This is a genomic window from Halorubrum sp. SD683, from assembly GCF_002135045.1.
GTDB classification, from domain to species: Archaea; Halobacteriota; Halobacteria; order Halobacteriales; family Haloferacaceae; genus Halorubrum; species Halorubrum ezzemoulense.
In genome coordinates this window covers 1-54,443 of record NZ_NEWJ01000010.1, presented here as the reverse complement: position 1 = coordinate 54,443, position 54,443 = coordinate 1, and the positions used below count along the sequence as shown (strand labels likewise).

The window sequence follows — 54,443 nt, the reverse complement described above, 5'->3', positions numbered from 1 at the left end:
GGATATTCGGCGGCCGCGACGGCCGCCTCGACGCGGCCGCGCCGCTGTCGTTCCGCTTCAGTCACGCGACCGCGGGGTCAGCGCGGACCGTCGCCGGACGCGGCGGTCGACGCTTTGCCGGCCGCGTCGACGACCGCGGCCGCGAGCGACTCGAACGACGCCGCGTCGGGAACGACGTCGACGTCGACGCCGCGGTCGGCCGCGGTCTCGGCCGTCGGCGGGCCGATGGCGCCGACGACCGCGTCCCCCAGTCCGGCGCGCGCCGCCTCCTCGACCCCGCGGTCGGCGGCCGCCGCGAGGAAGTGGTCGACCGTGAGCGAGGAGGTGAACGCCGCCGCGTCGAGGTCGCCCGCGGCGGCCAGCTCCGCGGAGTCGCCCGCGGCGGCCGGCCGCGCGAGCCGATACAGGACGGTCTCGGTCACCTCGGCGCCGGCCTCGCGGAGCCCGTCGAGGAGGACGTCGCTGCCGTGATCGGAGCGGGCGACCGTCACGCGCTCGCCCCCGACGCGCGGTTCGAGCGCCGCGACGAGGCCCGCGGAGGTGTACTCTTCCGGGACGACGGCGACCGTCCACCCCGCGTCGCGGGCGGCCGCGGCGGTCGTCGGGCCGATGGCAGCGAGGTCGGCGTCCCCCGGCTCCCAGCCCGCCTCGGCGGCCAGTTCGACGCCGGTCTTGCTCGTGAACACGACGAGCGGCGCGTCGGCTGGGACGGCGCCCGTCGGCTCGACTTCGAGCATCGGGTCGGCGACCGGCTCCGCGCCGAGCGACCGGAGCAGCTCGACGGCCGCCTCGATCCGCTCGTCGTCCGGCCGGAAGACGGCCACGCGCGGGCGGCCACCCCCGTCTTCGCTCACGTCTCGTCACCTCCGACCGACCCGTCGTCGTCTCCCTCCGTCGCCGACCGGACCGGTGCGGAGCCGGCGTTCTCGAGGAAGGTCACGACGCGGTCGCGGGTCGCGGCAACGTCGCCGATCACGGTGATCGCTGGCGGCTCGATCCCCGCCTCGTCGCGGGCGTCGACGATCGTGTCGAGCGTGCCGGTCGCGACGCGCATGTCGGGCCACGTCGCGCGCTCGACGAGCGCGACGGGCGTGTCGCCGCCGAGGCCGGCGTCGCGGAGCTCGGCCGTGTACGCCGGCAGCTTCCCGACGCCCATCAGCACGACGATGGTGCCGCCGGTCGCCGCCAGCGCCTCCCAGTCGACGGCGGACTCGTCTTTCGTCGGGTCCTCGTGGCCCGTGACGAAGGAGACGGAGGAGGCGTGGTCGCGGTGGGTCACGGGGATCCCGGCCACGGAGGGCCCCGCGATGGCCGAGGTGACGCCGGGGACGACCTCGAAGGGGATCCCGACCTCGGCGAGGTGTTCGGCCTCCTCGCCGCCGCGGCCGAAGACGAACGGGTCGCCGCCCTTCAGCCGGACGACGCGGTTCCCCTCGCGGGCCAGCTCGACCATACGCCGGTTGGTGTACTCCTGCGGCGTCCACTCGCCGCCGGCACGTTTCCCCACGTCCTCGCGCTTCGCCTCGGGGATCTCGCCGAGGATCTCCGGGCCCGGGAGCTTGTCGTGAAGGACCACGTCGGCCGACTCGATCAGTCGCTTCGCTTTCACCGTGAGCAGGTCCGGGTCGCCCGGGCCGGACCCGACGAGGAAGACGGTGCCGACGCCGTCGTCGCGCCGACGCGTCGGGGGTTCGTCCGCGTTCGCTCCGGAGCCCGCGCCGGCGCCGTCGTCACTCATCGGCGTCGGCCTCCTCGCGGGCCTCGGCTATCAGCTCGTCCGCCCCGCGGTCCGCGAGGTCGGCGGCAAACTCGGCGGCGGCCGTCGCGTGTGACCGGATCGGGAGGTCGCGGGTGTCGGCCACCTCCTCGGTGCCGTCGGTCGACAGCACCCGCGCTCTGACGTGGACGTGCTCGCCCTGAACCATCGCGGAGACGCCGATCGGCGCGACGCAGCCCCCGTTGAGTTCGCCGAGGATCGTCCGCTCGACGGTGACCGCGACGCGGGTCCGCGGGTGGTCGACCGCCTTACGGACCGCCTCGATCACGTCGGGGTCGCTCGCGGTGACGGCGATGGCCCCCTGCCCCGCCGCAGGGACGTACTCCTCGCGCGGGAGCCGTGTCGTCTCCACCTCGTAGAAGAGGTTCGAGCGGCGTAGGCCGGCCTCCGCGAGGACGACGGCGTCGTACTCGGTCTCGACCTTCCGCTCCATCGCGTCGCGTTCGAGGTCGGACAGCGAGTCGAACCACTCCTCGACGGTCTCGTCGAACTCCTCGTCGACCTCGTCGCCGTCGGTATCCTCGTCGTCCGTGTCGTCAGCGTTCTCGTCGCCGCCCTCGTCGGCCTCCGCCGTCAGGGCATTCTCCTCGCCCGACGCGATCAGGCGCCGCTCGTGTTCGGCCTGGAGGCCGGGCGCGAGCAGCTTCTCCAGCCGCGTGTCGACGTTGCCCCGGATCGGCTCGACGGTGAGGTCGGGGCGGGCCGCCCGGATCTGCGCCCCGCGGCGGAGCGAGCCGGTGCCGACGACGGCGCCCGCGGGGAGGTCCTCGATCCCGAGTCCCTCCGGCTGGACGACCACGTCGCCGGAGGGCGCCCGCTCGGGGACGCCGGCGACGACGAGCTCCGCCATCTCCTCGGTGGGGAGGTCCTTCAGCGAGTGGACCGCGAGGTCGGCGTCGCCGGCGAGCACCTCCTCGTCGAGGGCGCGCACGAACGCGCCTGTCTTCCCGAGGCGGTGGATCAGTTCGTCAGGGATCTGGTCGCCGCGCGTCTCCACCTGCCGGAGTTCGACGTCGCGGCGCCGGCTCGACAGCGCTTCGCGGACGGTCTCGGCCTGCCGGAGGGCCAGGTCCGACCCGCGGGTCGCGAGCCTGAGCGTTTCGGTCATACCCGGACCGAGGTCCCCCGCGTTCAAAAGCGCACCAGTTCGGCCGCCTCGGCGACCGAGACGGCTCGGTCCCCGTTCGCGCGGCGCGGCTCAGGCGGACACCGAGGCAACTCCCGCCACCGTCACGGGCCCTTTATCTGTCGCGCCCCAAGTCGGAGGCGAGATGGCACGCGCGAGCGCCGGGGCGCGGCTCCACTTCGGCTTCTGTAACCTCAGCCTCTCGCACGAGCGCCTGTACGGCGCGCTCGGCGTCGGGCTCGACAGCCCCCGCGTCGTCGTCGACGCGGAACCGGCCCCGGCGGTGCGCGTGGCGGTCGAGCAAGCGGCGGGGACGCCGTCGGAGTCGGGCGATTCGTCGCCGAGCGTGCGCGACGACGTCCGCGGCTACGCGACCGCGGCGGTCGATCTGCTCGGGGTCGACGGCGCCCGCGTTACGGTCCGCGAGTCGCTCCCCCGCCACGCCGGACTCGGCAGCGGGACGCAACTGGCGGCGGCGACGCTCGCGGCGGTCGCGGCCGCGTACGACCTGCCCGCCAGAGTGCGCGAGCGCGCCCCGGCGCTCGGCCGCGGCGGGCGCTCCGGCGTCGGCGTCGCGACGTTCGAGGACGGGGGGTTCGTCCTCGACGCCGGCCACCCCACCGCGCGCTTCACCACCGACCGCCCCGCGAACGGCGAGTGGACCGTGCCGCCGGTAGCGGCGCGCCACGCCGTCCCGGACGACTGGCGCTTCCTGCTCGTCGCGCCCGAGGCGGCCGCCGGTCGGAACGGCGCGGCGGAGGACGACGCGATGCGGACCGCGGTCGAGCGCGCGGAGCCGGGGCTCGCCGACCGCATCGCCGGCATCGTCACCCGACGCGCCCTCCCCGCGGTCGCGTCGGGGAACGCGGAGGCGTTCGGCGCCGCTGTCGCCGAGATCGGCCGGCTTAACGGGGCGTGGTACGCCGACGAGCAGGGCGGGGTGTACCGGCCGCCCGTGGGGGAGGTCGTCGACTCCCTGTCGGGGGCCGCGTCGGTGTTCGGCGCCGGGCAGTCCTCGTGGGGGCCGACCGTCTACGGCGTCACCGACGCGGCCCGCGCGGACGCGGCGCGCGACGCCGGGCGGTGCGCTCTCGACGCGGCCGGCGTCGGCGGCGAGGTGTCGGTCGTCCGGGCGACCGACGAGGGGGCACGAGTCGACGAGAGCGCGGGCGAGTGAGTGGAACGGGCTGGGAGGGGTAACACTAAGCCCCGCGGCGACGGGGCGTAAGCCATGTCCAGTGTTCCGTTCGGGATCGCGCGCCTCGACTCGATTCTCGGGGGCGGCGCACCCGCCGGGAGCGTCGTGCTGCTCGCGGGCGAGGCGGGCGCCGGCGCCCGGGAGTTCGCGTACACGAGCGCCGCGATGAACGCCTTGGCGCGCACCGACGAGGAGCTGTTCGACCTGTACTACGGCGACATCGACGCCGACGCCGCGCTCCCCGACTCGGTCCACTACATCTCCTTCACCGCCGACACCGACGCGATCACCCGGGAGATGGCGTACACGATGGCCGACGAGATCGTCGACACGGCCGTCGACGAGATCGCCTTCCGCGACCTCTCGCCGGAGTACTTCCAGCTGTCGCCGGTGCCGCGCGACTGGTACGAGACGGAGACGGCGTCGATCACGGAGCTCGGCGACCGCGGCGAGTACGAGGACGTCCTCACCGCGTTCGGCGACTACCTCTCGGAACACGGCCGGGGGAGCCTCGTCTGTATCGACTCCGTCACCGACCTCGTCTCGATGGTCTCCGACGACACCGACTGGAGCGACGTGGCGATGGTGATGAAGGGGCTGAAGAAGGCCGCCTACGAGTGGGACGCCCTGGTCCTCGTGTTGGTGAACACCGACGCGCTCCGCGACCGCGAGTTCGGCACCCTGATGGACGCCGCGGGCGGGACACTCCAGTTCTCGTGGGAGAGCGGCGGCTCGCAGCGCGCCCGAACCATGTTCGTCCGCGAGTTCCGCGGCGTCCTCTCGCGGCTGGAGGCCGAGAACATCGTCCGCTTCGAGACGGAGATCCACGAGGGCGGGTTCGACATCAGCGACGTTCGTAAGATCCGGTAGCGGGCGCAGTCCAACCCGACCCTCCGCCCGTCTCCCGATCGAGTGGCGCCCGCCGAGTATCGATCTGGAGAACGCCGCGACAGGTTACTTAAGCCTCGCCGCTCAATGTCACGTAGATGACGGAGGACCCGCGATGAGCGACCTCGACCCGGCGACGGCCGCCCTCGACGCCGCCGCCGAGGACGCCGGCGTGAGCCGCGAGGAGCTCCTCAAGCGCGCGCTCGTCGCGCTCGCGGAGTCCGAGGGGATCGATGTCCCCGACTCCGACGAGGTGGCGGCGATCGAAGCGCGCCTCGACGACCTCGACGAGGAGCTCGACGAGAAGGTCGCGGACCTCCGGGAGCGGTTCGTCGACCTCTACCGCGAGGTGGAGGCGCTCGACTCGGACGAAGCCGCCGAGGACGCGCAATCGTCGGCCCCCGGGCTCGCCGACGCGGACGAGGCCGAATCGCGGGTCGACGACCTCGCCGACGAACTGGAGGAGGTCGCCGCCCGGCTCGACCGCCTCGACGCGGCCGCCGCCGACGCGCCGTCCTCGGATCGGGTCGACGACCTCGACGACCGGCTGGACGCCGTCGACGACCGACTGGACGCCGTCGACGCCCGGCTCGATGACCTGAATGCCGTCGGCGACCGCCTCGACGCCTTCGACGAGCGGCTCGGTGGGGCGGAAGACCGCTTCGATGCGGTCGAAGAGCGGGTCGACAGCGTCGACGACCGCCTCGACGGCGTCGAGGCGGACCTCGCGGGGATCTCCGCGGACGACCTGACCGAGATCGACGAGAAGCTCTCGCGGGTCGCGAACGCGGTCGTGAAGCTCAAGCGCCGGCTCGACGCGGCCGAGCGCGACCGCGCCGACCGAGAGCGCGTGGACGCCCTGACGCGGACGGCGAACCGCCACGGCGTGCGGACCGCGGACTGCGGCCACTGCGGCGGCGGCGTGGAACTGGGACTGTTGTCGGCGCCCGAGTGCCCCCACTGCGGCCGCCGGTTCGAGGACTTAGAGCCGAACGCCGGCTTCCTCGGGACCTCGAAGCTCCTCGTCGCGGACAAGCCCGCCATCGACGGCGACGTCGCGGACGGCGACGGGACGGACCGAACGGGAACCGCCGCGAGCGACGGCGGACCCGACGGAGAGTACCGATGAGCGACGACGACCGATCGGACGGCGACCGGTCTGACGGCGCCGACGACCGATCGGACGGCGACGCCGCACCGGAAGGCGACCCCTTCGGCGGCGGACTCTTCGACGACGAGCCGACCGACGAGGTCGACGAAGCGTTCGACGCGCCCGACAGAGACGAGGCCGACGAGGCCTTCGGCGCGCCTGACGGAGACGAGACCGACGATCCCTTCGCGGCGCTCGGCGGCGGGACCGAGGGAAGTGCGGGCCCCGTGACCGGGTCGGACGGCGACGCGACCGGCGGCGCGCCACGCGAGGATCCGGAGCCGCGCGCGCCGGCGGACGACCCGTTCGCCGATCTGGACACCGACGGCACGGCGGCCGACGAGGACCCGTTCGAGTCGATGGGGACCGGCGAAGTCGGCGAGGAGGACGTCTGGGAGGCGCTCGACGAGGAGGCGTCGGTCGGGACCGACGCGACGGCGTTCGACGACCTCGGCGCCGACGGGGAGGTGGGCGGCGCGGCGACGCGCTCGCCGGGCCCGACATCGGACGCCGGGAGGGCCGGCGACGAGCACGTCGTCGACAAGCGGAGCTACTGCCAGCGGTGCCCGCACTTCACGGCGCCGCCCGAGACGGCGTGTGCGCACGAGGGGACCGAGATCGTCGAGTCGGTCGACTTCTCTCAGTTCCGGGTCCGCAACTGCCCGATGATCGACGCGGACGACCCCGCCTTCGACGGCGAGTAACCGGAACCAGTTCCTTCGGGTCGCCTGCGTACTCCCGACCGATTTCTGAACACGTTCAAGCGCGTTCGCCCGGAAGTGGCGCGTCACGTGATAGGATCCCTCTCGAAGTCGGACCACCCCGTCGACTTCGGGTCCGGGGAGGTCACCGGCGCGATAGGGGATTCGATTACGGTGATCCCGCTCGTCGTCGCGCTGGCGCTGCTGACGGACGTTTCGCTGTCGCACGCGCTCGCCGCGTTCGGCGCGTTCCAGATCGTCTGGGGCGTCCGGTACGGGCTACCGATCTCGGTCGAGCCGATGAAGGCGCTGGCCGCGCTCGCGATCGCGGGCGCGCTCACCTACGCCGAACTCGCGCTCGCGGGGGTTATCCTCGGCGCCGTCCTCCTCGCGATCGGCCTCTCGGGGACGCTCGGGTACGTCGAGCGGTGGATCGGCGAGCCGGTCATCCGCGGCGTCCAGTTCGCGGTCGGCCTCGTCCTCTTGGAGACGGGACTCCGACTCGCGGCCGACGACCCGCTCGTGGCGCTCGTCGGCGTCGCGATCGCCGGCGGGTTCGCGCTCACGGGCCACGGGAAAGCGAGTGCGCTGGCCGTCGCCCTCGTCGGCGTCGCGGCCGCGCTCGTCGTCGCCGGCGTCCCCTCGCCGCGGCTGCCGGGCGCACCGCCGACGCCGGCGTTCGGCGCGGCGCTCACGCGCGCCACCGTTGACGGCGTGGTCGCGCAGCTGGCGATGACGATCGGCAACGCCGCGCTGGCGACCGCGCTCCTCTTCTCCGACCTGCTCGACGCCGACGTCACCCCCGACGAGCTGTCGACGAGCATGGGGGTGACGAACCTGATCGCGGTGCCGCTCGGCGGGGTTCCGATGTGTCACGGCTGCGACGGGGTCGCCGGCAAGCACGCGTTCGGCGCGCGCACCGGCGGCGCGAACCTCGTCCTCGGGGGCGGCTACCTCGTCGCCGCGCTCTTCGCCACGCCCGCGCTGATCGCCGCGTTCCCGCTCGCGATGCTCGGCGCGCTCCTCGCGATCGTCGCCGTCTCCCTCGCGCGCAACGTCACCGACTCGGGGAACCGTGCGCTCTCCGTCGGTATCGGCCTCCTCGCGCTGGCGACGAACCTCGGCGTCGCCTTCCTCGTCGGGATCGCGGTCCACCTCGCCTGGGAGCGAGTCCGAGTGAGCGACTAGGCCGCTGAGCGGACGCGCCAGTTATATATGAAACTGCTGCGGCGCGCGCCTGCGAGCGGTCGCCACCGGCGGCCGCGAGCCAGCGCGTGCGAGGGAGTCGGTCGCCGAGCGAAGCGAGGGCGACCGACGAGGGTGGGGAGGCGTGAGGTGCGGCGCGGTGCTGTGTGGGGTGGGACTCAAAGTGGCACGCGAGGGCGCCGCAGGTGACGCAAGGACCGCAGGGAGTGAGCGAAGCGAACGACTGAGGACCGAAGCGAACGTGCGGCGCCCTCGCGGCTGGAGCTTTGGAGGTACTCACCGACGACACGACGGTGTTTATTTATAATCGAGCAGCTGGGGTTTTGGGGGTATACGCCGTCGATCACTCGACGACACCGAGACCCCGGGACACGTGCCTCACCCCACGCGGCGTATTCGACCGTACCCCCCGAACCTAAACCGCTCGCCCCCATGCGATACTCGTATATGCAGTTCTGTGACGACTGCGGCTCGATGATGGTCTCTCGCGACGGGGAGATGGTGTGTCAGAACGACGGCTGCGGCGCGACGACCGAACGCGACGAGGCGCTCGCCGCCGAGTTCGAGTCGACCACCGAACAGACCGGCGACGAGGTGATCGAGACGGAGGAGGGCGCGAACTTCGAGGGGAAGCCCACCGCGACCGACGTGGTCTGTGACGAGTGCGGCCACGGCGAGGCGTGGTACACGATCAAACAGACCGGCGCCGCCGACGAGCCGCCGACGCGCTTTTTCAAGTGTAAGGAGTGTGGCCGCCGCTGGCGGGGATACAACTGACCGCGATGCCGCCGGGAGGTCGACGGACTCGGCTCGTCCGCGCGCTCGCCGCCCTTTCGCTCGCCGCGCCCGCGGTCTTCCTCGTCGGCCGCGCCGTCGGCTTCTGGCGCGTCAGGCTCGCGGTCGGGAAGCTGCTCGCGCTGCTGCCCGACGACGGCGCCCCCGATCACGTCCGAGTGCTGCCGCCGCCGGCCGACGAGTACGCCGGAACGCTCCAGACGACCCCCGCTGAGACCCGCGAACAACTCCCCGAGCAGGGCTTCTCCGAGCTCATCCGGGCCTACTTCCACGCGTACGACCGCGACGGGGAGGCCGTCCACGAGGTCGGCAGCTTCGTCCACCGGCCCGAGGGCCTCACCGGCGACTGGCAGGTCCACGTCCGGCTGTTCCCCGCGCCCGACGGCGCCACCGAGGTGTGGGCGCACTGGGAGCGGAACCCGTACGTGGCCCCGCTGGCGCACCTGCGGATGGAGGGGTACGACCCGGCCCGCGGCCAGCGGATGGCGGCCGAACTGATCGATGACCTGCGGTGCGCGCGCGACGACGGGGCGGCGTGAGCCGGCGCGCACCGGCAGTTCGTGCGTTTCAATAACGCGTCACCAACTAACACACGCCATAGCACTGCGTTCTGGCGATTTATTCGAGTTGGACGGAATTGAGCGCGTAAATTCGGCCGAAACGCGGCCGAATCCCGCTGTAGCGTTTGGACGGTTCATAGGGCACGGGGCGGGAGGTGGGGCCACGATGAACACCGAACGCATCGCACTGATCGCGGTGACGCTGGCGCTCGTCGTCGGCGGCCTCGCGACGCTGTTCGCACCGACCGTCGTCGCCGGCCCGGGCGGCGCTCCCGGGCAGGCGGCGGTCACCACCGCCGTCGCCGACGGCGGACTCGGGTCGCTGTTCGGGCTCGCGCTCTGGGGCGTGACGCTCCTCTTCGGCGCGACCGCGCTCGTCTGGTTCGTGTTCGCGGCGGTCGTGGGTGCGGGCCACGAGACGCCGCCGAACGAGTACGGCCTCGACGAGATCCAAGTCCGCATCATGACCGTCGACGCCGTCGAGGTCGTTCAGGAGACCGTCGACTCCCTGCCGGAGGGGCTCGACGACGTTCACGTGATCGCGGAGTCGCCCGTCGACGTGACCGGCGCGACGGTCCACGCCGTCCCGGAGGCGTTCACGTGCGACGCGGTCCGGAAGGGCCGCGCGCAGGAGTGGGCACGGCAGTCGCTCGACTGCGGGAAGGCGTTCGTCCTCTACCTCGACGAGGACAGCGTTGTCGAGTCGCTCGACGGGCTCCCGGACGCTGACATCGTTCAGCTCCGCGAGAAGCCCCGGCTCACGGGGTCGAATCTCAGCTACTTGGCGGACATGTACCGGATGGGCGTCCAGATCGAACAGCGCGCGTTCGCGCGCCTCTCGATTCCCCTGTTCGCGTGGGGCGGCGGCATCGCGGTCCGCAGCGAGGTGGAGGACGAAACCACGTGGGACCGTGAGACGCTCGTCGACGACACCGCGTTCGTCTGGGCGGCCCCCCGCGAGCTCGACGTGACGTTCGCGCTCTCGGACGCGGTCTGCCGCAACGAGGCGCCGCCCTCGCTGTACGAGATCCTCCAGCAGCGCCGCCGCTGGGCGGCCGGGAACGTCCGGGCGTCGACGATGCTCCCCCTGCGCTACGAGCTGTTGACTAGGGTCCGCAACTACGCGTGGGCGCTCTCGCCGATCGTCACCCTGCTCGTCGTCCCGTTGTCGCTTCTGGGCGTGACCATCGCGCACAGCGGGCTGTTCTTCGCCGCGTCGATGGGGCTGGCGCTCTGTACGCTGGGCTGGTTCCTGCTCGGCGTCCGGTACTACGGCGACGACCACCGCCGCTGGGCGCTCGCGGTGCCGCTGGCGCCGCTCATCACCGTCGTCCACTCGATGGGGACGGTCGCTGGGATCGTCAACCCGCCGGAGACGTTCCGGGTGACGACGAAGGTCGGCAGCGAGTAACCGCTCCGAGCGCGGCTACGACCCGTCGCGAAGCCGCGGCCCGAGGAACGCCGCGACCGCCTCGCCGACCTTTCCGCTCCGCCCGACGAAGAAGTGATCGGACTCGAACGCGACCGTCTCGACGCCCAGTTCCGTCGCACGTTCGACCACCGGCTCCCAGTCCGCCGTCGAGTCCCGCGTCGCGTACAGGACGCGGACCGGGACGCCCCGGTCGACTATCTCTCCGAGCGCGTCGACCGCGTCGGTGTCGGGGTTCAGGCGGGCGGTCGGCGCGAGCGCGCAGACGCCCGTCAGCTCGGGCCGCGACGCGGCCGCGACGAGCGCGACCGTGCCGCCGAACGAGAAGCCGAACAGCCCGACGCGGTCGTAGCGCTCGCGCGCCCAGCCGACCGCCCGGTCCGCGTCGGTGGTCTCGCCGTACCCCTCGTCCCAGTCGCCGTAGTCGAAGCGGAGGCAGTCGACGCCGCGGTCGGTCACGGCGTCGGAGACGGCCACCAGCCGCTCGTCGCCTCGGTGGCCGCGCTGCTGGGGATGCGGCGGGCAAGCGACGACGACCGCATCCGCGGACGGCGCGTCGGCCGAGGCGTCGCTCGCGGCCGTATCAAGAGTCGCGCGCACGTCGCGACCGCCGGGGATCAGGACGGTGTCGCTCATCGGGATCGGGCGGTCGGGTCGACGCCCGTCAGGGCACCTGCGTCACGCGATCGACGCCGTCGAGTTCGACGAGGTCGCCCGCGAGCGCCTCCTGATCGACGGTCGCCTCGTAGTAGAATACGATGTCGAATGTGCCGTCGCGGAGGAGCTGCTGGCATTCCCAGACGAACGCCTCGTCGTCGAGCGTCAGTCCTTGGAACTGGTTCGACGAGAAGTCCGTGTCGTCGTTGCCGGCCTCGATGTACGTCTCGCCTTTGCCCGCGTGCTCGGCGATGACCTCGTTGGCGGCGACCGTCAGCTCGTGCATCTCTAGGTCCTCCTCACCCTCGAGATTCGTGTGGACGATACAGCCCACCAGCTCGATGTCGCCGGGCTCTAAGAGGGCCTTCGCGCGGGTGTACAGGTCCGAATCGACGGTCTCGCTCATGTCTCTCCCTTCCGGCTCCCGTAATAAACGGGTGACGGTTCGCGGGGCGGGGTGGCTCCTCGGATCCGACGCGTCTCCGCGGCGCACCGAAGTGAGACGACGACTCCGTTTTAACGGCGAAGCGAGACGACGACGCCGTCCTCGTCGGCGTCGGTCTCGACTAGCCCGTCGTCAGCGAGGTCGTCGACGAGCCCGCGGAGCCACTCGCGACCGTGTTCGCCGTCAGGAGCGTAGTCGACGCGGATTCGGTGCCCAAGCGTATCTAGGCCCATCTCGTCGCGCTCGCCGAGGAGCCGGACGATCCGACCGCGGAACTGCCGCCGGCTCCCCTCGAAGCTGGGCTGTTCGGGCACGTCGGGCGCGGTGAAATCGCCAGTCTGGTACGCGTGGCACCACTCGCGCCACGGGCACCCCGCCTCGTCGCAGCTGGGGCTCTTCCCGCAGGCGACGCCGCCCAGTTCCATGACCGCGTTGTTCCACACCCGCGACTCGCCCGCCGGCATGAGCGCGGACGCGACCCGCTCGAACGCGTCGTTGTCGTCCGAGACGTCGAATGCCCGATACAGCACCCGCTTCACGTTGGTATCGACGACGGCGTCGCCGTTGTTGAACGCGAACGACGCCACCGCGTTGGCGGTGTAGGGTCCGACGCCCATCAGCTCGCTCAGTCCGTCTGGGTCCTCGGGAAACGTCCCGTCGTGGTCGTCCTCGACCTGTCCGGCCGCCTCGTGGAGGTACTTCGCGCGGTTGTTGTACCCCAGCGAGTGGTCGGACCAGAAGGCGACCACGTCGGCTCGATCGGCGGCGGCTAGGTCGGCGGTCGTCGGCCACTCGTCGAGGAAATCCTCCCACGCGGGGATGACCCGGTCGAGCTGGGTCTGCTGGCTCATCACCTCGCTGACGAGGATCTCGTAGGGGTCCTCTGTGCGGCGCCACGGGAACGCGCGGTGGTCGGCCTCGTACCAGTCGACGAGCGTGTCGCGGACCGCGTCGCGGTCGGCGGGGAGCTCCGGCGCGTCCTCGGGACCACCCTCGCCGCTAGCGCCTCCGCCCTCGCTGCCGCCGCTATCGCCCTCGGCGCGGTCGCCCGCACCGTCCGAGTCGGTCATATCCTCGGTCCGGGCGGCGGCGGTTTATCGGTGCTGGTCCCCGTCGGTGCGGGCCGGCGCCATCGTCCGCGGGTCGCGGTCGGGGCCGGGGTACTCCCCGCCGACCGCGTCCGGATACAGCTTCGCCGGGTCGAACACCGTCGCGAACGCGCGCGACTCCCGGACGCTCACGGGGAGTCTGTCGCGTAGCCCGGCCGCTGCCCCCGGCCCGGTCAGCGAGGGGTCGAGGCTTATCACCTGCATCGCGCCGCCGCGGTAGGCGGACGCCAGCGCGGGATGATCGCCCGAGGGCTGCGTGACCGGTTCGCGCCACGCCTCGACCGCGTCGCGCCAGTCTGCCGCTAGCTCCGGCTCCGCGAGGGACGCGATCACCGCCTCGGCGTCGTCGAGGAGCGGGTCGCTGGCGACGAGCGTCGTCCACGCGTGCGACCGGAGCGCGTCGAGCGCCTCACGGGCGTCGCCGCCGAGGAGGAGATCAGCCGCGAGCGCGTCCGCACCGGCGACGACGCGGGCTGGGCTGGGATCGAGGGGGTCGGTCACCTCGTTCCCCTCACCGCCGGAGTCGCCGTCGCCCCCGGAATCGCCACCGTTCCCGTCCGCCGTCGAGCGCACGGCGTCGAGCGCTCGTCGCACGTCCGCCTCGTCGGGGTCGCTGCCGAGCGCGGCCGCGCGCTCGAACAGGTCGCCGAAGGTCATGCTCGCCGGTCGTCGCCGCGGGCGTATCGTCTTTGCGGCCGGACGGAGAGGCCGAACGTTATTGGCCGCCGCGTCGAAGCCCGCCGCGTGACCGATCGCTCCTCCGACGATCCGACCGTCGCCGTCCCGCAGGTCCCGGTCGAGGACCTCGCTGTCGACGCGAACGCGGACCGACTTCGAGATCGGGCCGCCGACCTGCCGAGCGGCGTCGACCTCGCCGTGTTTCCCGAGTACGCGCTCACGGGGTTCGTGGCCGACGAACGGCTCCGGGAGGCCGCGCTGTCCCGGGACGTGGCGCGCGCACGGCTCGAATCCGTCGCCGAGACCGCCGGCTCGGCCGTGGTCGCGGGGTACGCCGAACGGGACGGCGACGCCGAACGGGACGGCGACGCCGAACGGGACGGCGACGCCGTATACAACGCGACCGCGTACGTCCCGCCGGGAGGGTCCTCCGAGGACGGCGGCGGAGAGTTCTCCGCCTACCGCAAGCGACACCTGTGGGACGACGAGGCGGAGTGGGTCGAGCCCGGCGGCGACCGCGTGATCGTCGAGACGCCCGCCGGACCGACCGGACTGCTGACCTGCTACGACCTCAACTTCGTCGCGGAGAGCGCGTGGTTCGCTGAGCGCGCGGTCGACGCCCTCGTCGTCGTCGGCGCGTGGCCCGCCGACCACGTCGCGAACTGGCGGCTCCTCGTCCGAGCGCGCGCGCTCGACGGGGTCAGGTGGACCGTCGGCGCGGGGCGCACGGGAACCGCGGGCGGCGCGCGTCCGGCGGAGGCGGCGACCTACGCGGGCAACTCCCTCGTCGTCCGCCCCGACGGCGCGGTCGCCGCCGAGCTCGGCCGGGAACCGACGACGCTGACCGCGACCCTCGACCGAGACACGCTCTCCGCGCAGCGCGATCTGGTGGGGGCTGTCGACGACATCTGAAACTATTCTTTCCAGTTTCGAAAAAGTAGTTTTCTCAGTAGGAACTATTAAGTAGGTCGCGCGCGTATGTATAGTTGAAATGAGCACCCAGAAGCAGTCACGTCAGCGATACGGCGACGTTCACGAGAGCGAAGCGCTCCGCGTCCCCGAGGAGAAGGCAGAACAGCTCGTCGACGCGCTCAACAGCGACCTCGCGGCGACGTACGTCCTCTACCACCAGGTCAAGAAGCACCACTGGCTCGTCGAGGGCGCCGAGTTCCTCGGCATCCACGAGTACCTCGGCGAGGTCGCGGAGGACCTCGAAGAGGGCGCCGACGTCCTCGCGGAGCGCGCGCAGGCGCTCGGTGGCGTGCCGCTCTCGGGCGGCGCGAACTACGAGGAGCACGCACCGGTGACCCCCGAGGACGCCGACGCCTACGACATCCGGACGTCGCTGGAGCACGACCTCGAGATGTTCGGCGACATCACCGAGCAGCTCCGCGAGCACATCCAGCTCGCCAACAACCTCGGCGACTACAACACCGAAGAGCAGCTCCGTGACATCCTCGAAGACGTCGAGGAACACGGCCACCACCTCGAGCACTACCTCGAAGACGACACGCTCGTCACGAGCGAGACGCTCGAGTAGACCGGCCCCGGCGGACTGCTTCCGGCACGTCCCGACGTTCGATTTTCCGCTTTTTCGCGCTACGTAGCGGCCGCGCAGTCGACCGCGTCACCGATTGTACTCCCGATCGCCTCGCCGATCAGTCGAGGTCCGGGGCCCGCTCGCCCGCGGGGACGACGACCTCCAGCCAGTTCTCTTCCGGCGGCAGCGGACAGGAGAACGTCTCGCTGTACGCGCAGAAGGGGTTGTACGCGAGGTTAAAATCGATCGTGACCGCGTCGCCGTCGGCGAGCTCGCGCTCGGGTGCCAGCTCCATGTACCGACCCTGGTGGTACGTCTGCTGGCCGGTCGTCTTGTCGCGGAAGGGGACGAAGACGGCGCCGTCGTCGCCCTCCTGGCGGTAGCCCGCGAGCGTGTGCTCCGTCCCGTTAATCTCGAGCGCGAAGGTGACGATCCGGAGGTACCGGACCGGGTTGCTCGCGGTCGTCTCCATCTCGACCGGCTCGGGGTCGTCGTGGACGGTGACGGTCGCCTCGACGCGGTAGTCCGGGTTCGGGGGAAAGTAGTCGAGCCCGTCGAACTCGTCCCGGTGTTCCGGGGGGATGGGCGACTGCGGGTGGTCGTCGAAGAACTCGTCCTTCTCCCGGCGGTTCGCGCGGAGCCGCTCGGCGTAGTCCTCGCTCATGCCCGGTCCGACGAGCGCCGGCGGTTTCAGGCTCGCGGTTCCGGCGCCGGTGTCTCTACCGTTGAAGCGGTCGCGACGCCGTCACAGCGCCTGGAGGTCGGCCAGACAGTCGTCGAGGTCGCGGTTCGACGTGGCCAGCGACACGCCGTCGACCCGGGCGAGGTCGGCGGCGTGGTCCCAGAGGTCGCCGTCCTCGATCCCGTGGAGCACGACGGCGTTCGGCGTCGGGCTCACGACCCGCAGCGCGACGAGCGGCGACTCGCCGCGCGTCACCCGGGTGAACACGAGCGCGCGGTTCGTCGACTGGCCGTACAGCCGGTAGAACTCCTCGCTGGAGAGCCGCGTGATCGCCTGGATCGAGTCGATGACGGTGTGGCCGTTCACGTGGTCGTGGTCGCCGCGGACGACCTCCGTCGCGCCCATCGCGTCGTAGAAGTCCGCCAGGGGGACCGCCGTCGAGTACTCGCGGAGGTCGTGGACGATGTCGCTCTCGAACCCGGCCGAGAGCACCCGAGCGTGCTGTCGGAGGCGGCCGCCGCCGCGGCGCTCGTCGATGTCGAGGAGTCCTTCGACGGTCCGCCGGACGACGCCGATCCCGGGGCTCTCGCGCCGGCCGCTCTCGTAGTCGGAGACGACCGACGAGGAGACGCCGAGCTGGTCGGCCAGCTCCGTCTGCGAGACGTCGAAGTCGGTCCGCCACTTCCGGAGCGTCGCGCCCGGGTCGTCGCTCAGCGTTATCTCGCCGGCGATCCGGCGGGAGAGCTCCTCGCGTGCGTCGCTCATGGCCTGAACGGACGACCGAACGCCGCAAAAGGGTACCGTTCGTCGCGCGTCGAAACCGACCGGAGCCCGGCCTGGTCGAGGACGCGGCCGCGGCTCACTCTAAGTACAGCGAGTAGACGATGACCGTGAACCCGATCGCCGTGAGGAGGCCGTCGACGGCGATGCCGACCGCGAGGTCGGCGCCGATAATCTGGTGGGAGACGCCGCCCAACAGCGCCCCGACGGTGACGATGCCGAAGCCGACGCCGAGTTCGCGCAGCGACCGGTCGCCGGTCCGGTCGTACGCGCGGAGCGCGTAGTAGGTGATACTGCCACCGAGCACTAGGATGGCGGTCTTTGCGACGATGATCGTCAGGTCGATGTAGGGAGTCATGTTTCCTCTCGTAGCTCCGACCACAGGTCGGCCAGTCGCTCGTCTCGGGTCCGCTCCGGCCGAGAGAACTCCACGTCGAACTCGCGGCTGCCCGCGTCGCCCTCGTCGCCGTCGCCGATCGAGACGGTGACGGCGTCGAACGACACCGAGTACCGCGTCGTGTGCTGTCCGTCCCGCCGGATGTCGGTCGACTCCGACAGCAGGGAGGCGTCGGTGAGCATCTCCAGTTTCCGGTAGGTCGTCGACAGGGGGATGTCGCACTCCTCGGAGAGTTCGCTCGCGGTCTTCGGCTCGGTGAGCGCCGCGACGATCCGACGGGCCGCGTCGTCGGCCAGCGCGTCGAGCACCTCGTCGACCGACGGCGGCTCCGGCTCTCGCGACGGGTCCCGCACCATGCGTGACGGTTCGGCCCCCGGGACTTAAACCATTGAATTTCCGCCGAGGCGGCGGGGCTCGCGGCCGCCACTCCTCCCTCTTTTGTGTGGCGCCGCCGTACGGCGATACCATGGACACGTGGAAGCGTCGAGTCGGCGGGTACATCGCGTTCGTGGCCGTCGTACTCGTCTCCACCACCGTTTCCTACCGGTGGGGGATGCGGGTGTACGAGAACGACCCGCGCACCCTGATCGAGTCGTTCCAATTCGCGATCGAGATGTTCACGACGACCGGGTTCGGTGGCGACGCCTCGTCGTGGCAGAGCCAGGAGATGCACGCGTTCATCGCCGTGATGGACCTGGTCGGCATGGTGCTTCTCATCGGGGCGCTGCCGGTCGTCGCCACGCCGCTCCTCGAGTCCGCGTTCTCGACGACCGTCCCCCGGTCGCTGGACGCGGACCTGAGCGGCCACGTCGTGGTCGCCTCCGACACCACGCGCTCCGACGCGCTCCTGGACGAGTTCGACTCGGAGGGGGTCACCTACGTCGTCGTCGAACCCGACCCGGACCGGGCGCTGGCGCTGTACGAGGCGGGTCACATGGTGATCCGCGCCGACCCGGAGACGACGGCGGGGCTCGAGAGCGCCCGCCTCGGCGACGCCCGCGCCCTCGTCACCGACCTCTCGGACCGGGTCGACGCGAGCATTGTCCTCGCCGCGAAGGAACTCTCGACCGGCGTCCGCGCGATAAGCGTCGTCGAGGACCCGAGCCGAGAGCGGTACCACCGGCTCGCCGGCGCCGACGAGGTGCTCTCCCCGCGGTCGCTGCTCGGCGAGAGCCTCGCCTCGAAGGTGACGACGGCGGTGCGGACCGACCTCGACGAGGCGGTCGCGGTCGGCGACCTGCGGATCGCGGAGGTGTCGATCCACCACGGGAGCGGCCTCGCCGGATCGACGCTCGCCGGGAGTCGGATCGGCGAGCGCACCGGCGTCGACGTGATCGGCGCGTGGTTCAACGGCGCGTTCGAGGCGGCGCCGCCGCCGGACGCGACGCTGTCTGCGGGGACAGTTCTGCTCGTCTCCGGGACCGAGGGACAGGTGGAGCGGCTCGTGAACCTGACGAACTCGGCGGCCCGCCGGTTCGGCGCGGGCGAGACGGTCGTCATCGGACACGGGCAGGTCGGGAAGACCGTCGCGAACGCGCTCGAATCGGCCGACCTGCCGGTGACGGTCGTCGACCGCGACGGCGCCGAGGCGATCGACGTGGTCGGGGACGCGACGGAGCCGGACACGCTGCGGGACGCCGGCGTCGCGGACGCGCGGACGGTCGTCCTCGCGCTCCCCGACGACACGACGGCCGAGTTCGCGACGCTCGTGGTGCGCGACCTGGCGCCGAACGTGGAGCTGCTCGCGCGGGTCGAGGACGCCGAGAGCGTGCCGAAGATGCACCGCGCCGGGGCCGACTACGTGCTCTCGCTCTCGACGGTGACCGGGCGGATGTCGGCGTCGGCCGTGCTCGCGGACCGAGACGTGCTCTCGCTGGACACCCACGTCGAGGTCGTCAGGACCGAGGCGTCCGCGCTGGTCGGCCGGACGGTCGGACAGGCCGCCGTCCGCGAGACCACCGGCTGTACCGTCATCGCGATCGAGCGGGGCGACGAGCTCGTCACCGACGTGGGCCCGGAGACGCGGGTCGAGCGGGGCGACGAGCTCGTCGTCGTCGGCACCGACGAGGGAGTCCGCGCGTTCGAGCGCGCGTTCGCGTAGAGCCGGGTCGGTTCGCCCGCTCGGCTCGCGGCGCTGACTCGGCCCGCGCCGCGGATTCGAGCGGGCTCGCGGCGCTGACTCGGCCCGCGCCGCGGATTCGAGCGGGCTCTCGCCGCTGCTCCCGCTCGCGCCGCCGGTCTCGGCGCGACGAGTCGAACGGTTCAAGTATTCGCTGGCTGTTCGTATCCGTATGAAAGACCAGGGACGCTCCACGCGCAAGCGGACCGGCGGCCGACTCAAGCACGCCTCGAACAAGAAGCGCCACCAGCTCGGCCGCGAGCCCGCCGAGACGACCGTCGGCGAGACCCGACTCCAGTACATCGACTCCCGCGGCACGGAGAAGAAGGTCCGCGCCCTCTCGACGAACGTCGCGCAGGTCGCCGACGACGGCGAGGTCAGCGAGGCCGAGATCGAGAACGTCGTCGACAACCCCGCGAACGTCAACTACGCCCGCCGGAACATCGTCACGAAGGGCGCCGTCATCGAGACATCCGCCGGCCGCGCACGCGTCACCTCCCGCCCCGGCCAGACCGGCCAGGTCAACGCGGTCCTGCTCGACTGAACGCGGCCTTTCTGAAGGTATTTCAGCCCGCACGCCCACCAGCGACGCGTGTACCTCGGCGTCGACGAAGCCGGCAAGGGACCCGCGCTCGGACCGATGGTCGCGGCGGCGGTCGCCGCCGACCCGGCGGACCTCCCCGCCGGCGTGGACGACTCGAAGCGGGTCGCGCCGGCCAGACGCGAGGAGATAGCGGCAGTCCTCCGGGGCGACCCGGCCGTCGCCGTCGGCGTCGTCCGCGTTGACCCCGACGAGATCGACCGCCCCGACACCGATATGAACACCCTCACCGTCCGCGGTCAGGCGCTGGCGGTCCGGGACGCCCTCGCCGACCTCCCCGCTGGCGTCGCCGAACCGGTCCGCGTCGTCGCCGACGCGGGCGACACCAGCGAGGAGCGGTTCGCGCGGCGGCTCGGCGAGTTCGTCGAGGGCGACGGTGCGGACGGAGCCCGCGGCGACGATGGGGCCCACCCCGCGGTCGACGTGACGGCCGCCCACGGCGCCGACGAGGACGACCCCGTCGTCGGCGCGGCGAGCGTCGTCGCCAAGGTGGTCCGCGACGCCGCGATGGCCGACCTCGACGCCACGTATCCCGACTACGACATCGGGAGCGGCTACCCGAGCGACCCGGCCACGCGAGCCTTCCTCGCCGCGTACGTCGGCGACCACAGGGCGCTACCCGACTGTGCGCGCGAGTCGTGGGCGACCTGTGAGGACGCGCTGGCGGCCGCCGAGCAGTCGGCGTTAGACGAGTTCTGAAAGCGGGCCGGAGCCGCTCGGCGCTCAGCCCTCAGAACAGCCCGGCGATGACCCCGCCGAGCGTCCCGACGATCGTCTCCCACACCGAGAAGCCGGTCGCGATCGCCAGCACCGTGTCCGCGCCGAAGAAGGCGAACAGCAGCGCGGAGCCGAAGTGCGCGAGCCGCATGTCGACCCGGCCGGCGAACGTGTGGAAGAAGTAGGCGTTCGCGAGGCTCACCGGGATGATCGCGAGCATCTCGCCGGCCCAGATGGCCGAAGTCGCGCCGTACTGGACCGCTAGGCCGATGGTGACGAGCTGCGTCTTGTCGCCGAACTCGCCGGTCGCGGTGAGCAGGAAGATGGGGAAGAAGCCGCCGAGCGACCCAGAGTACCTGTCGAGCCGCCCCGGGAGCGAGAGGTCGTCGAACGCGGCCAAGCCGCCGTCGGTGCGCTCCGCTTCCGGGGTCGTCCCGCGCGACGGCGCGGACCGGTACAGCAGGACCGCGAAGACGAAGAACAACACCGCGGTGATCGCGTCCAACACGACCGGCGGGAGCGCCGACTGGAGTGCCTGCCCGAACGCGATCTCCACGGCAGTCCACCCGGCGAACGCCGAGCCGGCGGCCGCGACGACGACCTTGGGATCGTACCGCGTGGAGAGCCCGGCGATCATCAGCTGTACCTTCTCGCCCGGCAGCACCGCGAGCTGCGTCACGAACGCAATCGCGACGATCTCGACGTAGCCGGTCATGCGTCGCCCGCCTCCTGACCGTCGGTCGCGGCGGTCGACTCCGCGGCGCGGCGGACGTACACGCGGTCCGCGACCGCCTCCGGCAGCCCGTGTTCGTCCCCGTCGCTCGTCCGGACGGTGACCAGCCCGAAGGAGGTGATATCGACGACCTCGACGGTCGTTCCGGGCGTTATCTCGGCGTCGACGAGGAACTCCAGCACGTCGGGGTCGCGGTCGCTGACGCGGGCGACCGTTCCCCGTTCGCCCGGATCCAGCGCCGCGACGAGCGTCGTCCCGGCGTCCTCCGGCGTCGAGAGGTCGGCCGGCGGGATCGGGTCACCGTGCGGGTCGGCGGCGGGGTAGTCGAGGACGCGCTCGACCCGACGCGTGAACTCCTCGCTGACGTGGTGTTCGAGCGCGTCGGCCTCGTCGTGGACCTCGGTCGCCTCGTAGTCCAGCTGCTCTGCGAGGAACGCCTCGATGAGGCGGTGTCGGCGGACGACCTCCAGCGCGGCGACCTCGCCCGCGGGCGTGAGCTCGACGCCCGTGTACTTCTCGCGGGAGAGCAGGCCGCGGTCGGCGAGCGTTTCCACCATGCTTGTCACCGTCGCGGGGGTCTTGTCGAGCGAGTCCGCGATCTGCGAGGTCGAGACGGGCGGTCCCACCCGCGACTCGATCCGATAGATCGACTTGAGATAATCTTCGACGGCGTCGGTCGGCATAGACGTTTTTGACCGGTCTAAATTAATAGTTTGTCGGATGCGTTTTCTGTTCTTGCCAAAGGCATAACGAGAGGCGAGTCGAAACGGTGATCTCGAAAACCGTCGCTGTGAGCGATCGGAAACCGATCGAACGTCACATCCGGTCGAGAATTAGGGGTCGCCGACGCGCGGTCGGTCGGCTTATTTTACCGTCAGCAGGCGGCGCAGGATGTCGCCGTACGCTGGCCGGGTGATCAGCACACCGACCAGCACGCCGAGGACGGTGAAGATGGCGAACCCGGAGAGGTCGCCGAGCGACAGCACCATCAGCGGCGACATCGCGATGATGGTCGTGGCCGCGGCCGCGCCGATCACCCAGAACGCCCGCCGGAACCGGGAGTCGAACACTTTCTTCGAGTTCACGTCGCCCTCGCTCATCACCTCGTCGGCGATGATGACGAGGTCGTCGACACCGGTCCCGACGACCGCGATGAAGCCGGCGATCACCGCGAGTTCGAGCGGGTAGCCGAGCAGCGCCGCGAACCCGAGCAGGGCGTACACCTCCGTCAGCGCCGTGACGATCATCGGGAGCGCGACGCGCGGTTCGCGGTAGCGGAGGAACACCATCCCGGCGACCGCCAACACCGAGAGCACGCCGATGACCAGCGAGTACGTCCGGAAGTTCTCACCCTGCGAGGCCGAGATGGACGAGGAAGTCCCCTCGCCGCTGATGTCGAGGTCGGCCGGGAGCGCGCCGGCGCGGAGGTTCAGCGAAATGGTCTGCGCCTCGGCGAACTCGCCCGTCGTGAGCCGGAAGTTCCCGGTGTCGGCCCACGAGCCGGCCGCCATGCTGTCCGCGAGGCCCGGGTCCATCCCGAAGGAGTTGACGACCTCGCCGTCGACGACGAGCAGGAGACACGGGTTCGAGTTCTCTATCTCACCGGTCTCCTCGTTGTATCCGCACCGGTCCGCCCCCGTCTGGTACGCGTCGGCGAAGCCGCGTTGCGCCACGGCGTCTTGGAAGGAGTGCGCCGGCGACTGGCCGTTCTCGGCGGTGTTGCGCACCGTGACCGGGACGTACGCTCCGGTACCGCGGTCGCTCTGGGCCGCGGTCCCGATCGTCTCGAAGTCGCCTTGGGTCAGCGTTCCCTCCTGAACCGCGGTGCCGTTTCCGTCCGGGTACGCGATGTCGATCCGGACGGTCCCGCGCTCCTCGAGGAGGTCGATCACTTCTTGCCGGCCTTGCCCCGGCACCTCGACGAGGATGAAGTACTCCCCGGTGATCGACTGGATCTGTTGGACGCTGCCGCCCGAGAGGCCCGCCTCGTTGATCTTCCCCTGGATGACGTTCATCGTCTCGTCGCGCGTCTCCTGCGTGACACCCGACCGAACCTCCGCGTACTCGTAGCCCGCGGCGTCCATCGCCGCGCGGAACTGGGACTCCGTCACGGACGGCTTCGTCACCTCGACCGCGCCCTCTTCCGGAACGACGCCGACGTTTCGGACGGAGGCGTTGTCCAGTTCGGCCGCGACCGCGTCCGCGACGCTCTCGGGCGTGTCACCGCCGAACGCGACATCCGTCGCGGTGTATCCCGAAAGCGGCGCGCGGACCCGCGTCCCGCCCGCCAGATCGAGGCCGTACTGGAGGTTCGTGACCCCCTGCTGGGCCTCGCTGACGTTCTCCCCGGGCGCCGGCTCCGGCCCGAACCCGGGAGCGAAGAGCGCCACGGACGACCCGATCACGACGACGACGAGCAGCAGGATTCGCCAGTTCTTCTTGATCGGTTCGAGCATTACCGCGCCACCCCCTCGAACTTGTACCAGCGAAGCAGCGAGACGTTCATCAGGTACGTGTTCATCAGGTCGGCGCAGAGCCCGACCGCGAGGATGATCCCGATGTCACGGAGGAGCCCCACCCCGAACACCGAGGCGCCGATCGCCATCACGACCATCGCGGCGATGGAAGTGAGCGTCATCGTCACCCCGGTCCGCATCGCGCGGCTCACGGACTCGTAGAACTCGCCGGTCCGTCGCAGCACGGAGTCGTTCAACAGGATGTCCGAGTCGACGCTGTATCCGATGATCATCAGCAGCGCCGCGATCGTTCCGAGCGTCATCTGGATGCCGAGGAGGTTCATCGCCGCGATCGGGATGACGAGGTCGGAGAATGCGGACGCGACGACCGCCAGCGAGGGGACGAACGTCCGGAACAGCGCGAACACGAGGACGCTCATCCCGAGGAACGCGATCGCCACGCCGATGATGGCGGTCCGCGCGGTGTCGCTCGCGAAGCTCGGCGACACCTGATCGACCGCGGTCGTGGTCAGTCCCGCCGCCTCCGCCTGGTCTTGGAGATCGTTCGCGAGCCCCTCCGGATCGTCCTGTGACGCCTGGAACGTGACGACGACGACGTCGTCGCCGGGGATCGTTCGGACCGAGTCGGGCTCCCGCTCGAAGGCCGTTTGGATCTGCTGTTCGACGTCGCCGCTCGCGTCGTCCGCGACTCGCAGCTCGACGCCGCCGGTGAACTCCAGTCCCAGGTTCGCGGGCGCACCGGTGGCGACGACCCAGCCGCCGATGATCGCCAGCGCGAGGACCAGAAACGCGAGCGGCACCGCCGCGAGCTGCCGGTTCGAGTAGTCGGTGTAGTTGACTTCCGGCACCTCGATCGCTACCATAAATACCGCTTCCTCCGCGGGCGCGAATAAGCCTTCTTATCTGGTGGGCCGACGGCGGCGACCGAGGCTGTAACCCCCCGCGTTACGGGAGGTACCGCACGGCGACGACGCCCGGCTCCGATCGGATCTCGACGCGGTTCACGCCCAGTCGGGCGGCGCGCGAGAGCGTCCCCTCCCGGTCGTCGATCACGTCCGCGACCGCCGCCTCCGTCTCCGACTCCGGCGGGGTCAGCACGTGGACCTCGCCGACGCCCGCGCGCTCCTGCCGGGAGAGCTCTCCCGTCGAGGTCTCCGCGGCGAGTTCGCGCTCGTGAACGGTCGGCGGCTCCGGGCTCTCCTCTATCGAGAGCGCGCGGCGCGCGTCGACCTCGACCACCTGATAGGTGACCTCCATCGGCGGGTCGGGGGCGACGGTCGCCTCGACGGCGTCGTCGACGTCGAGGCCGGGGTTCGAGCTCAGCGTGTGAACCTGTCCGTCGTGGACGTCTTTCAGCACCGCCGAGTCGCTCTCGACGTGCGTGACGAGGAACGTGCTCTCCTTCTCGTCGGTCATTGCGCCCGGCTAGTCGCTCTGACGACTTCCGGCTTTCGAGCCGCGGCCACGGGCCGTCGTTTCACGCCGGCCCGCCGGCGTCGCCCGACGCGTCGCCGTCGACGGCCGCGCCGTCGTCAGTCCCGCCGCGGAGTCGAAAGTGCGTCGCGAAGACGGCGAGCGCGGCCGCGACGGGCGGGACGAACCCCGCCAGCTGCGGGAGCGCGTACAGCGCGTTGACGAGGACGGAGCCGCTCGGGTCTCGGAGCCCCTCGGGCGCCGAGATGACCATTCCGAGGTACAACGAGAGCAGGAACAGGAAGCCGGCGACTCCCATCCACCGGTCGTACGTGGCCGCGACCCGGTCGCCGCGGCGGTGGCGCCGGGCGACGAACAGTATCGGCGCGAGCAGCGGGCCGACGGCGCCGAGCCCGGCGACCACGAACAGCGACCGCGAGAACAGGAACGTCCCCCCTTGCGCCGACACGGTCTCGCCCATCCAGACGACCAGGGCGAGAGTGACGACGAGCGCGACGAACCCGGCCGCCAGCGCGCCGAGCGCGGCGTACGCCCGCATCGTCCAGGACTCGGTCGCGCGGAACGCGTACGGGATCGCGCCGAACACCCCGCGGTAGGCGTCTGCCATCGACTCCGATAGGGGCGTCAGCGAATTAAACCCCTCGTCGTCGGGAAACCATTTATACGCGCGACCGGATCCCCCTGACGTGGGTCTCTACGACACGTATCTCGCGACGCGCCACCGTCTCCACGACGCCGAGCCGCCGGCGCACGTCGCCCTCGTCCTCACGGAGCGGGACCTCCTCGCCGACGGCGCGTTCGACACGCTGTCGTCGGCCATCGGCTGGGCGTTCGAGTACGGCGCGGAGCGCGTCACTGTCTCCGTCTCCGTCCTCGACGGGGCCGTGGCTCCGACGCTGATCCGCGAGCTCCGCCGGCTCGATGTCCCCGCGGAGACGGTGGTCCGCGGCCCAGACGCCGACGCGCCGGGGGAAGCGGGAAGCGACCTCGGCGGCGACTCCGCCGCGGGCGACACCGACGCGCCGGTCCGGATACTGGTCGGCCTCGGCGGTAAGGCGGAGTTCGCCGGCGCCGTCCGCGAACTGGCGAACGACGTCGCGGCCGGCGAGATCACGCCGGACGCCATCGACGAGGCCGACGTCTCGGAGCGGCTGCTATTCCCCGAAGAGCCCGACTTGGTCATCAAGACGGGCGCCGAGCGGCTCTCCGACTTCGCAATCTGGCAGTCCGTGTACGCCGAGCTCTACTTCACCGACGTGAACTGGCGCGACTTCCGCAGGCGGGAGTATCTCCGCGCGGTCTTGGACTTCCAGGACCGACAGCGCCGGTTCGGCCGCTGACGCGCTCGAACCGCGGCCGTCGAGTTCCGCTACCAGACGAACGCGAAGAGCGCGGTGAACGTCACCAGCGCGCCCACCGTCGAGAGGATCGGCACGACGTTCTGCATCAGCACGACGCGCGCGCTCGTTCCCGGGTTGAACAGGTCCGACGCCGAGGGGACGTCGCTCGCGTCGCCCTCCCCGATCGCCGGCATCTCGTCGGCCGTCAGCGCCCCGACGGAGACCGTCGGTTCCTTCTCGCCTTTGATCCCCTGTCGGACGGTCACCGTGCGGGTCGCGCGCCCCCAGCCGAGCCCGACGATCGACATGGTCGCGATGATGACGAACGACGCCGGAATGCCGACCGCGGAGAGGCTGATCACGATCCCGGAGGAGACGACCGCGACGACGATGGCGGCCGTCAGCGGGAGGTCGGTGATGTCGTTACCGAGCGTGTCGAGCGTCCGTCGGGCGATGGTGAACGCGCCGACCGCGACGGCGGCGCTGCCGAGGAGGATCATCGGCGTCATCTCCACGCCGTCCAGCGCGACCAGCGGCGCGATGGCGTTCGCGATGTTCGAGGTGCCCGAGGAGAACGCCATCAGGCAGCCGATCGCGATGACGACGACCCCTCCCGTCAGCTCGCGTCGGGTCGTGTTCGGGCCGAGGGTCGGGCGCGGTATCGGCCCCGACCGGTCGAACTCGAACAGCGCACCCTCCGTGCTTTCGATCGCCACCCAGCGGTCGATCGCCGAGTAGAAGTAGCGGCCGACGACGCCCGAGACCCAGAACCCGATGATCGGCGCGACGAGCCACCAGATCGCGATCTCGCCCATCACCGCCCAGTCGAGGGTGTTCGTCGCGATCCCGAGCCCGGCGATGGAGCCGACCGCCGTCATCGACGTCGACGCCGGGACGCCGGCGAAGTTGCCGACGAACAGCGCGCCGCCGATGAAAAAGAGGACGATGATGCTCGTCTCCAGCGTAAACACGTTCGCCCCGGTGACGAGGTCCTCGCCGAGCGTCGTGACGACGCGCTGGCCCAGTGTCCCCGCCCCGACGAAGAAGAACACCGACATCAGCCCCGCCGCGCCGGCCTTCGATAGCACGTCCGCGCCGACCGCGGGCCCGAACGCCGGTCCCGTCGTCGCCCCGCCGATGTTGTATCCGACGAACGCCGCCACCGCGACGCCGACGAGAAGAAGAGCTTCGACCATATACGAGAACAGACGACGCACGCGCTGTTAAACGGACGGGGTCCGTCCGCGTCGGCACCGGCCCCCTGCCCTCGCGTCGCCGCCGACCCCTGACACGAGTGCGACGCGGCGGACGGCTACCCGCCCAGGAAGTCCTGTCGCACGCCCTCGTCCGCGAGCAGTACGTCGCCGCGGTCGGTGTAGCGGTTCTCGCCGTTCACCAGCACGTACCCGCGGTCGCAGCGGCGCAGCGCCTCTTTCGCGTTCTGCTCGACCATCAGCACCGCCGTCCCCCCATCGTTGATCCTGTCGATCCGGTCGAACATGTCGGAGACGAGGTCCGGGGCGAGGCCGGCCGAGGGCTCGTCGAGCAGCAGAAGGTCGGGGTCGAGCATGAGCGCTCGCCCCATCGCGACCATCTGCCGTTGCCCGCCGGAGAGGGTTCCGGCCTTCTGCTCGCTGCGCTCCCTGAGGATCGGGAAGCGGTCGTAGATCGTCTCGATCTGGTCTTCAGGCACCTCGTCGAGGATGTACGCGCCCATTTCGAGGTTCTCGCGGACGCTGAGTCCGGGAAAGACGTTGTCGTTCTGCGGGACGAAGCCGACCCCCTCGCGGATGATCTGTTCGGGCGCCAGCCCGTGGATCGGCTCCCCCTCGAACTCGACGGTCCCGCCCATGTGGGTCGTGAGCCCGAAGACGGTCTTCATCACCGTCGACTTCCCGGCGCCGTTCGGCCCGACGACGGTCACGTACTCCCCGTCGGCCACGTCAAGGACCACGTCGGAGAGGATCTGGAGGTCGCCGTACCCGGCGTCGAGGTCGCGCAGGCGAAGGATCGCGTCGCCGTCGATCGCGTGGTCGGTGCCGGCGGTGGCAGTCGCGTCCGAATCACCGGCTTCGCTCGCTTCCGTCTCGGCGGCTGTCGTCTCCGCGTCGTCCGCCGCTGCGTCGGCCGTCATAGCTCCTCACCCAGGTACGCCTCGATGACCCGCTCGTCGTTCCGTATCTCGTCGCCGGTCCCCTCGGCGAGCACGCTGCCCTGATGCATGACGATGACGCGTTCGCAGTTCTCCATGATGATGTCCATGTCGTGCTCGACGAGTAGGAAGGTGTAGCCGTCCGCGCGCAGGTCGTGGATCCGGTCGAGGAGCTTCTCCTCTAAGGTCGGGTTGACCCCGGCGAGCGGCTCGTCGAGCAGCACCATCTCGGGGTCGGTCATCAGCGCCCGGGCCATCTCCAGCAGCTTCCGCTGTCCGCCGGAGAGGTTCCCCGCGTGTTCGTGCGCGAGGTGATCGATCTCGAAGAACTCCAGCGTCTCCCACGCCCGCTCGCGGAGCGCGGTCTCCTCCTCGACGACGGCGCCGCGGAGCCCGGGCGTCACCGCGCGGATCGCGGACTCGCCGAGCTGCCCCTGCGGCGCGAGCATGAGGTTCTCCAAGACGGTCATCTCGGAGAGCTCGCGGGCGATCTGGAACGTCCGAACCAGCCCCTCCCGCGCGATCTGGTGCGGTTTGAGGCCGGTGATCTCCTCGCCCTCGAAGTACACCGACCCGCCGGTCGGCTCGTGGACCCCGGTGATACAGTTGAATGTCGTTGACTTGCCTGCGCCGTTCGGCCCGATGAGCCCGGTCAGCGAGCCGGACTCGACCTCGAAGGAGGCGCCGTCGACGGCGGTGACGCCGCCGAAGCGCTTGACCAACCCCTCCACGCGGAGCGGGGGTGTCCCCGAGGGAGACCCCGACGGGACGTGTTTCGCCGCCTCCTCCACCTCGCTGTCGTTCGCCTCGGGCTCGCCGATCGTTCCGTCCGTCGTCGCGGTGACGGGGTCGGTGGCGGCGACGTCTCCCGGGTTGGGCGCGTCCGCGTCGGTCTCGGCGGAGTCGCTCGGGTCGGGGGCGTCGCTACTCATCGCTCTCACCTCCGGCGGGCCGCTCGGAGAGGTCGACGGCCGCGGCCGTCTCGATCCGGTCGCCGAGGATCCCCTCGGGCCGTCGGTGGATGATGAACACCAGCACGAGCCCGAGGAAGACGAACTGGAGCGGCGCGACGTTCTCGGTCGCGTACGCGAGGAACGTCACCGGGTCCAGCGAGGCGACCGCGTCGGCGAACGACGGCGGCGTCTGCGCGTCGATGAGTCCCCGGACCGTCCCGCCGACGCGGCGGGGCCCCTCGAACAGTACCGCCGCGAAGACGATCCCGCCGAGGACGGAGCCGGTGTTCGACCCCGACCCGCCGATTATCACCGCGATGAACACGTAGAAGGTGAGGAGCGGCCGGAACTGCGGCGTCGGCGAGACGTTGCCCTGGCTACCGAACCAGAGGATGCCAGCGAGCCCCATCAGCGCGCAGCCGATGACGAACACCTTGATCTTCACGAGGTTCACGTCCTTGCCGAGCGAGTCGGCGACGAGCTCGTCCTCCCGGATCGCCTTCATCGTCCGGCCGAACGGCGAGCGGCCGAGGCGTTCGAGCAGGAGGTAGAAGCCGACGAGGAAGGCGGCGAGGACGGCGATGTACCCCCACCCAATGAGGATCGGCTGCGAGATGCCGAGGCCATCGCTCCCGAAGACGCCGAAGACGAGGTCGCCGAACGCGGTCGGCGTCCCCGCCTGCCCGTCGACGAGGAACAGGTCGCGGACCGGGTTGTCCGGCATCCCCATCCCGCGACCCCCGCCCGTTCCGGCGCCGATCGTGTCGCGCAGGAAGTTGTCGAAGGCGCTCGACTGGAGCGACAGGCGGACGATTTCCGAGAGGCCGAGCGTCACGATGGCGAGGTAGTCGGCCTTGAGTCGCAGCGCCGGCAGGGCGGCGACCCCGCCAAGCAGCGCCGCCATGCCCATTCCGGCGACGATGCCGACCGGGAGCGGCAGTCCGAGCCCGGGCGGCCCGAAGGCGGGGTCCGGCGAACGGACGACCATTCCCATCGTGTACACGCCGACGGCCATGAACCCGGCGACGCCGATGTTGAAGAGGCCGGTGTACCCCCACTGGAGGTTCAACGCGAGCGCGGTGAGCGCGTAGACGAGCCCGAGGAACGTCAGCGTCTCTAGGAGTCCGACGACGCTGTTGAGCCCGTCGGTGAACGTCAGCAGCGTCGCCGCGGCGTAGATCGCGAGCAGCGTCCCGACCACGAGCCCGAGGTCGCTCTCGCGGGCGGCCTCGACCAGCGCCGCCGTCGCGCTCTCGGGCGCCTCCGACCCGCCCGCGGACGGCCCGGAGGCGGAGCCGCCGGGTGCGTCGGCGTCGCTCATGCGGTCGTCACCCCGCCGAACAGTCCCTCTGGGCGCAACAACAGCATCAGGATCATCACGGCGAACGCGGCGGCCTGGTTGAAGTCGGAGGGGATCCAGATCGTCGAGGTGGTGAACACGACGCCGATGACGAGGCCGCCGACGATGGCGCCGTACACCGAGCCGATCCCCCCGAGGATCACGGCCGCGAAGATGAGGAGCAGGAGGAGCCAGCCGAAGTCGAACTGGATCGTCCCGCGGAGCAGCACGTAGAGGTAGCCGGACGCCCCCGCGAGCCCGCCGCCGATGATCCACGTGGCGGTGACGACGCGCTCGGCCGGGATGCCGGTGATGAGCGCGAGGTCCTTGTTGTCGGCCATCGCCCGCATCGCGGTGCCGAGCTTCGTGTGCTGGAGCATGCCGTGTATCGCGAGCATCAGTCCGACCGCGGCCACGAGGATGGTGAGCTCGTGCGCGTTCACCGAGAGCCCGAGCGGGTCGAACGCGAGGTTCGACGCGTCGACGCTGGCGGTCACGCCGCGCCGGTCGGAGCCGTACCCGAACTGGAGCAGGTAACGGACGATGAGCGCCGCGCCGATAGAGGCGATGAGCAGGGAGATCCCGTCGCGATCCCGCATCGGCTTGTAGAACGCGCGGTCGAGCGCCACCGCGAGCAGCGCCGTGACGACGAACGCCGCGACCAGTCCGACGAGGATCGCGCCCGGCGTCGTGAGGATGTGCGCGCCGATGTCGCCCGGCGAGGCGTTCCCGGCGTCGCGGACCGTCAGGAGCGCGCGGACCGGGATGTCGCCGAGGCCGGCGATCAGGAACGCGACGCCCCACCCGGAGAACGCGCCGACGCTGACGAGGTCACCGTGCGAGAAGTTCGCGAACGAGAGGATGCTGTACGTCATCGAGAGGCCGATCCCCGCGAGCCCGATCACGAGGCCGATCACGACCCCGTTCCAGAGGTTCGAGCCGAGCCGGTCGACGGAGAGCGACCCTCCTATCGGGCCGAGGCCGACACCCGCGAGCTTCGCCGCGAGGTCGACGAGGAGCAGGCCCGCAAGGAGGACGACGAAGAGAAGCCCCGGCCGGGCCCGCGCCGCGTCGACGATCGACGAGTCAGTTGTTCCCATGTGTACGTCTCACTGACACAGGGTGGATCACCGAGCGGTAAATAACTCGCTGTTCGGACAAACATCGATACCTCGAAAGCGCCTGACAGCTGTCACCCCCCGCCGCGTCCCGAACGCGGCCTCAGTCGCCGCCCGCGGCCCGCGCCCGACGCCGCGCCGCCTCCGGCGAGCGGCCCTCGCGCAACAGCGCCTCGACGAACAGCTCGCCGGCCTTGTACGACGACCGGACCATCGCGCCCGACGCGCAGTAGAGGAAGTCGAACTCCTCCTCGGCGACCCGCCGCCACGTCTCGAAAACGTCGGGGTGGACGTACTCGAACACGTCGAGGTGCGAGCGCGAGGGCTGGAGGTACTGGCCGAAGGTGACCACGTCGACGCCGACCTCGCGGAGGTCGCCGAGCGTCCGGTACACCTCGTGGTCGTACTCGCCGACGCCGAGCATGAGGCTCGTCTTGGTGTGGATGTCGGACCTCTTGTCGACCCGATCGAGGACGGCGAGCGACTGCTCGTAGTTCGCGCGGCGGTCCCGGACCGGCCACTGGAGGCGCTCGACCGTCTCGACGTTGTGGGCGATCACGTCCGGCCCGGCGTCGATGATGCGATCGATCGCTTCCGGGTCGCCCTGAAAGTCCGGGATGAGCGTCTCGACGAGGATCTCGGGGTCGCGGCGCTTGATCGCCCGGATCGTCTCGGCGAAGTGCGCCGACCCGCTGTCGGCGAGGTCGTCGCGGTCGACGGACGTGAGGACGACGTAGTCTAACCCGATCTCCGCGACCGCGTCCGCGACGTTGGCGGGCTCGTCCGGGTCGAGCGGCTCCATCCCGCCCGTCTCGACGTCGCAGAAGTTACAGCCGCGCGAGCAGCGGTCGCCCATCAGCATGAACGTCGCCGTGCCCGGGCCGTCGTTCCCCGACCAGCACTCGCCCATGTTCGGGCAGTTCGCCTCCTCGCAGACCGTGTGGAGGTCGTGCTCGCGGAGGGTGGACTTGATCTCCGTGAACCGACTCCCGGACGGCGGGCGCGACTTCAGCCAGTCCGGCTTCCGGCGGCCGCGTGACATGGATGATCCTTAGCGTCCGAGCGCAAAAGGATGCGGGTCGCCGAGGCGGCCCGGGGTCTCGCCGACCGCGGGTTCACGCCTCGGGACCGCCCCGGCTCATGCCTCCGGGACAAACACGTTCATCGACGGCGTCTGGATCCCTTGGAACTTGTTCTTCCAGTTGTACGCGATGTTCAGCACGCGCCGCCGGTCGCCCGGCGGTCCCGTCACCACGCTCACGGAGGTCCCGTCTTCCGGGATCTCGACGCGGGTGTCCCGCCAGTCGAACCCGGCGAGCAGTTCCGAGGGGTTCTCGACCGACACCGTCCCGCTGTTCCTGTTCACCTCGTAGAGGCGGTAGGCGTCGGCTTCGAGCAGCCGCTTGATCTCTTCAAGGTCGTCGTCGAAGTGTGCTTCGAGCGCGTCGGCGGTGTGGTAGCCGCAGACGATCAGGTGCGCGAACGTCTCGACGTTGCGCGGGTTCTGCTCGGCCTCGCGGAGGTGGTCGAAGTACGCGAGTTTCTCCTCGCGGTCGAGGTCGAGGATCGCGTTGACGATCCGGGCCGCCTCGCGCTCCCTCTCCGTCGCGTCCGAGTCCGCGAGGACCTCGTCCGCCCGCGACCCCGTGTTCTGCCCCCGCGAGACGTCGAGGACGTTCTTGAGGTGTTTCGCGCGGTCGTACACCGCCGACTTGTACGACCAGTCGCGGACGTCGTCCGGGTAGCCGTCGAACTCGCGAAGGAGCGCCTCGCGGTCCTCGGGGAACCTGATCTCCTCGCGGAAGTCGCTCCACGCCGTCGCGTCCTCGAAGAGCCCGAACTGCGTCAGCGTGTCCTGCCCGAGGTTCGCCCGCGTGCCGCCGCTCGCGACGAACTTGGCCTCGACGAACGTCTCCCCGTCGGGCGACTCGACGATCAGATCGCCCAGCGAGTCGTAGGAGTTGCCGGCGTGGCGAACCGCGGTCAGGTCGGGGAAGTCGCTCCGGAGCCGATCGGCGAGCGCCTCGCCGAGATCGGGTCGCCCCCGCTCTTCGAGGTCGGCGTCCGGCTCCGCGCCGTTCGCGAGCTGCGCCGTCAGCTTCTCCGTGGCCTCGACCCAGCCGCGCTCGTGTTTGCCCATGTGGCTTGTCGGTCGGCGACGGGAAATAAAGGAACCGCGTACTGGCGGCGAGCTCCCGACCGCCGTCGGTCGTCGGATAAACCGTGCCGCGAACGAGGTGCGTTTAATTCGGTCGCGTCCGAACGGCCGGCCAACGGCGTGTGTAAAAATGGATGAGGTCGCCCCCGGGCTCCTCGTGGGGACGATGTCGGACGCCGAAGACGAGTCGCTGCTCCGGCGCCGCGGCGTCGACGCCGTCGTGTCGCTGACGTACGACGACCCGGACACCGGCGCCGTCGCTCGCGTCGACGCGCCGATGACGGACGGGCCGCGAAACGAGTACGAGGCGTTCGCCGCCGCCGCGGAGACGGTCGTGGAGCGGCGCGAGGCCGGACAGCGCGTCCTGGTTCACTGCTCGGCCGGCGCCTCCCGCAGCCCGGCGGTCGCCGCGGCGGCGATGGCGCGACTGACGGACAGGGGCCTCGACGAGGCGTTCGAGCAGGTGCTCGCGCGGCGATCCGAAGTCGACCCGCACGACGCGCTGGTCCGGCGGGCGGCGACGTTCGTAACCGAAGGTAGCGAATGAGCGGCGAGGTCGCAGGAAGAGCCTAGGCCGAGATTTGAACTCGGGGTCTCGTCCTTACCAAGGACGCGCTTTACCGCTAAGCTACCCAGGCACGCACTCAGTCGTTGACCGGATTCGACTTTATGGGTTTCGATCCGCGGGCGCGACGTCCGGGAATCGGGACCGGTTCCGGCGTCGTCCCCGATCCGGTCACCGATCGGTCGCGCTGACGGCGCGATCCGAGATATCGGCGATACGGTCGGCGGTCGTCTCAGGTAGCGCCCGGCCCGCGGGCGGGAACTCGCCGTCGCAGTCGGCCGCGAGGTCGCGGGCGTACGCGAGGAGTTCCTCGGGCGGGTCGCCGCCGACCGCCGTGGTCCCGGCGACGACGGCGAGTTCCAGCGCGTCGACCTCCAGGTTGCGGTCGAGCCCGACCGCCGTCTCGGCGTCCGTCCCCTCGCGGTCGCGGAGCGTCTGGTCGCGGCCGAACGCGCGCACCACGTCGACCGCGGGGCGGGCGGCGTCGGTACACGCCAGGAGCGAGAAGCCGCGGGAGACGAGCACGTCGGCAGCGAGGATGTCCATGTCCGCGTCGATGTCGGCGGCGGTCGGCGCGGTCACCCACGGCTCCTCGCGGGCCACCGTACGGGTGAGCCGCAACCCCTCGTAGATGAGCTGTACGCCGGCGGCGCGATCGGTCACGTCGCCGAGCTCGACGTCGGGGTCGAGCGCGCGAGCGGTGACCAGCGCCAGCACGCCGGGGGTCACCGCCGCCTCGCCGATTCGCGCGTCGAGGGCCTCGCGGAGCTGTTCGGGCTCGACGTCCGCGAGCGCCTCGCGCGCGGCGTCACGCGCTCGCGCGGCATCGTCCATTGGTAACCGGTAGACGAGCGAAGGGCAAAGACCTTTGGAAACGAACGGGATTCCGTCCCGTGATCCGAACCCGAACCGACGGCGACGTGCGCGTCGTCACGCTCGACCGCCCCGAGGCGCGCAACGCGCTGCGCCCCGCCGACCTGACCGCCTTGCGCGAGGCCTTCGAACCGCCCGCGGCCGGCCCCCGGGCGCCGGTGACGTACCTCCGCGGCGCGGGCGACGCCTTCTGCGCCGGCGCCGACCTCGACGCGGTCGCGGCGCTCGACGACCCAGAGACGTTCGCGCGGCGGGGCCAGCGCGTGGCCGCCGCGATCGAGGACTCTCCGTCGGCCGTCGTCTGCGGGGTCGACGGTCCCGCCCGCGGCGGCGGCGTCGAACTGGCGCTGGCGGCGGACGTGCGCGTCGCGACGCCGCGGGCGACGTTCGCCGAGCCGGGGGTCTCCCTCGGTCTGTTCGGCGCGTGGGGCGGAACGGTGCGACTGCCGCGGGTGATGGGCGAGGGGGAGGCGCTCGACGTCGCGCTCTCGGGACGGGTACTTGACGCGGAGGCCGCCCTCCGGACCGGGCTCGTCTCGCGCGTCGTCGACGACCCCAGATCTGTGGCCGACGAGATAGCGGCGGGCGAGGCCGACGCGCTGGCAGTGATCAAGCGCCGGCTCCGCGACCGTCGGGACGACGGGGCGCAGGAGCGCGCGGAGGCCGCGGCGTTCGCCGACCTTCACGACGCCCACGCCGACGAGATCGCGCGACAGCGCGAGCGGTGAGCGGGGAGATCGCGGCGTCGGCGTCGCTCCGCCGTCCCGGGTCGCGTTGGGTCGCGTATCGTTTCTGGCGGACTGCGAAGGCCCGGAACCACGATCCCACGGCCGCCGGCTCCGCGTTTCTAAACGTATCCGAAAGCAAAAACGTTCCCCGTTCTACCGCGCTACGGATAGGTTCTGTGACCGCTGTCCGGATCCGCTCGTTCGCCGGGGTGGTACATACTGGAGTCGGGAGGGAGGCGGCGACGCTCACCCCGACGGGAGCGCCCGACACGCGTCCGACGGGCCGGACAGTCGAGTTCCTCAATAACAACTATTTATTATGTATGTTCAGAATGTCACTATCATGGTCTCGCGTCGAGAGTTCCTGAAGACGTGTTGTGCCACAGGAATAGGGGCCACTTTCGCCGGACGAGCCGCCGGCACGGACGTACCGGTCGGCCGGGCGTCCATCCGAGCCACGGGCGACGTCTTCCTGAGTGGAACTCACATGTATCAGTTCGACTCGGCAAACTCGGGACACGCCCCGAACCTCCGGCACGCGAGGCGTGACGTAGACGTCCAGTGGCAGCTGTCTCCCGAAGGGACCGTCGAGTCACCACCCGTAGGCGTGGGGAAGACGGCCTACGTGTGTTGTTCGGACAGCGGGCCGAACGTGTACGCGATCGACACGACCACGGGCGAAACTGTTTGGAAGCGGGCCGCAGACGGGAGTCGGATAACGGGTGCGCCGGCCGTCGCCGGCGGCAATTTGATCATGGGAACGGCGAGCGGGAACGTTTTCGCGTTCGATCTGAGCTCCGGCGAACAACGGTGGCAGCAGAACGCCTCGGGCTCGATCTATCGTTCGCTCGTCGTCGACGGCTCGACCGTCTACGCGGGCGGTGGCGGCACGATCGACGCCTTCTCGGCGACCGACGGTTCGAAGGTCACCACGTACCGAGCGACGACACCGCCGGCGATCGCGGACGGGTCGCTCTTCGCCGGGAACGGTCGAAGCGTCGTCGCGTACGACCTTGAGAGCGGTGAGCAGGAGTGGTCCGTCGAAATCGGAGCGGAGATCATTCAGACACCGACCGCCACCGCGGACCAGGTGTTCGTCGGCGGTGACGACGTGAACGTGTACGCCCTCGATGCGTCGTCCGGGGACGTGAACTGGACCCACGACGCAGACTTCCACGCCGGCGTCCATTCACTCAACCACTCGTTCGCACTGGCGTTCGATCAACTCCACGTCTCGACCGGGCGGGACACCCTCGGACTAGACCCGGAGACCGGGGAAGTGGTCAGCAGTCGGTCCGGGCGACGGTCTGACGTCGCCGGCGCACCGATCGCTACCGCAACAACGCTGATCTGGGCGTACGAATCCGGAGAGGTGTCTCTCTCCGGGATATTCGAAGTGGACGGGACGATTCCCGCTTCTCCCGGCGTTACGAACGGGCAAGTTATCGTCCCGACCCGAGGGACTGTCTACGGGCTCGGAAACGGGAACGAACCGCCCAGCGCCGCCTTCAAGTACGCTCCGTCGCCCGCGGAAGCGAACGCCACCCTCACGTTCAACGGCGAACCGTCCACCGACGGTGACGGAGAGATCGCCGAGTATCGTTGGCGATTCGGACCGGACGGGACCACCGTGACCAGGTCGACGGTCGAGTACGCGTTCGAAGAGCCCGGAGAGTATCCCGTTACGCTCGAAGTGATAGATGACGAGGGAGCTACTGACACCCGGACGGAGCGCGTCGAGATTACCGAAGCAACGCCACAGACCAACGCGACCGAGACCACGAACACCACCGAAGGGAGTGGCTCGGAAGGCCCCGGCTCGGAGCAAAGCGTCGGCGACGGCAGTTCCTCTTCCGACCAGTTCAGCGCTCTCCCGTTCGCCGGGATACTCGCCGTCGTCAGTGGATTCGGATACGCTGCCTATCGACGGTCGCGAGACGACGAAGAGTAATCACCAGATCGCAGCCCTCTCCGCGGTCGGTATAGACACCGCATTCCCGGGGAAGACACGGTCGCGGCGTTCCGTCCCAGTCGACGCCCGGCGTGCCGCGTTGGTCGCGATCTCAAAGACTTAAGTGAGTCTCCAAACAAGGGACGAATGCGAAGCACGCACCGGTAGTGTAGTGGTATCACGCAACCTTGCCATGGTTGCAACCCGAGTTCAAATCTCGGCCGGTGCACTTTCTGCGGTCGTGCCCTGGCCTGACTCCCGCTCGCTTCACTCGCGGGAGTCTCGGCCGGTGTATTTTCTGAGCGAAGCGAGGAAATTACCGAGAGAGATTTGAACGCTATCAGTTGCGGCTCAACTCTCTCAGAGCCGGCCGGCGCGGTTCACGTGCGAAAAATCGGAACGGGTCTCCGTCGAGGTTCCTACTGGTTCAGCACGCTCGACCACTGGCTGGTGTACGTCGCCTGGTTCGGCTCGAACGAGACGCGCTCGGTAATCGTCCCGTCGCGCTCCTCGAAGGCGTTCACGTACGACTCCTCCAGCGACTGGCCGTAGGCGTCGTTGAGGTACAGCGTCCCCGAACTCGCCGCGCCGACCGTGTCGCTGACGGCGAGGTCGGCCATCGCTGGCCCCTGAAGCAGGTCGGAGGGCGCGGTCCGGAAGATGTAGTCGTTGTCCTCCAGATCGGTCACGTTCGGGTCGGTCGAGGACGGCGAGATGCCGACGACGCCGTTCGGGATGAACACCTGGTCCGAGACCTGGAGGTTAACGTTCGACGACGCCGGGCCCACGACGGCGCCGTAGCCCGCGTTGACGATGGCGTTCGCGCCCGAGATACCGGCCTGCGGGTCCGTCTGCGTGTCCTCAACTCGGGTCTCGACGTCGACGTTGATCCCCGCGTCGTTGACCTGCGTCGCCGCGAGCAGGGCGCCGTCGCGGATCGGGACGCCGAGCGGACCGAGGTCACCCGTCTCCGGCATCAACACGCCGATTCGCGCGGTGAACGAGTCGACGCCGACCGGGTCCGCGGCGGTCGCGTTCCGGTCCTCCTCGGAGAGTTCGTTGCCGAACTCGACGGTGTCGAGGGTGACGAGTTCGCCGTCTTGGAAGTCGACGATGTCGTACGCGGCGGTGGCGATGTCGCCGTTGACGTCGAAGTTGACGCCCGAGGACGCGCCCACGTAGTGGACCGGATCGCCGGCGGCGACCGTCTCGACGGCCTCGGGGAGGTCCGCGGGGCCGAACTCGTCGCCGCCGGGATTGGCGACGGTCCGGACGCGGTCGCGGATCGCCTCGCCGCTGTTCTCGCCCGCGGCGGTCGCCGCGAGGATCTCGACCGCCATCGCGTCGTACGCCTGCGCCGTGAACACGCCCGGCTCCTCGCCGTACTCCTCCTGATACGACTCGGTGAAGAACTCCGCGCCGGGACCGCCGGCCGAGGGCGCGGTGCCGATGACGTTGTTCATGTCGTTGTCGACCTCGCCGGGCAGGTCGCTGTCGATCAGCCCGTCGGGGACGATGATGTCGAGGTCGGGCGCGCTGTCGGCGAAGTCCGAGTAGAAGTCGCGGAACAGCTGGATACCGGACTGCGGGAACCCGACGACCATCACGGCGTCCGGGACGTTGCTCTGGTCGCCGCCGTCGGACCCGTCGGAGCCGTCGTCCCCGTCCATCCCGTCGCCGCCGTCGTCTCCGTCGGACCCGTCGCCGCTCTCCGTCGAGCAACCGGCGAGCCCCGCGATGCCGACCGCGCCGGCGCCCTTGAGTACGTCGCGTCGCTGGATTCTTCGCTTCATCCTGCGAGCGAATACCATGCGAGCCATTATAAGTGTATCCACGACCACAAATACCACACCCGCGAACTCCCCGAATTCAGACGGCTCCTCTCGCGGTCTGGGAGGCTTACGGTGCGTCTCGGGCCGGACCGGCGGCGACCGGAAACGCGGGTCGTTCCCGCTCGCTGATAGGTGGTCGGGGGCGCGTGACGGAACGCGAACGGGACGCCCCGTCGAACCGGGATCGGCCGCCGTGGCGACGGGGACTCGACCGCACCTCGCCGCCAGCCGTCGGCTCAGTACCCCTGCGCGTTCCCGTCCTTCCGGGGTTCGGTGGCGGCCGAGAGGACCCCGTCGCGGTTGCGAGCGATCTGCGCGCCGCCGAACATGACCGGCGAGAGCGTCCGCACGTCGTGATCCTTCCGGACCAGTTTGGCTGCGGCGTCGTCGTCGAAGTGAGGTTCGAGCGCGAGTTCGCCGCCCTCGCGGTAGCGCCACCGCGGCTCGTCGAGCGCGCGCTGGAGGGGCATATCGTAGTCGACCAGATTCGAGATCACCTGGACGTGGCCCTGCGGCTGCATGTACCCGCCCATCACGCCGAACGCCGCCCAGTCGTCCTCGTCGAACCGGACCACGCCAGGGATGAGGGTGTGGAAGGGGCGCTTGCCTGGTTCGAGGCTGTTCGGGTGGTCCGGGTCGAGCGAGAACGAGGCCCCGCGGTTCTGGAGGGCGATGCCGGTGTCGCCCGCGACGAGCCCGGAGCCGAAGCCGGCGAACCGCGAGTTGATGTAGGAGACGACGTTCCCGGCGTCGTCGGCGACCGTGAGCAGCACGGTGTCGGCGTCCTCCGCGTTCGCGTTCGGCACCCCGAAGGAGACGTCGTGCGAGGCGGTCTCGCCGACGCGGGCGGCGCGCTCGGCGGCCCAGTCGGCCGACGCGAGCGGGGGGATCTCCTCGTACTCCGGGTCGGTGATGTAACGGTGGCCGTCGTGGAAGGCTCGCTTCAATGCCTCGGCGAAGTAGTGGACGCGCTCGGGGGAGTCGTAGTCGTGCTCGCCCGCGCCCAGTTCGGCGGCGACGTTGAGCGCCTCCAGCGCGATGAGTCCCTGATTGTTCGGCGGTAGCTCGTACACCTCGGCGCCGTTGTACGTCGTCGACACCGGCTCCGGCCACTCGACCTCGAACTCGGCGAGGTCGTCGACGGTCATGAACCCGCCCTGCGACTGGACCTCGTCGGCGATCGCCTCGGCGATCTCGCCCTCGTAGACGGCGTCCGCGCCCTCCTCTGCGATCGTCTCCATCGACTCGCCGAGCCGCGGGAGCGTCACCGTCTGGCCGACGGCCGGCGGCTCGCCGTCGAACAGGAACGCCTCGCGGGCGTGGTCGTCGGTGAACAGCGCGTCGGCGCTCGCCCAGTAGGAGGCGATCACCTCGGACACCGGGTACCCCTCGGTCGCGTACCGGATCGCCGGCGCGAGCGCGTCGGCGAGCGTGAGCCGACCCAGCTTCTCGACGGTCGCCTCCCAGCCGCGGGCCGTTCCCGGGACGGTGATCGCGTGCGGCCCGTAGAACGGCATCTCGGCCTCGCCGGCGTCGTCGACCGCGTAGCCGCCGTCGTCCGGGTAGTAGGAGTCGGCGTCGTCGTCCTCGGCGAGCGCCGCCCGCACACTTTCGATCGTCGCGTCGGCGGGCGCGCCGCCGCAGGAGCGCATCGCGCCGACCTCGCCGTCGGCGGTCCGGTACAGCGCGAACACGTCGCCGCCGAGCCCGGTCGAGGTCGGCTCGACGACGTTGAGCGCGGCGGCGGTCGCGACCGCCGCGTCGAACGCGTTGCCCCCCTCGCGTAACACCTCGATCCCCGCCTGGCTCGCGAGCGGCTGGCTTGTCGCCACCACGCCGCGCTGGCCGTACACGGTCGACCGGCGCGACGTGAATCGGTCTAAGTCCGGATCCATACTCTCGATCCGGTCGCCCGGCACATAAACATCGATCCGGATCTATCCGGTCTGTTCGCTCCCGACCGAACGATCTGCCACCGGAAGGCGGGGCTCGGTCGCGCTTCGCCAGACAATAGTGAACGATCATGTCAATACGTCCAATTGTCACCGAATCGGTCAATTACTGTACGGATGACGACCTGATGTACTGCATAGAATAGTTTTTAACGACCGACGTGTACGTGTTGGTGTGTCTCACTCTGACAACGGACAGACGAAATCGGCAGCGACTCGCCGACGGGTTCTCGCCGCAATGGGCGGTGCGAGCGTCGTCGGCCTCGCAGGTTGTGTCGGCGGCGACGGCGGCGACGGGTCCGACGGCGGCGACGGCACGAACGAGTTCGTCGCGTCGGCGGCTGCGAACCCGGGCACGTTCGACCCGACGATCATCACGGACGCGACCTCCAACTCCGTCGTCGGCACCATGGCCTACGAGCGGTTGGTCGCGTTGACGTTCGACTACTCCGAGTTCCGGGGCGAACTCGCCTCCAGCTACGAGCAGGTCGACGACACCACGTTCCGGTTCCAGCTCCGCGAGGGGGTCACGTTCCACAACGGCGACGAGTTCACCGCCGAGGACGTCCAGTTCTCCATCAACCGGACGAGCGGCACGACGAACGACGCCGACGTCTCCTTCATCGAGAACGTCGAGATACTCGGCGACTACGAGGTCGAAATCACCTCGACCGACCCGCACGCGCCGTTCTTGAACGACCTCGCCGCGGTCCCGATCCTCACGAGCAAGACCGACGCGATCAGCGAAAGCCCGGAACAGGACGACCACTCGTTCACCGAGCAGACCCTCGGTACCGGACCGTGGGAGCTGGAGGAGTTCTCGGCCGAGGACCGAGCCGTCCTCGTCCCCTACGACGACTACTGGTACGACGGCGACGACTACCCCGGCACGGCGCCGTGGGACCGGGTCACGATCCGGGTCATCCCGGAGCAGGTCTCGCAGGAGGAGGCGATGGCCGCCGGCGAGCTCGACATGATCGACAACGCGGCGCCCTTCGAGCTCGACCAGTGGGAGAACCAGACCGGCGAGGTCGTCACCGGCAGCGCCGTCGGGTTCGACTTCATCACCTATCCGGTCAACCAGAGCCCGTTCACCAACGAGAAGCTCCGCCGCGGAATGACCCGGTTACTCCCGAAGTCCGACGTCATCGAGGCCGTCTTCGGCGGCTATGCGACGGAGCTCGCCGGCCCGATCAGCCCCGGTCTCGGAGCGTTCTGGGACCCCGAGCACGAGCAGAACCTCCTCGACGAGTACGTCGGCCAGGACGAGGAGGAGGGCCTCCGGCTCATCGGCGAGGCGTTCGAGGAGGAGGGCATCGAGGCGCCGTTCGACGTCTCCTTCATCACCAACGTCAACCGGACCCGCGAGCGGTGGATGGAGATCATCCAGCAGACGATGGACGAGACCGAGTACTTCAACGCGGAGCTCGACGTCCGCGCCTTCGACGACCTCGTCCCGTTCCTGCTCGACCCCGAGGGCGCCGCGGCCAGCACCGACGTCGTCGGCATCGGCTGGACGGGCGGCTCCGACCCGGACGGCCACATCAACCAGCTGCTCCACTCCAGCCAGCACGTCCCCGACGGATTCAACTGGAACCTCTACGAGAACGAGGAGATGGACTCGCTGATCACCGAGGGGCAGACGACCCTCGGCGCCGAGGAGCGACTCCCGATCTACCAGGACATCCAAGAGCTCGTCGCGCAGGAGGTCCCGATGGCGAACATGTGGACCGGCGACGTGATCGACGTGCTCAACCCGGCCAACGTCGAGTCTGTCGACCAGTGGAGCCCGCACCCGAACGCGAGCAACCGGTACAACACGCTGTACAAGCCGCACCTCGACGAGATCGTGTACCCGGCGGAGTAACGGTCTCAAACATCCGATAGCGCCCTCAATTCACCCCGATGAGTCTCCAACGATTTGTCATTAAACGCAGCCTGATAACCATCCCGCTGCTGCTCGGGATATCCCTGCTCACCTTCGGGATGGTCCACGCCATTCCCGGCGACCCGATCGACTTCATCACGCTGTTCACGGAGCTCGATCCGCAGACGGAGATGGAGATCCGGGCCGAGTACGGCCTCGACCAGCCGGTGTACATCCAGTACATCGACTGGGTCACCAGCGCGGCGACCGGCGACTTCGGCCGGTCGATCATCACCCGCGACCCGGTAATAAACGAGATCATGGAGCGGCTCCCGTACACGCTCGTGATGGGGATCATGGCGTTCGGCGTCACGCTCGCCACGGCGATCCCGACCGGCGTGATCGCGGCGTACTACCGCAACACCAAGATCGATCAGGCCAGCCGCGTGTTCGCGCTGCTCGGGATCGCGATCCCGAACTTCCTGCTCGGCCTGCTGCTGCTCTTGTTCTTCGCGAGCTGGCTCGACCTGTTCCCCATCCTGCCGCCCACCAGTAAGGGGATCCTCAGCTACGACATGCTGGTGTACACCCTGTTGCCGGCGATCACCATCGGGACCGGTTCCACGGCTCTGCTGATGCGACTGATGCGGTCCTCGATGGTAGAGGAACTCGACAAAGACTACGTCCGGACGGCGCGCGCGAAGGGGCTCCCGGAGCGGACGGTCGTCCGGAAACACGTCCTGCGGAACTCGCTGATCTCCGTCGTCACCGTGGCGGCGATCCAGGTCGCGTTCATCATCAGCGGCTCCGTCGTCGTCGAGATCGTCTTCTCGTATCCGGGTATCGGACGGCTGCTCGTCGATCGGGTGGGTAACCGCGACTTCCCGGTCATCCAGGCGATCGTCCTCCTGATCGGCGTCGCCGTGATACTCGCGAACTTCGTCGCCGACGTGCTCTACGCGTACCTCGATCCCAGAATCCGATACTAGATAATGTCAAGCGAAACCTCACAGCGGACGACGGAACGCGGACGAATACGGGTCTCCGGCTTCGACGTCGAGCGCGTCGACTCCCGGGACCCGCTCTCCTCGTGGCAGCCCGACCTCCAGTCGGAGGAGGGGCGCGGTCGCCTCGAGTACGCGTGGATGCGGTTCAAACGGAACCGCCTCGCGCTGTTCGGTGCGGCCACAATCGTCTTCATGGTGCTGCTCGCGGTGTTCTCCCGTCCGATCCAGCTCCCGACTAGCTTCCCGGTGCTGGCCGGAGAGACGGTCCAGCCGTTCTCGCTCGCGCCGGCCGACCCCGCGAACCAAGACGTGATCACCGGGTACCGGGAGCCCACCCTGGAGAACCTCCTCACTTGGCCGCCCACCGGACTCTACCTGTTCGGCGCCGACTGGGCCGGCCGCGACATCCTCTCGCGGGTGATGTACGGCGGGCGCTGGAGCCTCTCGATCGGCTTCATCGCCGTCGCCATGGCCCTCCTCGTCGGGATCCCGCTCGGCTCGATCGCGGGGTACTACGGCGGCAAGATCGACGAGATCATCATGCGCCTCGTCGACCTGCTGTACGCGTTCCCGTTCATCGTGCTCGCGATCGCGGTCATCGCCGTCCTCGGTCGCGGCTACTGGGAGATGATCCTCGCCCTGGTCGTCGTCGGGTGGCTCCCGTACGCCCGCATCATCCGCGGCGAGATCCTGAGCGTGAAGGAGAACGAGTACGTCACCGCGGCGAAGGCGCTCGGCTCCCGCGACCGCTCGATCATCGCGCGGCATATCCTCCCGAACGCCATGGCGCCGGTGATCGTTCAGGCGACGCTCAGCATCGGCACCACGGTGCTCGTCGCCGCGGCGCTCGGGTTCATCGGGCTCGGCCTGTCCCCGGCGAGCGCGGAGTGGGGCGTCATGCTCAACGTCGAGCAGGACGCGATCGCCCGCGGCCGCTGGTGGGCCGGGCTGTTCCCGGGCCTCGCCATCTTCGTCTTCGTGATGGCGATCAACCTCGTCGGCGACGGCGTCCGCGACGCGTTCGACCCGCAGGGCGACCAGACCGACACCGACACCGGGGGGCTCCGCTGATGGCGATGCTCGAAGTCGAGGACCTCAACGTGCGGTTCTACACCGACGACGGGGTCGTCAAGGCGACGAACGACCTCTCGTACCGGATCGAGGCCGGCGAGCGGTTCGGCGTCGTCGGCGAGAGCGGGGCCGGGAAGAGCGTCACGAGCCTCGCGCTGATGCGCCTCATCGACGAGCCGGGCGTCATCGAGAGCGGCGAGATCCGGTTCAAGGGCCAGAACATCTTGGAGATGGACGAAGAGGAGATGCGCGAACTCCGCGGCAACGAGATCGCGATGATCTTCCAGGACGCCGGGACCGCGCTGAACCCGTCGTACACGGTGGGCGAGCAGATCTCGGAGGCGATCCGGTACCACATCGGGCTCGACGAGGAAGCGGCGCGCGAGCGCGCCATCGAGACGCTGGAGTCGGTCGGGATCCCCTCGGCCGCCGAGCGGTACAGCGACTACCCGCACGAGTTCTCCGGCGGGATGCAACAGCGCGTCGTGATCGCGATCGCGCTGTCGTGCGACCCTGACCTGATCATCGCCGACGAGCCGACCACCGCGCTCGACGTCACCATCGAGGCGCAGATCCTCGAACTGCTGGAGGAGGTCGCGACCGAGTTCGACACCGCCATCCAGCTCATCACCCACGACCTTGGCGTCGTCGCCGAGTTCTGTGACCGGGTCATGGTGATGTACGCCGGCCACCCGGTGGAGATGGCGCCGGTCGAGGACGTGTACTACGACCCGCAACACCCGTACACCGTCGGGCTGATGAGCTCCATCCCGCGTATCGGCGACGAGCGCGACAGGCTCCAGACGATCCCGGGCCGGATGCCGGACCTGATCGAGATGCCGCCGGGCTGTAACTTCCACCCCCGGTGTCCGTACGCCGAGGAGTCGTGTACCCGGGTGGAGCCCCAGCTCGTCGACGTCGAGACGGGAGAGCCCGCGGACCCGATCAACAGCGACGCGCAGAGCGCCGCGTGTCTCGCACACACCGGCGAACTCACCGGCGAACTCGACTACGAGGTGACCGTCCGCGGCGAGGACGACCCGGTCGGGTCGGGCGACGCGGCGAGCTCAGCGGGGGTGAGCGACCGATGAGCGGCTCCGAGCCGCTCCTCCGCGTCGAGGGGCTCGAGAAGTACTACGAGTCCGAGAGCGACTTCATCGACCGCCTCCTCGGCCGGCAGAAGAAGGTGAAGGCGGTCGACGGGGTCTCCTTCGAGATCGAAGCGGGAGAGACGCTGGGGCTGGTCGGCGAGAGCGGCTGCGGGAAGAGCAGCATCGGCCGGTCGATCCTCCAGCTCCGCGAGCCGACCGCCGGCTCGGTGTACTTCAAGGGCGAGGACATCACGACGTTCTCCGACAGGGAGCTCCGGGATCTGCGAAAAGAGATGCAGATAATCTTCCAGAACCCGCAGTCGAGCCTCAACCCGCGGCTGACGGTGAACGACATCATCGGAGAGGCGCTCGACATCCACGGGATCGAGGGGGGCGTCTCCCGCGACGCCCGGATCAAGGAACTGCTCGACCGCGTCGGGCTCAACGCGAGCCACGCCAACCGGTACCCGCACGAGTTCTCCGGCGGACAGCTCCAGCGGATCGGGATCGCCCGCGCGCTCGCCGTGGACCCCGACTTCATCGTCTGCGACGAGCCCGTCTCGGCGCTCGACGTGTCGGTCCAGGCCCAGATCCTCAACCTGTTGGAGGACCTCCAAGACGAGCTTGGGATCGCGTACCTGTTCATCGCGCACGACCTCTCCGTCGTCGAGCACATCGCCGACGAGATCGCCGTCATGTACCTCGGCAAGATGGCCGAGATCGGCACGCCAGAGGAGCTGTTCGCGCCGCCGCAACACCCGTACACCGAGGCGCTGCTGTCGGCGATCCCGGAGCCGGACCCGCTGTGGGAGGGCGACCGGATCCTGCTGGAGGGGTCGGTTCCCTCCCCGATCGATCCCCCGTCCGGCTGTAAGTTCCACACGCGGTGTCCCCGCGTCATCCCGCCCTCGGACTACGAGTTCGAGCAGGCGGAGTGGCGCGCGGTCATGTCGCTCCGCCACCGCGCCCGCGAGGAGGACATCGCCGTCGAGACGTTCGACGCCGGCGAGAGCGCGCTGATGGAGGCGCTCCGCGAGGAGCTCGACCTCCCATCGACGCTGTCGGACCCGGAGGCAGAGGAAGTGGTCCAAGAGGCGCTCCGGCTGGTCGCCGACGAGGAGTTCGAGCACGCCGAGCGGGTGCTCGACGAGACGTTCGACACGCCCTGCTCGACGGACGAACCGGTGCTCCGCCAGACCGACGCGGGGCGCGTCGCGTGTCACCTCTTCGACCCGGCTTACGAAGCCGGGCCGACTGAGGGGGCGGCGCCCGACGACGGTACCGTCCCCGGCTCGGCCGCGAGCGGCGACGACTGACCCCGGTCCGTCGTCCCTCCCGCCCGGGAGCGGCCCCGACGACACGCTTATTCCTCCCGGCGGGAACCTCCACGCATGCCTCGCTCACGTCGGCGGGACGGCGTCGACCGCTCCGACGACGACCCGTTCCGGCCGAATGAGTCCGTCGAACGCCACCGCCCTCGGGCCGCCAAGACGCTCCCGGCGGCGACGCTCGCACGGTGGCTGCTCCCGGCGCGGCTTCACCGCTGGGCCGTCTCCGTCAGCGTCGACACGCCGGCGACCGTGTACGAAGCGGGCGAGCCGATCCCGGTGGCGATCGAGCTCCGGAACCCGCTTCCGGTCCCGGTAACCGTTCGGACGCGGTCCCCGGTCCCGTGGACGTGGCACGTCGACGGGCACCGCGACGCGTCACAGGTGTCCGAACCGCTCCCGGAGTCGGAAGCGCGGTTCACGCTCGACCGCGGGGAGCGGCGACGGTTCACCCGGCGGTGGCAGCAGAGCTTCCAGGTCTCGGAGACGGAGTGGCGGCCCGCCGACCGCGGGGAACACACGATCGGCGCCGGGCTCGCCGTGGACGACCCCGCCGGAAAAGGCGTCTACGACGAGACGACCGTCCGGATCGAGTGACCCGCGTCCGGGGCGCCGCAGGGCCTCACTCCTCGTCGCTCGGGATGTCGATCTCTTCCTGATGGTAACGCTCGGTCGCGAGCTCCGCGACCGCCCAGAGCGCCTCGGTGAGATCGTCCGATTCGTCGAGCGCGTATCGGTCGGGGTCGCGCCCCTCGGTCCGATCGATCTCCAGGATTCCGAACCGTTCGAGTCCGTCGAGCGCCTCGTGGACGACAGTCCGGTCGACGCCCGCGCCCTCGGCGATCCGATCGACCGGCAGCGGCTCGGACGCGTAAAATAGCGCCGCAACGACCCGCGCCCGCACTCGGTTCGTGAACAGGAGCGCGAGCCCGTTCTCCGCCACGAGCCGCGTGTACTCGTCGGTCGATTGCTCGTCCATACCCGCCGTTCACGAGCGAGCGGCATGACGGCTTCGGAACGGGCGAGTCCGCGGCGGCGCCCGCCGACCCCGCGTCACTCCTCGAACTCGGCGTAGTGACGCACAAGCCCGCACTCCGGACACATCACGGTCGTCAGCTCCTTGCGCTCGTTCATACCGAGCTTCCCGAGGAGCCCTGACCGTTTCTCACCGGTCCTGACGTGCGCGTTCCACGCGTCGCCCATACTGAACTCGACCTCCTCCATCGTGACGCCACAGTCCGGACAGCGGTGGTCCATGGGGGTCGACTCGTGCGGCGACCTGAAAACGGTTCGTCCGCTCGGCGGCCGAGCGACGCTGTTCCCCGGGCGCCGAGCCACCCGCGTCGAGTGATCAGACTCTTTCGACGCCGGGGCGATCGGGCCGTAGGGATGACTCGCCGGGCCGACCTCGATCGCTTCTACGACCTGCTCGACGACCTCGCGCGCCGGGTCGGCGGACCGCGGAAGCTCAAGGAGTGTACCGGGTACATGGACTGGCCCGACCGGGGCGTCTACTTCTTCCTCGCCCCGGGCGAAACGCGCGCTTCGACCGACCAGTCGCGCGTCACCCGCGTGGGGACGCACGCGGTGTCCGCGGGGAGCAGCACGACCCTCTGGGACAGACTGAAACAGCACTACGGCACGGGTAGCGGAAGCTCAAACCATCCTCACGGCGGCGCTCACCGCGCGTCCGTATATCGCAAGCGCGTCGGTGAAGCGATCATCGAGAAGTACGGCCTCCGCGAGGACTACCCCGACTGGGACGAGCGGTGGTCGGGCGTCGACCGCGAGCGAGCAGCGGTCCGCGACGAGGAGTACGCCCTCGAACGGCGCGTGAGCGCGTTCGTCCGCGAACAGCCGTTCCTCTGGGTGCCCCTCGACGACGAACCCGGCGCGGATAGCGACCGGTGCGTTCTCGAACGGAACTCTATCGCCCTCCTGAGCAACTTCGATCGGGAGCCGGTCGATCCCCGGCGGACCGACTGGATCGGGCGACACAGCCGGAGCCGTGCGATCCGCGAGTCGGGACTCTGGAACGTGGATCACGCCGACGAACAGTACGACGGCGGCTTCCTCGGACTATTCGCGGACGCCGTCGACGACGCGACGCCGCCGTAGTCGGTCGTCAGGCTACTCCCGTCGTCATCGCGGCGCCGCACTCTCGGCGGCAGTGAGCGTGGTTCACTCGCGGTCGTCTCCAGTCGAACTGTACGGACGGAAAGGCTGGCCTCGGCACTCATAGGGCTCGTCGTCGCCGGGTGCCGAGTCCGGCTCGGAGCGGTGATTCGTCATCGGCCGCTCGTCGGTAGTCGCGCCGTTGAATAAAAGGATTCGGCCGCGCCGTCAGTGCGACGACCCGGCGTACTCGTTCCAGCGGTCGGTCCCGTTCGCGATCCGCCGGGTGTCCGACGGGTCGAACGTCCCCGCCGCCTGCGCGACAGCCTCCGCGGCGGTCGGAAGGTCGTCCGGAGCGTCGGTTGCGGCCGAGTCAGCGGATGGACCCGATCGGTCGGTGGGCTGTTCGGTCGGCGTCGCCTCGCGCGTGCTCGGACCGCCGGGACCGGTCGTCGTCCCCGCCGTCGAGCGTGCGTCAGTCGTGTACTACGGATGGCACGTCACAGGCAACGTGCGTATCCTTCATAATTGTTTATGTTAGTATGAGGATCGCCGCGGAGAGTAGTCGCAGCCGTCGGCGACTCAGCGATCGGCGATCAGTCTCGCCGAGCCAACGGTACGGTGATCGTCTCCTACCGGGCCGACGGTACGGTGATCGTCTCCTACCAGGCCGACCACGCGGCGAGCGTCTCGTCGCGGGCGTAGATCCGCTTGAGGTCCTTCGCGTAGGCGAGGTCGCCGGGGTGGTCGAGTTTCTCGTGGCGGTACTCGGGCGCGTCCTCACGGATGTGGAGCCCCTCGACGGTGAACTCCTCCTCGCCGAACTCCACCGTCTCGTCGACGGTGAACTCGTAGTCGCCGGGGACGTTCACTCGCAGCGACCGGGTCTGGTCCACGTCCCCGTCCTTCGGGTGGAGCGTGACCGGGACCGCGACGTTGTCGACCGCGCGGGTCCACAGCGTCTCCACGTCCGTGATGTCCGCTTCCTCGACGCGGTTCTCGGGGCCGAGTTCGATCCCCGTGATCCGCACCTGCATCAGCGCCTCGTCGGTGTCGACGACGAACTCCTCGCCGGTGCCCACGTCGCCTTCGGCGGGCACGTCCATCGTCGTGGTGAACGAGTCGCCGTCCTGCGAGACGACGACCGTCACGGCGACGGTCTCGTCCTCGGGGATCTCGGTCTTGTGGGTGTGGTCGCACTCGGTACAGCGCACGGTGGCCTGCCCGCCCGGGCTGAGGACCTCGTGGACGGTCGGCTCGGCGGGCGAACACGACGGGCAGGGGAGCCCGACGCGCGCGCCGGCTTCGGTGTCAGTCATTGGGCGCTCGTACCCGCCGCGCCCGTAAATATCCGCCCCTGTGGGGGCGGTGTGGGTCGCGCTCGCGTGGCGCGCGGCGTCGCGCGGTAAGGAAACTGGTTTACCGGAGTCCGCGGAACGGTCGCCCATGATCGTACCCGGGTCCAGCTCGCAGCAGCTCGCGGCGGCGCTCGCCGTGGAGACGGGCCGGGCGCTCGCGACCCCGACCTACGACCGGTTCCCGGACGGGGAGGGGCTCGCCGCGGTGCCCGACTTCGACGCCGACGAGGCCGTGATCGTCGCCGCGACCGACTCCGACGAGGCGTGGGTCGAACTGCTTCAGCTCCAGGACGCCGTCCGCGAGGCCGGCGCGACGGACGTGACCACCGTTGTCCCCTATATGGGGTACGCCCGCCAGGACGACTCCTTCGGCGACGGAGAACCCGTCTCCGCCCGCGCGATGGCGAAGGCGATCTCGACCGGGACCGACCGCGTCCGCCTCGTCAACCCCCACGAGTCGACCGTCGCCGACTTCTTCGACGTCCCTGTCGAGGCGGTCGACGCGGCCGGCGTCCTCGCCGACCCGCTCCCCGCCGACCTCGCCGACCCGCTCTTCCTCGCGCCCGACGAGGGCGCCACCGACGTGGCCGCGGCCGTCCGCGACGCGTACGGTGCCGGCGAGACGGACTACTTCGAGAAGCACCGCGACCGCGAGACCGGTGCCGTCGCGGTGTCGCCCTCCGACGCGAGCGTCGCCGACCGCGACGTGGTCGTCGTCGACGACATCATCGCGACCGGGTCGACGATGAGCGAGTCGGTCGCCGTCCTCACCGACCGCGGTGCGGCGCGGGTGCTGACCGCCTGCGTCCACCCGGTGCTCGCCGCCAACGCGGTGACGAAGCTCCGCGCCGCCGGCGTCGACCGGATCCTCGGCAGCGACACCGTTGAGCGCGGCTGTAGCGTCGTCAGCGTCGCGCCGGCGCTGGCCGACGCGCTGGACTGACGCCGCGTAACGGTCACTCGTCGTCGATTTCTCGGATCTCCTCGGCCGGGTTGCCGCCGACCACCGTCCGCGCCGGCACGTCGTCGACGACGACGGCTCCCGCGGCGACGACCGCGCCGTCCCCGATCTCGACCCCGGGCGTGATCACCGCCCGTCCCCCGATCCAGGCGTCGTCGCCGACGGTCACGGGGTCGCCGAACTCGCGGCCCGCGGCGCGCTCCGCGGGGTCGATCGGGTGCGTCGCGGTGTACACGTGGACCCCCGGCCCGAGCAGGCAGTTCTCGCCGAACGCGACCGGCGCGACGTCTAGGACGACGCAGCCGTAGTTCGCGAAGAAGCCGTCGCCGACCCCGACGTTGTAGCCGTAGTCGCAGCGGAACGGCGGCACGACGGTCGCGTCGCCCTCGACGGCTCCGAACAGCTCGGAGAGCAGGCGGTCGCGGCGGTCGGCCTCCGTCGGCGCGGTGGCGTTGTACCGGCGACAGCGGTCCCGCGCGCGCTTACGATCGGCGACCAGCTCGGGAGCCGAGGGGTCGTACGCCTCGCCGGCCAACATCCGTTCCTTCTCGCGTCCCATACGGCCTCCGGCGCAGCCACCGACAAAGGGCTGTCCGTCTCCGCGGAGTCGAGCGCGGCCGGCGTTCGGCGACCCTCCGGGTTGGAGTTCAGACGATCTTCATCATCCGCGTCTCGAACTTCCCGACGCGGACGCGAACCCACCCCGCCAGTTCCTCGTCGAGGGCGGGGTCGTCGGTGTCGACGCGGAGCGCGCGCACGTCGTCGAGCTTCGCGCGCGAGGCGACGATCCGGAGGTCGCAGCGCCGGATCACGGCCGGCGATACCTGCGGGTTGCCGCGGCCGAAGACGAACCCCTGCCCGCCGATCGGCGAGACGACGATCACGTTCTCCTCGCCGAGCGCGCCGAGGATCTCCGCCTCCGTGGCGTCCCGCACCACCACCTCGCCGTCGCGCCAGACGTCGACGCCGATCGGGGAGGGCTCGAAGCCGAGCTCGTCCTTGATCGCGCCGACGGTCGACCCCGGGCCGAGGACGAACGCGACGCCCTCGCCGTCGCGCTCGCGGATGTCGGCCGCGACCCCCTCCGCCAGCGACTCGACGGTCCCGCTCGCCGTCTGCTTGGAGGACTGGAGGTCGTCGGCGACCGGCACGTGCGCGACACCCCGTAGCTCCGGGTGGACCTCGCCCTCGCGGTAGGCGTCCTCGTCGATGTCCATCACCTCGCGGCGCTCGGTCCGCGAGAACGAGGCGGCGACCTCGGCGGCGTCCTCCGGCGACACCGCGAACACCGACGAGTACACCTTCACGCCGGCGGGGACGCCGAGCATCGGCACGTCGGTCCCCTCCAGCGCCGCCGCGACGTCCGCCGCGCTGCCGTCGCCGCCGACGAACCGGACGAGGTCGACGGGGTCGGCCGGGGCGGGCGCTGCGCCCCACACCCCCGTCCCCCCGCCCCCGCCGCGCCCCGCGAACGCCCCGCCCGCC

Annotated in this window: 57 protein-coding genes and 2 tRNA genes; 26 read left to right on the top strand and 33 right to left on the bottom strand. The window is 70.1% G+C overall.

The features are described from left to right. Window positions 1–77: 77 nt before the first annotated feature. From B9G49_RS05015 to hemC, 3 genes are read right to left on the bottom strand one after another with little or no spacing between them, the layout of a single operon-like run. A complete protein-coding gene (locus B9G49_RS05015) occupies window positions 78–854 on the bottom strand; it encodes a uroporphyrinogen-III synthase (protein ID WP_086215633.1) in 777 nt (258 codons plus the stop codon). Beyond that, complete coding sequence (gene cobA / locus B9G49_RS05010; RefSeq protein WP_086215632.1) at window positions 851–1,738, bottom strand: uroporphyrinogen-III C-methyltransferase; 888 nt, start codon at window positions 1,736–1,738, stop codon at window positions 851–853. Before cobA ends, B9G49_RS05015 begins: the two co-directional genes overlap by 4 nt. Further along, complete coding sequence (gene hemC / locus B9G49_RS05005) at window positions 1,731–2,885, bottom strand: hydroxymethylbilane synthase (protein ID WP_049930651.1); 1,155 nt, start codon at window positions 2,883–2,885, stop codon at window positions 1,731–1,733. Before hemC ends, cobA begins: the two co-directional genes overlap by 8 nt. A gap of 163 nt (window positions 2,886–3,048) precedes the next feature. On the opposite strand from hemC, the gene B9G49_RS16670 reads away from it, so the two are divergent. The 8 genes from B9G49_RS16670 (at window position 3,049) to B9G49_RS04960 (ending at window position 10,812) form a co-directional block, all read left to right on the top strand. Next, window positions 3,049–4,080, top strand: coding sequence for a beta-ribofuranosylaminobenzene 5'-phosphate synthase family protein (locus tag B9G49_RS16670; RefSeq protein WP_198943812.1), 1,032 nt, complete (start codon window positions 3,049–3,051; stop codon window positions 4,078–4,080). 54 nt (window positions 4,081–4,134) lie between these two features. Then, a complete protein-coding gene (locus B9G49_RS04990; protein WP_086215630.1) occupies window positions 4,135–4,971 on the top strand; it encodes an HTR-like protein in 837 nt (278 codons plus the stop codon). A gap of 133 nt (window positions 4,972–5,104) precedes the next feature. Then, complete coding sequence (locus B9G49_RS04985) at window positions 5,105–6,118, top strand: hypothetical protein (protein WP_086215629.1); 1,014 nt, start codon at window positions 5,105–5,107, stop codon at window positions 6,116–6,118. Continuing rightward, window positions 6,115–6,843 carry a hypothetical protein gene (locus B9G49_RS04980; RefSeq protein ID WP_086215628.1) on the top strand — a complete coding sequence of 243 codons (729 nt, stop codon included), beginning with the start codon at window positions 6,115–6,117 and terminating at the stop codon, window positions 6,841–6,843. The genes B9G49_RS04985 and B9G49_RS04980 overlap by 4 nt, the downstream gene beginning before the upstream one ends. Before the next feature lie 87 nt (window positions 6,844–6,930). Beyond that, complete coding sequence (locus tag B9G49_RS04975; protein ID WP_394334814.1) at window positions 6,931–8,028, top strand: putative sulfate/molybdate transporter; 1,098 nt, start codon at window positions 6,931–6,933, stop codon at window positions 8,026–8,028. Window positions 8,029–8,493: 465 nt separating this feature from the next. Then, on the top strand, window positions 8,494–8,823 hold the full coding sequence (locus B9G49_RS04970; protein ID WP_049930661.1) for a transcription factor S: 330 nt from the start codon (window positions 8,494–8,496) through the stop codon (window positions 8,821–8,823). Window positions 8,824–8,828: 5 nt separating this feature from the next. Then, complete coding sequence (locus B9G49_RS04965; RefSeq protein ID WP_086215639.1) at window positions 8,829–9,380, top strand: hypothetical protein; 552 nt, start codon at window positions 8,829–8,831, stop codon at window positions 9,378–9,380. Window positions 9,381–9,567: 187 nt separating this feature from the next. After that, window positions 9,568–10,812, top strand: coding sequence for a glycosyltransferase family 2 protein (locus tag B9G49_RS04960; protein WP_086215627.1), 1,245 nt, complete (start codon window positions 9,568–9,570; stop codon window positions 10,810–10,812). A gap of 15 nt (window positions 10,813–10,827) precedes the next feature. Here B9G49_RS04960 and B9G49_RS04955 read toward each other — a convergent pair whose 3' ends face one another. The 4 genes from B9G49_RS04955 to B9G49_RS04940 form a co-directional block, all read right to left on the bottom strand. Further along, window positions 10,828–11,466, bottom strand: coding sequence for a CocE/NonD family hydrolase (locus B9G49_RS04955; RefSeq protein ID WP_049930665.1), 639 nt, complete (start codon window positions 11,464–11,466; stop codon window positions 10,828–10,830). A 28-nt stretch (window positions 11,467–11,494) separates the two neighbouring features. Further along, a complete protein-coding gene (locus tag B9G49_RS04950) occupies window positions 11,495–11,893 on the bottom strand; it encodes a DUF5778 family protein (RefSeq protein ID WP_049930667.1) in 399 nt (132 codons plus the stop codon). Window positions 11,894–12,003: 110 nt separating this feature from the next. After that, window positions 12,004–13,002 (bottom strand): A/G-specific adenine glycosylase, encoded by a 999-nt coding sequence (locus tag B9G49_RS04945; RefSeq protein ID WP_086215626.1) that lies wholly within the window; start codon window positions 13,000–13,002, stop codon window positions 12,004–12,006. A 24-nt stretch (window positions 13,003–13,026) separates the two neighbouring features. Further along, window positions 13,027–13,698: a hypothetical protein gene (locus tag B9G49_RS04940; protein ID WP_086215625.1), complete on the bottom strand. Its 672-nt coding sequence runs from the start codon at window positions 13,696–13,698 to the stop codon at window positions 13,027–13,029. An 87-nt stretch (window positions 13,699–13,785) separates the two neighbouring features. Here B9G49_RS04940 and B9G49_RS04935 point away from each other — a divergent pair, with 87 nt between their 5' ends. Together B9G49_RS04935 and dpsA are read left to right on the top strand one after the other, a co-directional pair. Next, a complete protein-coding gene (locus tag B9G49_RS04935; protein WP_086215624.1) occupies window positions 13,786–14,631 on the top strand; it encodes a carbon-nitrogen hydrolase family protein in 846 nt (281 codons plus the stop codon). A gap of 79 nt (window positions 14,632–14,710) precedes the next feature. After that, on the top strand, window positions 14,711–15,259 hold the full coding sequence (gene dpsA, locus B9G49_RS04930) for a DNA starvation/stationary phase protection protein DpsA (RefSeq protein ID WP_086215623.1): 549 nt from the start codon (window positions 14,711–14,713) through the stop codon (window positions 15,257–15,259). A gap of 118 nt (window positions 15,260–15,377) precedes the next feature. On the opposite strand, the gene B9G49_RS04925 is transcribed toward dpsA, so the two are convergent. From B9G49_RS04925 to B9G49_RS04910, 4 genes are all read right to left on the bottom strand, one after another. Continuing rightward, entirely contained in the window at window positions 15,378–15,923 is a 546-nt protein-coding gene (locus B9G49_RS04925) for a DUF1684 domain-containing protein (RefSeq protein WP_086215622.1), read from the bottom strand. Between the two features lie 81 nt (window positions 15,924–16,004). Further along, window positions 16,005–16,706: a helix-turn-helix domain-containing protein gene (locus B9G49_RS04920; protein WP_049931690.1), complete on the bottom strand. Its 702-nt coding sequence runs from the start codon at window positions 16,704–16,706 to the stop codon at window positions 16,005–16,007. Between the two features lie 94 nt (window positions 16,707–16,800). Next, window positions 16,801–17,079: a hypothetical protein gene (locus B9G49_RS04915; RefSeq protein WP_086215621.1), complete on the bottom strand. Its 279-nt coding sequence runs from the start codon at window positions 17,077–17,079 to the stop codon at window positions 16,801–16,803. Further along, the gene (locus B9G49_RS04910) at window positions 17,076–17,474 is read right to left on the bottom strand and encodes a helix-turn-helix domain-containing protein (RefSeq protein ID WP_086215620.1); all 399 of its coding nucleotides are present in this window, start codon (window positions 17,472–17,474) and stop codon (window positions 17,076–17,078) included. The genes B9G49_RS04915 and B9G49_RS04910 overlap by 4 nt, the downstream gene beginning before the upstream one ends. A 110-nt stretch (window positions 17,475–17,584) precedes the next feature. Here B9G49_RS04910 and B9G49_RS04905 point away from each other — a divergent pair, with 110 nt between their 5' ends. The 3 genes from B9G49_RS04905 to rnhB all read left to right on the top strand — a co-directional run bounded on the left by B9G49_RS04905 (window position 17,585) and on the right by rnhB (window position 20,537). Further along, window positions 17,585–19,219, top strand: a complete 1,635-nt coding sequence (locus B9G49_RS04905) for a TrkA family potassium uptake protein (RefSeq protein ID WP_086215619.1) — start codon at window positions 17,585–17,587, stop codon at window positions 19,217–19,219. Window positions 19,220–19,409: 190 nt separating this feature from the next. Further along, window positions 19,410–19,781, top strand: a complete 372-nt coding sequence (locus B9G49_RS04900) for a 30S ribosomal protein S8e (RefSeq protein ID WP_049931684.1) — start codon at window positions 19,410–19,412, stop codon at window positions 19,779–19,781. Between the two features lie 48 nt (window positions 19,782–19,829). After that, window positions 19,830–20,537 (top strand): ribonuclease HII, encoded by a 708-nt coding sequence (gene rnhB, locus B9G49_RS04895; protein ID WP_086215618.1) that lies wholly within the window; start codon window positions 19,830–19,832, stop codon window positions 20,535–20,537. Between the two features lie 31 nt (window positions 20,538–20,568). Here rnhB and B9G49_RS04890 read toward each other — a convergent pair whose 3' ends face one another. From B9G49_RS04890 to B9G49_RS04865, 6 genes are all read right to left on the bottom strand, one after another. Further along, window positions 20,569–21,270: a TMEM165/GDT1 family protein gene (locus tag B9G49_RS04890; protein ID WP_049931682.1), complete on the bottom strand. Its 702-nt coding sequence runs from the start codon at window positions 21,268–21,270 to the stop codon at window positions 20,569–20,571. Further along, window positions 21,267–21,971, bottom strand: a complete 705-nt coding sequence (locus B9G49_RS04885; protein WP_049931681.1) for a metal-dependent transcriptional regulator — start codon at window positions 21,969–21,971, stop codon at window positions 21,267–21,269. Before B9G49_RS04885 ends, B9G49_RS04890 begins: the two co-directional genes overlap by 4 nt. 180 nt (window positions 21,972–22,151) lie before the next feature. After that, window positions 22,152–23,744, bottom strand: a complete 1,593-nt coding sequence (locus B9G49_RS04880) for a preprotein translocase subunit SecD (protein WP_086215617.1) — start codon at window positions 23,742–23,744, stop codon at window positions 22,152–22,154. Further along, entirely contained in the window at window positions 23,744–24,628 is an 885-nt protein-coding gene (gene secF, locus B9G49_RS04875; RefSeq protein WP_049931679.1) for a protein translocase subunit SecF, read from the bottom strand. Before secF ends, B9G49_RS04880 begins: the two co-directional genes overlap by 1 nt. A gap of 82 nt (window positions 24,629–24,710) precedes the next feature. Further along, entirely contained in the window at window positions 24,711–25,181 is a 471-nt protein-coding gene (locus tag B9G49_RS04870; RefSeq protein ID WP_086215616.1) for a DUF5812 family protein, read from the bottom strand. Window positions 25,182–25,242: 61 nt separating this feature from the next. After that, window positions 25,243–25,806 carry a hypothetical protein gene (locus tag B9G49_RS04865; protein ID WP_049931677.1) on the bottom strand — a complete coding sequence of 188 codons (564 nt, stop codon included), beginning with the start codon at window positions 25,804–25,806 and terminating at the stop codon, window positions 25,243–25,245. Window positions 25,807–25,885: 79 nt separating this feature from the next. Between B9G49_RS04865 and B9G49_RS04860 the strand changes: the two genes are divergently transcribed. Further along, on the top strand, window positions 25,886–26,539 hold the full coding sequence (locus B9G49_RS04860) for an undecaprenyl diphosphate synthase family protein (RefSeq protein WP_049931676.1): 654 nt from the start codon (window positions 25,886–25,888) through the stop codon (window positions 26,537–26,539). A gap of 29 nt (window positions 26,540–26,568) precedes the next feature. On the opposite strand, the gene B9G49_RS04855 is transcribed toward B9G49_RS04860, so the two are convergent. The 7 genes from B9G49_RS04855 to B9G49_RS04825 all read right to left on the bottom strand — a co-directional run bounded on the left by B9G49_RS04855 (window position 26,569) and on the right by B9G49_RS04825 (window position 34,241). After that, complete coding sequence (locus tag B9G49_RS04855; protein WP_049931675.1) at window positions 26,569–27,735, bottom strand: inorganic phosphate transporter; 1,167 nt, start codon at window positions 27,733–27,735, stop codon at window positions 26,569–26,571. Window positions 27,736–27,851: 116 nt separating this feature from the next. Further along, complete coding sequence (locus tag B9G49_RS04850) at window positions 27,852–28,673, bottom strand: ABC transporter ATP-binding protein (protein ID WP_176455110.1); 822 nt, start codon at window positions 28,671–28,673, stop codon at window positions 27,852–27,854. Further along, window positions 28,670–29,623: an ABC transporter ATP-binding protein gene (locus B9G49_RS04845; RefSeq protein ID WP_086215615.1), complete on the bottom strand. Its 954-nt coding sequence runs from the start codon at window positions 29,621–29,623 to the stop codon at window positions 28,670–28,672. The genes B9G49_RS04850 and B9G49_RS04845 overlap by 4 nt, the downstream gene beginning before the upstream one ends. After that, the gene (locus B9G49_RS04840) at window positions 29,616–30,965 is read right to left on the bottom strand and encodes a branched-chain amino acid ABC transporter permease (RefSeq protein WP_049931673.1); all 1,350 of its coding nucleotides are present in this window, start codon (window positions 30,963–30,965) and stop codon (window positions 29,616–29,618) included. Before B9G49_RS04840 ends, B9G49_RS04845 begins: the two co-directional genes overlap by 8 nt. Further along, window positions 30,962–32,083 (bottom strand): branched-chain amino acid ABC transporter permease, encoded by a 1,122-nt coding sequence (locus B9G49_RS04835; RefSeq protein WP_086215614.1) that lies wholly within the window; start codon window positions 32,081–32,083, stop codon window positions 30,962–30,964. Before B9G49_RS04835 ends, B9G49_RS04840 begins: the two co-directional genes overlap by 4 nt. A gap of 121 nt (window positions 32,084–32,204) precedes the next feature. Next, on the bottom strand, window positions 32,205–33,143 hold the full coding sequence (lipA, locus tag B9G49_RS04830) for a lipoyl synthase (protein WP_086215613.1): 939 nt from the start codon (window positions 33,141–33,143) through the stop codon (window positions 32,205–32,207). 96 nt (window positions 33,144–33,239) lie between these two features. Then, window positions 33,240–34,241 carry a hypothetical protein gene (locus B9G49_RS04825; RefSeq protein ID WP_086215612.1) on the bottom strand — a complete coding sequence of 334 codons (1,002 nt, stop codon included), beginning with the start codon at window positions 34,239–34,241 and terminating at the stop codon, window positions 33,240–33,242. 148 nt (window positions 34,242–34,389) lie between these two features. Between B9G49_RS04825 and B9G49_RS04820 the strand changes: the two genes are divergently transcribed. Next, complete coding sequence (locus B9G49_RS04820; protein WP_086215611.1) at window positions 34,390–34,806, top strand: dual specificity protein phosphatase; 417 nt, start codon at window positions 34,390–34,392, stop codon at window positions 34,804–34,806. A gap of 19 nt (window positions 34,807–34,825) precedes the next feature. On the opposite strand, the gene B9G49_RS04815 is transcribed toward B9G49_RS04820, so the two are convergent. Next, window positions 34,826–34,897 (bottom strand) — tRNA-Thr (locus tag B9G49_RS04815). A gap of 98 nt (window positions 34,898–34,995) precedes the next feature. Then, window positions 34,996–35,658 carry a hypothetical protein gene (locus tag B9G49_RS04810; protein WP_049931667.1) on the bottom strand — a complete coding sequence of 221 codons (663 nt, stop codon included), beginning with the start codon at window positions 35,656–35,658 and terminating at the stop codon, window positions 34,996–34,998. Window positions 35,659–35,717: 59 nt separating this feature from the next. Here B9G49_RS04810 and B9G49_RS04805 point away from each other — a divergent pair, with 59 nt between their 5' ends. The 3 genes from B9G49_RS04805 (at window position 35,718) to B9G49_RS04795 (ending at window position 38,605) form a co-directional block, all read left to right on the top strand. Continuing rightward, window positions 35,718–36,425 carry an enoyl-CoA hydratase/isomerase family protein gene (locus tag B9G49_RS04805; protein WP_086215610.1) on the top strand — a complete coding sequence of 236 codons (708 nt, stop codon included), beginning with the start codon at window positions 35,718–35,720 and terminating at the stop codon, window positions 36,423–36,425. 343 nt (window positions 36,426–36,768) lie between these two features. Then, window positions 36,769–38,376: a PQQ-binding-like beta-propeller repeat protein gene (locus B9G49_RS04800; protein ID WP_158093599.1), complete on the top strand. Its 1,608-nt coding sequence runs from the start codon at window positions 36,769–36,771 to the stop codon at window positions 38,374–38,376. A 158-nt stretch (window positions 38,377–38,534) separates the two neighbouring features. Next, window positions 38,535–38,605 (top strand) — tRNA-Gly (locus B9G49_RS04795). Between the two features lie 190 nt (window positions 38,606–38,795). On the opposite strand, the gene B9G49_RS04790 is transcribed toward B9G49_RS04795, so the two are convergent. Then, a complete protein-coding gene (locus B9G49_RS04790; protein WP_086215608.1) occupies window positions 38,796–40,169 on the bottom strand; it encodes an ABC transporter substrate-binding protein in 1,374 nt (457 codons plus the stop codon). Window positions 40,170–40,444: 275 nt separating this feature from the next. After that, complete coding sequence (locus tag B9G49_RS04785; RefSeq protein WP_086215607.1) at window positions 40,445–42,103, bottom strand: gamma-glutamyltransferase family protein; 1,659 nt, start codon at window positions 42,101–42,103, stop codon at window positions 40,445–40,447. Between the two features lie 295 nt (window positions 42,104–42,398). Between B9G49_RS04785 and B9G49_RS04780 the strand changes: the two genes are divergently transcribed. The 6 genes from B9G49_RS04780 to B9G49_RS04755 all read left to right on the top strand — a co-directional run bounded on the left by B9G49_RS04780 (window position 42,399) and on the right by B9G49_RS04755 (window position 49,121). Next, on the top strand, window positions 42,399–44,027 hold the full coding sequence (locus tag B9G49_RS04780) for an ABC transporter substrate-binding protein (protein ID WP_086215606.1): 1,629 nt from the start codon (window positions 42,399–42,401) through the stop codon (window positions 44,025–44,027). A gap of 38 nt (window positions 44,028–44,065) precedes the next feature. Further along, window positions 44,066–45,016, top strand: coding sequence for an ABC transporter permease (locus B9G49_RS04775; protein WP_086215605.1), 951 nt, complete (start codon window positions 44,066–44,068; stop codon window positions 45,014–45,016). Window positions 45,017–45,019: 3 nt separating this feature from the next. Beyond that, complete coding sequence (locus tag B9G49_RS04770; protein ID WP_049931660.1) at window positions 45,020–46,105, top strand: ABC transporter permease; 1,086 nt, start codon at window positions 45,020–45,022, stop codon at window positions 46,103–46,105. Next, window positions 46,105–47,196 carry an ABC transporter ATP-binding protein gene (locus B9G49_RS04765; RefSeq protein WP_086215604.1) on the top strand — a complete coding sequence of 364 codons (1,092 nt, stop codon included), beginning with the start codon at window positions 46,105–46,107 and terminating at the stop codon, window positions 47,194–47,196. The genes B9G49_RS04770 and B9G49_RS04765 overlap by 1 nt, the downstream gene beginning before the upstream one ends. After that, window positions 47,193–48,512 carry an ABC transporter ATP-binding protein gene (locus B9G49_RS04760; protein WP_086215603.1) on the top strand — a complete coding sequence of 440 codons (1,320 nt, stop codon included), beginning with the start codon at window positions 47,193–47,195 and terminating at the stop codon, window positions 48,510–48,512. The genes B9G49_RS04765 and B9G49_RS04760 overlap by 4 nt, the downstream gene beginning before the upstream one ends. A gap of 75 nt (window positions 48,513–48,587) precedes the next feature. After that, window positions 48,588–49,121, top strand: coding sequence for a hypothetical protein (locus B9G49_RS04755; RefSeq protein ID WP_049931658.1), 534 nt, complete (start codon window positions 48,588–48,590; stop codon window positions 49,119–49,121). Window positions 49,122–49,146: 25 nt separating this feature from the next. Here the strand turns inward: B9G49_RS04755 and B9G49_RS04750 are convergent, their stop codons facing one another. Both B9G49_RS04750 and B9G49_RS04745 read right to left on the bottom strand, forming a co-directional pair. Beyond that, complete coding sequence (locus tag B9G49_RS04750) at window positions 49,147–49,503, bottom strand: GntR family transcriptional regulator (protein WP_086215602.1); 357 nt, start codon at window positions 49,501–49,503, stop codon at window positions 49,147–49,149. Window positions 49,504–49,577: 74 nt separating this feature from the next. Then, window positions 49,578–49,781: a hypothetical protein gene (locus tag B9G49_RS04745; protein WP_049931656.1), complete on the bottom strand. Its 204-nt coding sequence runs from the start codon at window positions 49,779–49,781 to the stop codon at window positions 49,578–49,580. Between the two features lie 132 nt (window positions 49,782–49,913). On the opposite strand from B9G49_RS04745, the gene B9G49_RS04740 reads away from it, so the two are divergent. Further along, window positions 49,914–50,642 carry a hypothetical protein gene (locus B9G49_RS04740; protein WP_086215601.1) on the top strand — a complete coding sequence of 243 codons (729 nt, stop codon included), beginning with the start codon at window positions 49,914–49,916 and terminating at the stop codon, window positions 50,640–50,642. A gap of 659 nt (window positions 50,643–51,301) precedes the next feature. On the opposite strand, the gene B9G49_RS04735 is transcribed toward B9G49_RS04740, so the two are convergent. After that, window positions 51,302–51,958, bottom strand: coding sequence for an HVO_0476 family zinc finger protein (locus B9G49_RS04735; protein ID WP_086215600.1), 657 nt, complete (start codon window positions 51,956–51,958; stop codon window positions 51,302–51,304). Window positions 51,959–52,085: 127 nt separating this feature from the next. Here B9G49_RS04735 and prs point away from each other — a divergent pair, with 127 nt between their 5' ends. Then, window positions 52,086–52,940: a ribose-phosphate diphosphokinase gene (prs, locus tag B9G49_RS04730; protein WP_086215599.1), complete on the top strand. Its 855-nt coding sequence runs from the start codon at window positions 52,086–52,088 to the stop codon at window positions 52,938–52,940. A 13-nt stretch (window positions 52,941–52,953) separates the two neighbouring features. On the opposite strand, the gene B9G49_RS04725 is transcribed toward prs, so the two are convergent. Both B9G49_RS04725 and B9G49_RS04720 read right to left on the bottom strand, forming a co-directional pair. Next, the gene (locus tag B9G49_RS04725; protein WP_086215598.1) at window positions 52,954–53,517 is read right to left on the bottom strand and encodes a maltose acetyltransferase domain-containing protein; all 564 of its coding nucleotides are present in this window, start codon (window positions 53,515–53,517) and stop codon (window positions 52,954–52,956) included. Between the two features lie 88 nt (window positions 53,518–53,605). Continuing rightward, window positions 53,606–54,443 (bottom strand): ATP-NAD kinase family protein (locus tag B9G49_RS04720; protein WP_233125163.1); only part of this gene is annotated, 838 nt, incomplete at its 5' end.

Excerpts from the sequence above, each read along its gene's own strand:
- B9G49_RS04925 (WP_086215622.1), bottom strand. The coding sequence starts at position 15,923 with ATGAGCGAGGACTACGCCGAGCGGCTCCGCGCGAACCGCCGGGAGAAG.
- B9G49_RS04920 (WP_049931690.1), bottom strand. The coding sequence starts at position 16,706 with ATGAGCGACGCACGCGAGGAGCTCTCCCGCCGGATCGCCGGCGAGATA.
- B9G49_RS04955 (WP_049930665.1), bottom strand. The coding sequence starts at position 11,466 with ATGAGCGACACCGTCCTGATCCCCGGCGGTCGCGACGTGCGCGCGACT.
- B9G49_RS04950 (WP_049930667.1), bottom strand. The coding sequence starts at position 11,893 with ATGAGCGAGACCGTCGATTCGGACCTGTACACCCGCGCGAAGGCCCTC.
- B9G49_RS04990 (WP_086215630.1), top strand. The coding sequence starts at position 4,135 with ATGTCCAGTGTTCCGTTCGGGATCGCGCGCCTCGACTCGATTCTCGGG.
- B9G49_RS04740 (WP_086215601.1), top strand. The coding sequence starts at position 49,914 with ATGACTCGCCGGGCCGACCTCGATCGCTTCTACGACCTGCTCGACGAC.
- B9G49_RS04965 (WP_086215639.1), top strand. The coding sequence starts at position 8,829 with ATGCCGCCGGGAGGTCGACGGACTCGGCTCGTCCGCGCGCTCGCCGCC.
- hemC (WP_049930651.1), bottom strand. The coding sequence starts at position 2,885 with ATGACCGAAACGCTCAGGCTCGCGACCCGCGGGTCGGACCTGGCCCTC.
- B9G49_RS04985 (WP_086215629.1), top strand. The coding sequence starts at position 5,105 with ATGAGCGACCTCGACCCGGCGACGGCCGCCCTCGACGCCGCCGCCGAG.
- B9G49_RS04835 (WP_086215614.1), bottom strand. The coding sequence starts at position 32,083 with ATGGGAACAACTGACTCGTCGATCGTCGACGCGGCGCGGGCCCGGCCG.
- B9G49_RS04750 (WP_086215602.1), bottom strand. The coding sequence starts at position 49,503 with ATGGACGAGCAATCGACCGACGAGTACACGCGGCTCGTGGCGGAGAAC.
- B9G49_RS04845 (WP_086215615.1), bottom strand. The coding sequence starts at position 29,623 with ATGAGTAGCGACGCCCCCGACCCGAGCGACTCCGCCGAGACCGACGCG.
- B9G49_RS04890 (WP_049931682.1), bottom strand. The coding sequence starts at position 21,270 with ATGACCGGCTACGTCGAGATCGTCGCGATTGCGTTCGTGACGCAGCTC.
- B9G49_RS04855 (WP_049931675.1), bottom strand. The coding sequence starts at position 27,735 with ATGGTCGAAGCTCTTCTTCTCGTCGGCGTCGCGGTGGCGGCGTTCGTC.
- B9G49_RS04800 (WP_158093599.1), top strand. The coding sequence starts at position 36,769 with ATGGTCTCGCGTCGAGAGTTCCTGAAGACGTGTTGTGCCACAGGAATA.
- B9G49_RS04825 (WP_086215612.1), bottom strand. The coding sequence starts at position 34,241 with ATGGGCAAACACGAGCGCGGCTGGGTCGAGGCCACGGAGAAGCTGACG.
- B9G49_RS04980 (WP_086215628.1), top strand. The coding sequence starts at position 6,115 with ATGAGCGACGACGACCGATCGGACGGCGACCGGTCTGACGGCGCCGAC.
- dpsA (WP_086215623.1), top strand. The coding sequence starts at position 14,711 with ATGAGCACCCAGAAGCAGTCACGTCAGCGATACGGCGACGTTCACGAG.
- B9G49_RS04870 (WP_086215616.1), bottom strand. The coding sequence starts at position 25,181 with ATGACCGACGAGAAGGAGAGCACGTTCCTCGTCACGCACGTCGAGAGC.
- B9G49_RS04810 (WP_049931667.1), bottom strand. The coding sequence starts at position 35,658 with ATGGACGATGCCGCGCGAGCGCGTGACGCCGCGCGCGAGGCGCTCGCG.
- B9G49_RS04970 (WP_049930661.1), top strand. The coding sequence starts at position 8,494 with ATGCAGTTCTGTGACGACTGCGGCTCGATGATGGTCTCTCGCGACGGG.
- B9G49_RS04905 (WP_086215619.1), top strand. The coding sequence starts at position 17,585 with ATGGACACGTGGAAGCGTCGAGTCGGCGGGTACATCGCGTTCGTGGCC.
- lipA (WP_086215613.1), bottom strand. The coding sequence starts at position 33,143 with ATGTCACGCGGCCGCCGGAAGCCGGACTGGCTGAAGTCGCGCCCGCCG.
- B9G49_RS04865 (WP_049931677.1), bottom strand. The coding sequence starts at position 25,806 with ATGGCAGACGCCTACCGCGGGGTGTTCGGCGCGATCCCGTACGCGTTC.
- cobA (WP_086215632.1), bottom strand. The coding sequence starts at position 1,738 with ATGAGTGACGACGGCGCCGGCGCGGGCTCCGGAGCGAACGCGGACGAA.
- B9G49_RS04880 (WP_086215617.1), bottom strand. The coding sequence starts at position 23,744 with ATGCTCGAACCGATCAAGAAGAACTGGCGAATCCTGCTGCTCGTCGTC.
- secF (WP_049931679.1), bottom strand. The coding sequence starts at position 24,628 with ATGGTAGCGATCGAGGTGCCGGAAGTCAACTACACCGACTACTCGAAC.
- B9G49_RS04785 (WP_086215607.1), bottom strand. The coding sequence starts at position 42,103 with ATGGATCCGGACTTAGACCGATTCACGTCGCGCCGGTCGACCGTGTAC.
- B9G49_RS04915 (WP_086215621.1), bottom strand. The coding sequence starts at position 17,079 with ATGACTCCCTACATCGACCTGACGATCATCGTCGCAAAGACCGCCATC.
- B9G49_RS04725 (WP_086215598.1), bottom strand. The coding sequence starts at position 53,517 with ATGGGACGCGAGAAGGAACGGATGTTGGCCGGCGAGGCGTACGACCCC.
- B9G49_RS16670 (WP_198943812.1), top strand. The coding sequence starts at position 3,049 with ATGGCACGCGCGAGCGCCGGGGCGCGGCTCCACTTCGGCTTCTGTAAC.
- B9G49_RS04745 (WP_049931656.1), bottom strand. The coding sequence starts at position 49,781 with ATGGACCACCGCTGTCCGGACTGTGGCGTCACGATGGAGGAGGTCGAG.
- B9G49_RS04850 (WP_176455110.1), bottom strand. The coding sequence starts at position 28,673 with ATGACGGCCGACGCAGCGGCGGACGACGCGGAGACGACAGCCGCCGAG.
- B9G49_RS04780 (WP_086215606.1), top strand. The coding sequence starts at position 42,399 with ATGGGCGGTGCGAGCGTCGTCGGCCTCGCAGGTTGTGTCGGCGGCGAC.
- B9G49_RS04820 (WP_086215611.1), top strand. The coding sequence starts at position 34,390 with ATGGATGAGGTCGCCCCCGGGCTCCTCGTGGGGACGATGTCGGACGCC.
- B9G49_RS04945 (WP_086215626.1), bottom strand. The coding sequence starts at position 13,002 with ATGACCGACTCGGACGGTGCGGGCGACCGCGCCGAGGGCGATAGCGGC.
- B9G49_RS04910 (WP_086215620.1), bottom strand. The coding sequence starts at position 17,474 with ATGGTGCGGGACCCGTCGCGAGAGCCGGAGCCGCCGTCGGTCGACGAG.
- B9G49_RS04940 (WP_086215625.1), bottom strand. The coding sequence starts at position 13,698 with ATGACCTTCGGCGACCTGTTCGAGCGCGCGGCCGCGCTCGGCAGCGAC.
- prs (WP_086215599.1), top strand. The coding sequence starts at position 52,086 with ATGATCGTACCCGGGTCCAGCTCGCAGCAGCTCGCGGCGGCGCTCGCC.
- B9G49_RS04755 (WP_049931658.1), top strand. The coding sequence starts at position 48,588 with ATGCCTCGCTCACGTCGGCGGGACGGCGTCGACCGCTCCGACGACGAC.
- B9G49_RS04790 (WP_086215608.1), bottom strand. The coding sequence starts at position 40,169 with ATGAAGCGAAGAATCCAGCGACGCGACGTACTCAAGGGCGCCGGCGCG.
- B9G49_RS04765 (WP_086215604.1), top strand. The coding sequence starts at position 46,105 with ATGGCGATGCTCGAAGTCGAGGACCTCAACGTGCGGTTCTACACCGAC.
- B9G49_RS04885 (WP_049931681.1), bottom strand. The coding sequence starts at position 21,971 with ATGCCGACCGACGCCGTCGAAGATTATCTCAAGTCGATCTATCGGATC.
- B9G49_RS04840 (WP_049931673.1), bottom strand. The coding sequence starts at position 30,965 with ATGAGCGACGCCGACGCACCCGGCGGCTCCGCCTCCGGGCCGTCCGCG.
- B9G49_RS04960 (WP_086215627.1), top strand. The coding sequence starts at position 9,568 with ATGAACACCGAACGCATCGCACTGATCGCGGTGACGCTGGCGCTCGTC.
- B9G49_RS04775 (WP_086215605.1), top strand. The coding sequence starts at position 44,066 with ATGAGTCTCCAACGATTTGTCATTAAACGCAGCCTGATAACCATCCCG.
- B9G49_RS04735 (WP_086215600.1), bottom strand. The coding sequence starts at position 51,958 with ATGACTGACACCGAAGCCGGCGCGCGCGTCGGGCTCCCCTGCCCGTCG.
- B9G49_RS04770 (WP_049931660.1), top strand. The coding sequence starts at position 45,020 with ATGTCAAGCGAAACCTCACAGCGGACGACGGAACGCGGACGAATACGG.
- B9G49_RS04760 (WP_086215603.1), top strand. The coding sequence starts at position 47,193 with ATGAGCGGCTCCGAGCCGCTCCTCCGCGTCGAGGGGCTCGAGAAGTAC.
- B9G49_RS04900 (WP_049931684.1), top strand. The coding sequence starts at position 19,410 with ATGAAAGACCAGGGACGCTCCACGCGCAAGCGGACCGGCGGCCGACTC.